This window comes from Streptomyces sp. NPDC050856 (assembly GCF_040653855.1).
In the GTDB taxonomy this organism is placed as follows: Bacteria; Actinomycetota; Actinomycetes; order Streptomycetales; family Streptomycetaceae; genus Streptomyces.
Genome location: NZ_JBFAGV010000027.1, coordinates 1 through 57,375, shown reverse-complemented (window position 1 = coordinate 57,375; position 57,375 = coordinate 1). Strand labels below are relative to the sequence as shown.

At 71.1% G+C, this 57,375-nt stretch carries 52 protein-coding genes and 4 tRNA genes; 20 read left to right on the top strand and 36 right to left on the bottom strand.

All coding sequences use genetic code 11. From position 1 onward, the window contains the following. Positions 1-136 precede the first annotated feature (136 nt). The 15 genes from tuf to AB0H53_RS22370 form a co-directional block, all read right to left on the bottom strand. Positions 137-1,330, bottom strand: coding sequence for an elongation factor Tu (gene tuf / locus AB0H53_RS22440; protein WP_362116069.1), 1,194 nt, complete (start codon positions 1,328-1,330; stop codon positions 137-139). 150 nt (positions 1,331-1,480) lie between these two features. Further along, positions 1,481-3,607: an elongation factor G gene (fusA, locus tag AB0H53_RS22435; protein ID WP_362116066.1), complete on the bottom strand. Its 2,127-nt coding sequence runs from the start codon at positions 3,605-3,607 to the stop codon at positions 1,481-1,483. A 38-nt stretch (positions 3,608-3,645) separates the two neighbouring features. Beyond that, positions 3,646-4,116: a 30S ribosomal protein S7 gene (rpsG, locus tag AB0H53_RS22430; RefSeq protein ID WP_031076642.1), complete on the bottom strand. Its 471-nt coding sequence runs from the start codon at positions 4,114-4,116 to the stop codon at positions 3,646-3,648. 2 nt (positions 4,117-4,118) lie between these two features. Further along, positions 4,119-4,490 carry a 30S ribosomal protein S12 gene (gene rpsL, locus AB0H53_RS22425; RefSeq protein WP_003948652.1) on the bottom strand — a complete coding sequence of 124 codons (372 nt, stop codon included), beginning with the start codon at positions 4,488-4,490 and terminating at the stop codon, positions 4,119-4,121. 258 nt (positions 4,491-4,748) lie between these two features. Continuing rightward, complete coding sequence (locus AB0H53_RS22420) at positions 4,749-5,201, bottom strand: hypothetical protein (protein ID WP_362116063.1); 453 nt, start codon at positions 5,199-5,201, stop codon at positions 4,749-4,751. 8 nt (positions 5,202-5,209) lie between these two features. Then, positions 5,210-5,971, bottom strand: coding sequence for a hypothetical protein (locus tag AB0H53_RS22415; protein ID WP_362116060.1), 762 nt, complete (start codon positions 5,969-5,971; stop codon positions 5,210-5,212). Positions 5,972-6,124: 153 nt separating this feature from the next. After that, the gene (locus AB0H53_RS22410; protein WP_362116057.1) at positions 6,125-10,024 is read right to left on the bottom strand and encodes a DNA-directed RNA polymerase subunit beta'; all 3,900 of its coding nucleotides are present in this window, start codon (positions 10,022-10,024) and stop codon (positions 6,125-6,127) included. Positions 10,025-10,119: 95 nt separating this feature from the next. Beyond that, positions 10,120-13,605, bottom strand: a complete 3,486-nt coding sequence (gene rpoB / locus AB0H53_RS22405) for a DNA-directed RNA polymerase subunit beta (RefSeq protein ID WP_362116054.1) — start codon at positions 13,603-13,605, stop codon at positions 10,120-10,122. Between the two features lie 508 nt (positions 13,606-14,113). Continuing rightward, entirely contained in the window at positions 14,114-14,503 is a 390-nt protein-coding gene (rplL, locus tag AB0H53_RS22400) for a 50S ribosomal protein L7/L12 (protein WP_362116051.1), read from the bottom strand. A gap of 112 nt (positions 14,504-14,615) precedes the next feature. Further along, positions 14,616-15,143 carry a 50S ribosomal protein L10 gene (gene rplJ / locus AB0H53_RS22395; RefSeq protein WP_362116048.1) on the bottom strand — a complete coding sequence of 176 codons (528 nt, stop codon included), beginning with the start codon at positions 15,141-15,143 and terminating at the stop codon, positions 14,616-14,618. Positions 15,144-15,927: 784 nt separating this feature from the next. Then, entirely contained in the window at positions 15,928-16,650 is a 723-nt protein-coding gene (gene rplA / locus AB0H53_RS22390) for a 50S ribosomal protein L1 (RefSeq protein ID WP_362116045.1), read from the bottom strand. A 76-nt stretch (positions 16,651-16,726) separates the two neighbouring features. After that, positions 16,727-17,161 (bottom strand): 50S ribosomal protein L11, encoded by a 435-nt coding sequence (rplK, locus tag AB0H53_RS22385; RefSeq protein WP_362116042.1) that lies wholly within the window; start codon positions 17,159-17,161, stop codon positions 16,727-16,729. A gap of 167 nt (positions 17,162-17,328) precedes the next feature. Continuing rightward, positions 17,329-18,228: a transcription termination/antitermination protein NusG gene (nusG, locus tag AB0H53_RS22380; protein ID WP_362116039.1), complete on the bottom strand. Its 900-nt coding sequence runs from the start codon at positions 18,226-18,228 to the stop codon at positions 17,329-17,331. Positions 18,229-18,305: 77 nt separating this feature from the next. Next, on the bottom strand, positions 18,306-18,590 hold the full coding sequence (gene secE, locus AB0H53_RS22375) for a preprotein translocase subunit SecE (protein WP_362116036.1): 285 nt from the start codon (positions 18,588-18,590) through the stop codon (positions 18,306-18,308). A 102-nt stretch (positions 18,591-18,692) separates the two neighbouring features. After that, positions 18,693-18,765, bottom strand: a tRNA-Trp gene (locus AB0H53_RS22370). Between the two features lie 219 nt (positions 18,766-18,984). Between AB0H53_RS22370 and AB0H53_RS22365 the strand changes: the two genes are divergently transcribed. Continuing rightward, positions 18,985-20,211 carry a pyridoxal phosphate-dependent aminotransferase gene (locus AB0H53_RS22365; protein WP_362116033.1) on the top strand — a complete coding sequence of 409 codons (1,227 nt, stop codon included), beginning with the start codon at positions 18,985-18,987 and terminating at the stop codon, positions 20,209-20,211. Between the two features lie 128 nt (positions 20,212-20,339). Continuing rightward, positions 20,340-21,359 (top strand): adenosine deaminase, encoded by a 1,020-nt coding sequence (locus tag AB0H53_RS22360; protein ID WP_362116030.1) that lies wholly within the window; start codon positions 20,340-20,342, stop codon positions 21,357-21,359. A 131-nt stretch (positions 21,360-21,490) separates the two neighbouring features. Here the strand turns inward: AB0H53_RS22360 and AB0H53_RS22355 are convergent, their stop codons facing one another. From AB0H53_RS22355 to AB0H53_RS22330, 6 genes are all read right to left on the bottom strand, one after another. Then, complete coding sequence (locus AB0H53_RS22355; RefSeq protein ID WP_362116027.1) at positions 21,491-22,546, bottom strand: UDP-N-acetylmuramate dehydrogenase; 1,056 nt, start codon at positions 22,544-22,546, stop codon at positions 21,491-21,493. 162 nt (positions 22,547-22,708) lie between these two features. Further along, positions 22,709-23,137, bottom strand: coding sequence for a MaoC family dehydratase (locus AB0H53_RS22350; RefSeq protein WP_362116024.1), 429 nt, complete (start codon positions 23,135-23,137; stop codon positions 22,709-22,711). Between the two features lie 4 nt (positions 23,138-23,141). Next, positions 23,142-23,594 (bottom strand): MaoC family dehydratase N-terminal domain-containing protein, encoded by a 453-nt coding sequence (locus AB0H53_RS22345; RefSeq protein ID WP_362116021.1) that lies wholly within the window; start codon positions 23,592-23,594, stop codon positions 23,142-23,144. A 90-nt stretch (positions 23,595-23,684) separates the two neighbouring features. After that, positions 23,685-23,849 carry a 50S ribosomal protein L33 gene (gene rpmG, locus AB0H53_RS22340; RefSeq protein WP_003948671.1) on the bottom strand — a complete coding sequence of 55 codons (165 nt, stop codon included), beginning with the start codon at positions 23,847-23,849 and terminating at the stop codon, positions 23,685-23,687. Positions 23,850-23,937: 88 nt separating this feature from the next. Next, positions 23,938-24,010: transfer RNA gene (locus tag AB0H53_RS22335), tRNA-Met, on the bottom strand. Positions 24,011-24,056: 46 nt separating this feature from the next. Next, positions 24,057-24,129, bottom strand: a tRNA-Thr gene (locus AB0H53_RS22330). Positions 24,130-24,394: 265 nt separating this feature from the next. Here AB0H53_RS22330 and AB0H53_RS22325 point away from each other — a divergent pair. From AB0H53_RS22325 to AB0H53_RS22315, 3 genes are read left to right on the top strand one after another with little or no spacing between them, the layout of a single operon-like run. Further along, a complete protein-coding gene (locus tag AB0H53_RS22325) occupies positions 24,395-25,627 on the top strand; it encodes an amidohydrolase family protein (protein ID WP_362116018.1) in 1,233 nt (410 codons plus the stop codon). Between the two features lie 34 nt (positions 25,628-25,661). After that, a complete protein-coding gene (locus tag AB0H53_RS22320) occupies positions 25,662-26,315 on the top strand; it encodes an SDR family oxidoreductase (RefSeq protein WP_362116015.1) in 654 nt (217 codons plus the stop codon). 16 nt (positions 26,316-26,331) lie between these two features. After that, entirely contained in the window at positions 26,332-26,850 is a 519-nt protein-coding gene (locus AB0H53_RS22315; protein WP_362116012.1) for a GyrI-like domain-containing protein, read from the top strand. 269 nt (positions 26,851-27,119) lie between these two features. Here AB0H53_RS22315 and AB0H53_RS22310 read toward each other — a convergent pair. After that, positions 27,120-27,201, bottom strand: a tRNA-Tyr gene (locus AB0H53_RS22310). A gap of 205 nt (positions 27,202-27,406) precedes the next feature. On the opposite strand from AB0H53_RS22310, the gene AB0H53_RS22305 reads away from it, so the two are divergent. From AB0H53_RS22305 to AB0H53_RS22285, 5 genes are all read left to right on the top strand, one after another. Beyond that, positions 27,407-27,895, top strand: a complete 489-nt coding sequence (locus AB0H53_RS22305) for a YajQ family cyclic di-GMP-binding protein (protein WP_362116009.1) — start codon at positions 27,407-27,409, stop codon at positions 27,893-27,895. A gap of 169 nt (positions 27,896-28,064) precedes the next feature. Further along, a complete protein-coding gene (locus AB0H53_RS22300) occupies positions 28,065-28,562 on the top strand; it encodes a methylated-DNA--[protein]-cysteine S-methyltransferase (RefSeq protein WP_362116006.1) in 498 nt (165 codons plus the stop codon). Continuing rightward, positions 28,559-29,218 (top strand): alpha-ketoglutarate-dependent dioxygenase AlkB, encoded by a 660-nt coding sequence (locus AB0H53_RS22295; protein ID WP_362116003.1) that lies wholly within the window; start codon positions 28,559-28,561, stop codon positions 29,216-29,218. The genes AB0H53_RS22300 and AB0H53_RS22295 overlap by 4 nt, the downstream gene beginning before the upstream one ends. A 68-nt stretch (positions 29,219-29,286) precedes the next feature. Then, positions 29,287-30,612, top strand: coding sequence for an ATP-binding protein (locus AB0H53_RS22290; protein WP_362116000.1), 1,326 nt, complete (start codon positions 29,287-29,289; stop codon positions 30,610-30,612). Then, positions 30,609-31,676: a tetratricopeptide repeat protein gene (locus AB0H53_RS22285; RefSeq protein ID WP_362115997.1), complete on the top strand. Its 1,068-nt coding sequence runs from the start codon at positions 30,609-30,611 to the stop codon at positions 31,674-31,676. The genes AB0H53_RS22290 and AB0H53_RS22285 overlap by 4 nt, the downstream gene beginning before the upstream one ends. Positions 31,677-31,772: 96 nt before the next feature. Here the strand turns inward: AB0H53_RS22285 and AB0H53_RS22280 are convergent, their stop codons facing one another. After that, positions 31,773-32,042, bottom strand: coding sequence for a GlsB/YeaQ/YmgE family stress response membrane protein (locus tag AB0H53_RS22280; protein WP_362115994.1), 270 nt, complete (start codon positions 32,040-32,042; stop codon positions 31,773-31,775). 86 nt (positions 32,043-32,128) lie between these two features. On the opposite strand from AB0H53_RS22280, the gene AB0H53_RS22275 reads away from it, so the two are divergent. Beyond that, entirely contained in the window at positions 32,129-33,463 is a 1,335-nt protein-coding gene (locus AB0H53_RS22275) for an APC family permease (protein WP_362115991.1), read from the top strand. A 119-nt stretch (positions 33,464-33,582) separates the two neighbouring features. Here the strand turns inward: AB0H53_RS22275 and AB0H53_RS22270 are convergent, their stop codons facing one another. The 12 genes from AB0H53_RS22270 to AB0H53_RS22215 form a co-directional block, all read right to left on the bottom strand. Further along, complete coding sequence (locus AB0H53_RS22270) at positions 33,583-33,975, bottom strand: YccF domain-containing protein (protein ID WP_362115988.1); 393 nt, start codon at positions 33,973-33,975, stop codon at positions 33,583-33,585. Then, positions 33,972-34,835 (bottom strand): zinc metalloprotease HtpX, encoded by an 864-nt coding sequence (gene htpX / locus AB0H53_RS22265; RefSeq protein WP_362115985.1) that lies wholly within the window; start codon positions 34,833-34,835, stop codon positions 33,972-33,974. Before htpX ends, AB0H53_RS22270 begins: the two co-directional genes overlap by 4 nt. Before the next feature lie 208 nt (positions 34,836-35,043). Next, the gene (locus AB0H53_RS22260) at positions 35,044-36,714 is read right to left on the bottom strand and encodes an NADH-quinone oxidoreductase subunit N (RefSeq protein WP_362115982.1); all 1,671 of its coding nucleotides are present in this window, start codon (positions 36,712-36,714) and stop codon (positions 35,044-35,046) included. After that, positions 36,711-38,270 carry an NADH-quinone oxidoreductase subunit M gene (locus tag AB0H53_RS22255; RefSeq protein ID WP_362116155.1) on the bottom strand — a complete coding sequence of 520 codons (1,560 nt, stop codon included), beginning with the start codon at positions 38,268-38,270 and terminating at the stop codon, positions 36,711-36,713. The genes AB0H53_RS22260 and AB0H53_RS22255 overlap by 4 nt, the downstream gene beginning before the upstream one ends. 27 nt (positions 38,271-38,297) lie before the next feature. Further along, on the bottom strand, positions 38,298-40,295 hold the full coding sequence (locus AB0H53_RS22250; RefSeq protein WP_362115979.1) for an NADH-quinone oxidoreductase subunit L: 1,998 nt from the start codon (positions 40,293-40,295) through the stop codon (positions 38,298-38,300). Continuing rightward, on the bottom strand, positions 40,292-40,702 hold the full coding sequence (gene nuoK, locus AB0H53_RS22245) for an NADH-quinone oxidoreductase subunit NuoK (RefSeq protein WP_362115976.1): 411 nt from the start codon (positions 40,700-40,702) through the stop codon (positions 40,292-40,294). The genes AB0H53_RS22250 and nuoK overlap by 4 nt, the downstream gene beginning before the upstream one ends. Beyond that, positions 40,702-41,244: an NADH-quinone oxidoreductase subunit J gene (locus AB0H53_RS22240; RefSeq protein WP_362115973.1), complete on the bottom strand. Its 543-nt coding sequence runs from the start codon at positions 41,242-41,244 to the stop codon at positions 40,702-40,704. Before AB0H53_RS22240 ends, nuoK begins: the two co-directional genes overlap by 1 nt. Beyond that, positions 41,241-41,903: an NADH-quinone oxidoreductase subunit I gene (locus tag AB0H53_RS22235; RefSeq protein WP_362115970.1), complete on the bottom strand. Its 663-nt coding sequence runs from the start codon at positions 41,901-41,903 to the stop codon at positions 41,241-41,243. The genes AB0H53_RS22240 and AB0H53_RS22235 overlap by 4 nt, the downstream gene beginning before the upstream one ends. Positions 41,904-41,905: 2 nt before the next feature. Beyond that, a complete protein-coding gene (locus AB0H53_RS22230; protein ID WP_362115967.1) occupies positions 41,906-42,871 on the bottom strand; it encodes a complex I subunit 1 family protein in 966 nt (321 codons plus the stop codon). Next, entirely contained in the window at positions 42,868-44,121 is a 1,254-nt protein-coding gene (locus AB0H53_RS22225; RefSeq protein ID WP_362115964.1) for an NADH-quinone oxidoreductase subunit C, read from the bottom strand. The genes AB0H53_RS22230 and AB0H53_RS22225 overlap by 4 nt, the downstream gene beginning before the upstream one ends. Then, a complete protein-coding gene (locus tag AB0H53_RS22220) occupies positions 44,118-44,717 on the bottom strand; it encodes an NADH-quinone oxidoreductase subunit B family protein (protein ID WP_362115961.1) in 600 nt (199 codons plus the stop codon). The genes AB0H53_RS22225 and AB0H53_RS22220 overlap by 4 nt, the downstream gene beginning before the upstream one ends. Next, positions 44,708-45,118: an NADH-quinone oxidoreductase subunit A gene (locus AB0H53_RS22215; RefSeq protein WP_362115958.1), complete on the bottom strand. Its 411-nt coding sequence runs from the start codon at positions 45,116-45,118 to the stop codon at positions 44,708-44,710. Before AB0H53_RS22215 ends, AB0H53_RS22220 begins: the two co-directional genes overlap by 10 nt. A gap of 181 nt (positions 45,119-45,299) precedes the next feature. On the opposite strand from AB0H53_RS22215, the gene AB0H53_RS22210 reads away from it, so the two are divergent. The 5 genes from AB0H53_RS22210 (at position 45,300) to AB0H53_RS22190 (ending at position 51,972) form a co-directional block, all read left to right on the top strand. Further along, positions 45,300-46,451 (top strand): sensor domain-containing protein, encoded by a 1,152-nt coding sequence (locus AB0H53_RS22210; RefSeq protein ID WP_362115955.1) that lies wholly within the window; start codon positions 45,300-45,302, stop codon positions 46,449-46,451. A 142-nt stretch (positions 46,452-46,593) separates the two neighbouring features. After that, entirely contained in the window at positions 46,594-47,937 is a 1,344-nt protein-coding gene (locus AB0H53_RS22205; protein ID WP_362115952.1) for a sensor domain-containing protein, read from the top strand. Positions 47,938-48,044: 107 nt separating this feature from the next. Then, positions 48,045-48,704, top strand: coding sequence for a response regulator transcription factor (locus AB0H53_RS22200; RefSeq protein WP_362116152.1), 660 nt, complete (start codon positions 48,045-48,047; stop codon positions 48,702-48,704). A gap of 258 nt (positions 48,705-48,962) precedes the next feature. Beyond that, positions 48,963-50,930 carry a 2-oxoacid:acceptor oxidoreductase subunit alpha gene (locus AB0H53_RS22195; RefSeq protein ID WP_362115949.1) on the top strand — a complete coding sequence of 656 codons (1,968 nt, stop codon included), beginning with the start codon at positions 48,963-48,965 and terminating at the stop codon, positions 50,928-50,930. Further along, complete coding sequence (locus AB0H53_RS22190; protein ID WP_362115946.1) at positions 50,923-51,972, top strand: 2-oxoacid:ferredoxin oxidoreductase subunit beta; 1,050 nt, start codon at positions 50,923-50,925, stop codon at positions 51,970-51,972. Before AB0H53_RS22195 ends, AB0H53_RS22190 begins: the two co-directional genes overlap by 8 nt. 111 nt (positions 51,973-52,083) lie before the next feature. Here AB0H53_RS22190 and AB0H53_RS22185 read toward each other — a convergent pair whose 3' ends face one another. Further along, positions 52,084-52,491 carry a helix-turn-helix domain-containing protein gene (locus tag AB0H53_RS22185; RefSeq protein WP_362115943.1) on the bottom strand — a complete coding sequence of 136 codons (408 nt, stop codon included), beginning with the start codon at positions 52,489-52,491 and terminating at the stop codon, positions 52,084-52,086. Positions 52,492-52,610: 119 nt separating this feature from the next. Here AB0H53_RS22185 and AB0H53_RS22180 point away from each other — a divergent pair, with 119 nt between their 5' ends. The 4 genes from AB0H53_RS22180 to AB0H53_RS22165 all read left to right on the top strand — a co-directional run bounded on the left by AB0H53_RS22180 (position 52,611) and on the right by AB0H53_RS22165 (position 57,173). Beyond that, positions 52,611-53,474 (top strand): SDR family oxidoreductase, encoded by an 864-nt coding sequence (locus tag AB0H53_RS22180; protein WP_362115940.1) that lies wholly within the window; start codon positions 52,611-52,613, stop codon positions 53,472-53,474. Between the two features lie 106 nt (positions 53,475-53,580). Beyond that, a complete protein-coding gene (gene rarD, locus AB0H53_RS22175) occupies positions 53,581-54,726 on the top strand; it encodes an EamA family transporter RarD (RefSeq protein WP_362115937.1) in 1,146 nt (381 codons plus the stop codon). A 36-nt stretch (positions 54,727-54,762) separates the two neighbouring features. Continuing rightward, on the top strand, positions 54,763-55,215 hold the full coding sequence (locus tag AB0H53_RS22170; RefSeq protein ID WP_362115934.1) for a VOC family protein: 453 nt from the start codon (positions 54,763-54,765) through the stop codon (positions 55,213-55,215). Positions 55,216-55,841: 626 nt separating this feature from the next. Continuing rightward, positions 55,842-57,173, top strand: coding sequence for a M28 family peptidase (locus AB0H53_RS22165; RefSeq protein ID WP_362115931.1), 1,332 nt, complete (start codon positions 55,842-55,844; stop codon positions 57,171-57,173). Positions 57,174-57,375: the final 202 nt, after the last annotated feature.

Here is a 57,375-nt window from a genome sequence, read left to right as displayed (position 1 = left end):
ATCACCGACCCGCCGCCCCCCGGCCCGGCGGGACCCGCCGCGCCCGGCCGGCGCCCGGAACAGCAGGAGGGCCCCGCACCTGACGGTGCGGGGCCCTCGCTGGTGCTCGTGTGGAGCTACCAGGTCAAACCAACAATTACTTGTTGATCTTGGTGACCTGGCCGGCGCCGACGGTCCGGCCACCCTCACGGATGGCGAACTTCAGGCCCTCCTCCATGGCGACCGGCTGAATCAGCGAGACCGACATGGTGGTGTTGTCGCCCGGCATGACCATCTCGGTGCCCTCGGGGAGGGTCACGACGCCGGTCACGTCCGTGGTACGGAAGTAGAACTGCGGGCGGTAGTTGTTGAAGAACGGGGTGTGACGGCCACCCTCGTCCTTCGACAGGATGTAGGCCTGGGCCTCGAACTCGGTGTGCGGGGTGACCGAGCCCGGCTTGATGATGACCTGGCCGCGCTCGACGTCCTCGCGCTTGATGCCACGGAGGAGCAGACCGACGTTCTCACCGGCCTGGCCCTCGTCGAGCAGCTTGCGGAACATCTCGATACCGGTGACCGTGGTGGTGGTCTTCTCGGTCTTGATGCCGATGATGTCGACGGTCTCGTTGACCTTCAGGACACCACGCTCGATACGGCCGGTGACGACCGTACCGCGACCGGTGATCGTGAAGACGTCCTCGATCGGCATGAGGAACGGCTTGTCGACGTCGCGCTCCGGCTGCGGGATGGCCTCGTCGACGGCGTTCATCAGGTTGAGGACCGACTCGGCCCACTCCGGGTCGCCCTCGAGCGCCTTCAGAGCGGAGACCTTGACGACCGGAACGTCGTCGCCGGGGAACTCGTACTCGGAGAGGAGCTCACGCACCTCGAGCTCGACGAGCTCCAGGATCTCCTCGTCGTCCACCATGTCGGCCTTGTTCAGCGCGACGACGATGTAGGGGACGCCGACCTGGCGGGCCAGGAGGACGTGCTCCTTGGTCTGCGGCATCGGGCCGTCGGTGGCCGCGACCACGAGGATGGCGCCGTCCATCTGGGCAGCACCGGTGATCATGTTCTTGATGTAGTCCGCGTGACCCGGGCAGTCGACGTGCGCGTAGTGACGCGACTCCGTCTGGTACTCGACGTGCGCGATGGAGATGGTGATACCGCGCTGACGCTCCTCAGGAGCCTTGTCGATCTGGTCGAAGGCCGAAGCCTCGTTCAGGTCCGGGTACTTGTCGTGCAGCACCTTGGTAATGGCGGCCGTGAGGGTCGTCTTACCGTGGTCGATGTGACCGATGGTGCCGATGTTGACGTGCGGCTTAGTCCGCTCGAACTTCGCCTTCGCCACGGGGTTCCTCCTGAGAGTGGTTCTGTACGCCTTGGTTCATCGGCGCCAGGTGATCTTTGCTGGGATACCGGCCCCCCGAGGCACCCGCGCGATCCGCACGGGTGGCCCCGGAGTATCCGGTGACAAGCCTAAAGCGTGGACTCCGAAGAGTTACTCGCCCTTGGCCTTCGCGATGATCTCCTCGGCGACGTTCCTGGGAACCTCGGCGTAGGAGTCGAACTGCATCGAGTAGCTTGCGCGACCCGAGGTCTTGCTGCGGAGGTCGCCGACGTAGCCGAACATCTCCGAAAGCGGCACCAGGCCCTTGACGACCCGGGCGCCCGCCCGCTCCTCCATGGCCTGGATCTGGCCACGGCGGGAGTTGATGTCGCCGACGACCTCGCCCATGTAGTCCTCGGGCGTGGTGACCTCGACAGCCATCATCGGCTCGAGCAGCACGGGGCTGGCCTTGCGCGCGGCCTCCTTGAAGGCCTGCGAACCGGCGATCTTGAACGCGAGCTCGGAGGAGTCCACCTCGTGGTAGGCACCGTCGAGAAGCGTGACGCGGACGCCCGTCATCTCGTAGCCCGCGAGGATGCCGAACTGCATGGCCTCCTGCGCACCGGCGTCCACCGAAGGGATGTACTCCTTCGGCACACGGCCACCGGTCACCTTGTTGACGAACTCGTACGAGGCGTCGCCGCCCTCGATCGGCTCGATCGCGATCTGCACCTTGGCGAACTGACCGGTACCACCGGTCTGCTTCTTGTGGGTGTAGTCCACGCGCTCGACGGTCTTGCGGATCGTCTCGCGGTAGGCGACCTGCGGCTTGCCGACGTTGGCCTCGACCTTGAACTCGCGCTTCATGCGGTCGACGAGCACCTCGAGGTGAAGCTCGCCCATACCGCCGATGACGGTCTGGCCGGTCTCCTCGTTGGTGTGCACCTGGAAGGAGGGGTCCTCCTCCGCGAGACGCTGGATGGCGACACCCAGCTTCTCCTGGTCACCCTTGGACTTGGGCTCGATGGCGACCTCGATGACCGGCGCCGGGAAGTCCATGGACTCCAGGATCACCGGGTTCTTGTCGTCGCACAGCGTCTCACCGGTCGTGGTCTGCTTGAGACCCATCACGGCGATGATGTCGCCGGCGCCCACCGACTCGATCTCCTCACGCTTGTTCGCGTGCATACGGTAGATCTTGCCGATGCGCTCCTTCTTGCCCTTGACCGAGTTCAGCACCGCGGTGCCGGACTCCAGGCGACCGGAGTAGATCCGGACGAAGGTGAGCTTGCCGAGGTGCGGGTCGCTCATGATCTTGAACGCCAGCGCCGACAGCGGCTCGTCGTCGGACGGCTTGCGCTTGACGACCGTCTCCGGGTCCTTGACGTCGTGGCCCTCGATGGCCTCGATGTCGACGGGGGAGGGGAGGTAGCGCACGACCGCGTCGAGCAGGGGCTGGACGCCCTTGTTCTTGAACGCGGTGCCACAGAACACCGGGGTGACCGTGGTGCCGTCGGACTTGCCGGAGGCGATGGTGACACGACGGATGGCCGCGTACAGCTGCTCCTCGGACGGCTCCTCGCCGTTGAGGTACAGCTCCATGATCTCGTCGTCGTTCTCGGCGACGGTCTCGAGGAGCTTGCCGCGCCACTCGTCGGCGGCCTCGGTGTGCGTGGCCGGGATGTCGACGACGTCGTACATCTCGCCCTTGGCGGCCTCGGCGGACCACACCAGGGCCTTCATGCGGACGAGGTCGATGACGCCCTTGAAGTCGGCCTCGGCACCGATCGGGAGCTGCATGACGATCGGCGTCGCGCCCAGGCGGTCGCTGATCATGTCCACGCAGCGGTGGAACTCGGCACCGGTGCGGTCGAGCTTGTTGACGAAGCAGATACGCGGAACGCCGTAGCGGTCCGCCTGACGCCACACGGTCTCGGACTGCGGCTCGACGCCGGCCACGCCGTCGAACACCGTCACGGCACCGTCGAGCACACGCAGGGAACGCTCCACCTCGACGGTGAAGTCGACGTGACCCGGGGTGTCGATGATGTTGATGGTGTGGTCGACGTCCTCGAGCGGCCAGTGGCAGGTCGTCGCGGCGGACGTGATCGTGATGCCGCGCTCCTGCTCCTGCTCCATCCAGTCCATCGTGGCAGCGCCGTCGTGGACTTCACCGATCTTGTAGGAAACACCGGTGTAGAAGAGGATGCGCTCGGTGGTGGTCGTCTTGCCCGCGTCGATGTGGGCCATGATCCCGATGTTGCGGACCTTGGCCAGGTCAAGCGAAGTGGTAGCCATAAGGCTTCAGTCTTCTCTCGGTCTCGATGTGGGTGCGACTACCAGCGGTAGTGCGCGAAGGCCTTGTTGGACTCGGCCATCTTGTGCGTGTCCTCGCGCTTCTTGACCGAGGCGCCGAGGCCGTTGGAGGCGTCGAGCAGCTCGTTCATCAGGCGCTCGGTCATGGTCTTCTCACGACGGGCGCGCGAGTAACCGACCAGCCAGCGCAGCGCGAGGGTGGAGGCACGACCGGGCTTGACCTCGATCGGCACCTGGTAGGTGGCGCCACCGACACGGCGGGACTTGACCTCAAGAGACGGCTTGACGTTCTCGAGGGCGCGCTTCAGCGTGATGACCGGGTCGTTGCCGGTCTTCTCGCGGAGGCCTTCCATGGCGCCGTAGACGATCCGCTCGGCGGTGGAACGCTTGCCGTTGAGCAGGATCTTGTTGATGAGCGAGGTCACCAGAGGAGAACCGTAGACCGGGTCGATGATGACCGGGCGCTTCGGGGCGGGGCCCTTACGAGGCATTCTTACTTCTCCTTCTTGGCGCCGTAGCGGCTGCGGGCCTGCTTGCGGTTCTTGACACCCTGGGTGTCGAGCGAGCCGCGGATGATCTTGTAACGAACACCCGGCAGGTCCTTCACACGGCCGCCACGCACGAGCACGATGGAGTGCTCCTGCAGGTTGTGTCCCTCACCCGGAATGTAGGCCGTAACCTCGATCCCGCTGGTCAGACGCACACGCGCGACCTTACGCAGGGCCGAGTTCGGCTTCTTCGGGGTGGTCGTGAACACGCGCGTGCAGACGCCGCGACGCTGAGGGGAACCCTCGAGTGCGGGCGTCTTGTTCTTCTCGACCTTGTCCTGCCGGCCCTTCCGGACCAGCTGCTGGATCGTAGGCACTACTTCTCCGGTTTCTGTGTGCCGTTAGTAAAGCTAACCTGGAACGTCGCCGACCCACGCGGTCGGGTGTGTCGAATGCTGCGAACTCCCGCCGCGAGGCGGGAAGGGGCGCAGATCGCGGTGGCCGATGCTCGACTCGCCATGCGGTTGAGGACACGCACAGGAGCCCAGGCACACCCCAGGCACAAGGTCTGAGCGTACCTACCGTATGGACTGGGGTCAAAACAAATGCGGAGGAGCACGGTCAGCCACCTGCCCTCACGGCATGTCCGGCGAGACCTCGGCGCGACCGGTCCGGGCGTTCCGGAGGTGTTCCCGGATCAGCCGGACGTCCTCCCGGTCCTTCTCCCGGTCGTACCGCTCCTTCCACATCAGGACCTCACGCAAGGGGCAGAAGGGGATGCCGCGCACCCACTCCGCGCCGTTGATCATCTCGTCGGGGTCACGAGTACCCGGCAGCCAGCGGTCGAAGACCTCGATCCCGCCTCCGCAGAGCATCACCACGCGGCCGTGACCGGAGGGCGCCGGCACGGGATCGGCCCGGCCCAGCACCATCCGCCACGCCGCTCCACGGGCGACGATGTCGAGGTCCCCGACCGTGTCCCTGAGACCGTGGGCGAGCAGTGGCCCGCTCCCCGCTATCACGTAGTCGGCGGCCGGGAGGCCGAGCGCCAGCAGTTTCCGGATCAGCGGGTGCTCGGTCAGCTCCACAAGCTCTCCTAGAGGACGGGCAGCCCCATCACCGCGCGAGCGGCCATGCTCATCGTCAGCGCCGCGATGACGCTCGCCAGGGTACCGATCAGGAAGTACTCGGAGGCATGGGTGCCGTGGTCCGCCGCCGGAACGCGCGCCAGGGACTTGGCCGCGAGCACCAGCGCGGCCGCCTCCGGCTGCCCGGCCGCCAGGAAGGCGAAGAGGAGACCCCGCTCCAGCAGGCCGATGGCCCGCCCGCCGCTGTTCATGAACTCCGTGGCGGCGTCCCGCTCGGGGCCGGCCGGAAGGGACTCGATCTCCCGGACCACCGGCCCGGTGGCGACCGCGGCCAGCACACCGCCACCGAACACGGCGATGAGGAGAGCGGAGAGAACCACGGCCGCGCGGTCGCTCAGCAGCAGGTCGGCACCGAGCGAGGCGGTCGTCGCGCCCGCCACCCACGACGACAGCAGGACAGCCGCCCCGAAGGCGGCCGCACCCAGGCGCCTGGACAGCGGCAGGTTCCCCGTGGACAGGGGAAGTGTGAGGGTGAGCCCCACGCCTCCGGCGTCCGCCGAGCGGTGCCACAGGGCCACCGAACCCGCCAGCAGGGCGGCCGCGGCCAGAGCGCCCCACGGCCGGCCCTCGTCGCGGTAGGGGGCTATGGCGTAGAGCCCGTAGCCGAGCGAGAACAGAACGGTCAGTCCGGCCCGGGAGCGATGCCAGCCCGCCCCGAGGGGGACGACCACCGCTGCCGCCAGGCCGAACGAGAGCCGAGCCGTCTCCACTCCCCCGCCTTCCCAACTCCCCGTCCTGGAACGGGCTTTCACGCCCAGCGCCGAACCGGATCATAACGTCCCGGCGGCCCGGGAAACGCCGAAGGGCGGCCACCCCGTGCGAAACGGGGTGGCCGCCCTTCTCAAGCGGCTCGAACTGCTCGCTTACTGGTTGTACGGACCGTAGTCGTAGTCCTCCAGCGGGACGGCCTGGCCGGAGCCGGTGCCGAACGGCGAGTAGTCGATGTCGTCGTAGCCGACGGCCGAGTACATCGCGGCCTTGGCCTCCTCGGTCGGCTCGACCCGGATGTTGCGGTAGCGGGACAGGCCCGTACCGGCCGGGATGAGCTTACCGATGATGACGTTCTCCTTGAGGCCGATCAGGGAGTCCGACTTGGCGTTGATCGCCGCGTCGGTGAGGACCCTGGTCGTCTCCTGGAAGGACGCCGCCGACAGCCACGACTCGGTGGCGAGCGAGGCCTTGGTGATACCCATCAGCTGCGGACGGCCGGAGGCGGGGTGACCGCCCTCGGTGACCACACGACGGTTCTCGGACTCGAACTTCGACCGCTCGACCAGCTCGCCCGGCAGCAGCTCCGCGTCGCCGGACTCGATGATCGTCACGCGGCGCAGCATCTGCCGGATGATGATCTCGATGTGCTTGTCGTGGATCGACACGCCCTGCGAGTTGTAGACCTTCTGGACCTCGCCGACCAGGTGGACCTGGACGGCGCGCTGGCCGAGGATGCGCAGCACGTCGTGCGGGTTGGTGGCACCCGCGGTGAGCTTCTGGCCCACCTCGACATGGTCGCCCTCGGTGACCAGGACCTTGGCGCGCTTGGAGATCGGGTACGCCGTCTCGTCGCTGCCGTCGTCCGGGGTGACGACGATCTTCTTGGTCTTCTCCGTCTCCTCGATCCGCACGCGGCCGGAGGCCTCGGAGATCGGGGCGACACCCTTGGGCGTACGGGCCTCGAAGAGCTCGACGACACGGGGCAGACCCTGGGTGATGTCGTCACCGGCCACACCACCGGTGTGGAAGGTACGCATCGTGAGCTGGGTACCGGGCTCACCGATGGACTGGGCGGCGATGATGCCGACCGCCTCACCGATGTCGACCAGCTTGCCGGTGGCGAGCGAACGGCCGTAGCAGAAGGCACAGGTGCCGACCGCGGACTCACAGGTCAGGACCGAGCGGGTCTTGACCTCCTCGACGCCCGCGTTGACCAGGGCGTCGATGAGCACGTCACCCAGGTCGACGTTGGCCGGCGCGATGACCTTGCCGTCCACGACGACGTCCTCGGCGAGCATCCGCGCGTACACGGAGGTCTCGACGTCGTCCGCCTTGCGCAGCACGCCGTCGGCGTCGCGCTCGGCGATCCGCAGCTTCAGACCGCGCTCGGTGCCGCAGTCCTCCTCGCGGATGATGACGTCCTGCGAGACGTCCACCAGACGACGGGTGAGGTAACCCGAGTCGGCGGTACGCAGGGCGGTGTCCGCCAGACCCTTACGGGCACCGTGCGTGGAGATGAAGTACTCCAGCACGGACAGGCCCTCGCGGAAGGACGCCTTGATCGGACGCGGGATGGTCTCGTTCTTGGCGTTCGACACCAGACCACGCATACCGGCGATCTGCCGCATCTGCATCATGTTTCCTCGGGCACCCGAGTCAACCATCATGAAGATGGGGTTCGTCTTGGGGAAGTTCGCGTTCATCGCCTCGGCGACCTCGTTGGTCGCCTTGGTCCAGATCGCGATGAGCTCCTGCGTGCGCTCTTCCTTGGTGATCAGACCGCGCTCGTACTGCTTCTGGACCTTCTCGTCCTGCGCCTCGTAGCCCTTGACGATCTCCTTCTTCGCCTCGGGAACGACGACGTCGGAGATGGCGACGGTGACACCGGAACGGGTCGCCCAGTAGAAGCCGGCCGCCTTCAGGTTGTCGAGCGTCGCCGCCACGATGACCTTGGGGTAGCGCTCGGCGAGGTCGTTGACGATCTCGGAGAGCTGCTTCTTGCCCACCGAGTAGTCGACGAACGGGTAGTCCTCGGGCAGCAGCTCGTTGAAGAGCGCGCGGCCCAGGGTCGTCCGCAGGCGGAACGAGTCACCCTGCTGCCACTGCGGCTCACCCTCCTCGGCGACCGGCGGGGTCCAGCCACGCGGCGGGACGGTGCCGATCGGGAAGCGGATGTCGACCTTCGCCTGGAGCGAGAGCTCCCGGGCGTCGAAGGCCATGATCGCCTCGGCGGTGGAGTTGAACGCGCGGCCCTCGCCGCGCACCTCGCGCTCCTCCTCGTCCGTGGTGAGGAAGAAGAGGCCCAGCACCATGTCCTGGGTAGGCATGGTGACCGGACGGCCGTCGGCCGGCTTGAGGATGTTGTTCGAGGACAGCATCAGGATGCGGGCCTCGGCCTGCGCCTCCGCGGACAGCGGCAGGTGCACGGCCATCTGGTCACCGTCGAAGTCCGCGTTGAACGCGGTGCAGACGAGCGGGTGGATCTGGATGGCCTTGCCCTCGACCAGCTGCGGCTCGAAGGCCTGGATGCCGAGGCGGTGCAGGGTGGGCGCGCGGTTCAGCAGCACCGGGTGCTCGGCGATGACCTCTTCGAGGACGTCGTACACCACGGTGCGGCCGCGCTCGACCATGCGCTTGGCCGACTTGATGTTCTGCGCGTGGTTCAGGTCGACCAGGCGCTTCATCACGAACGGCTTGAAGAGCTCCAGCGCCATGGCCTTGGGCAGACCGCACTGGTGCAGCTTGAGCTGCGGGCCGACGACGATGACGGAACGCGCCGAGTAGTCGACTCGCTTACCGAGCAGGTTCTGGCGGAACCGGCCCTGCTTGCCCTTCAGCATGTCGCTGAGGGACTTCAGCGGGCGGTTACCGGGGCCCGTGACCGGGCGGCCGCGGCGGCCGTTGTCGAACAGGGCGTCGACGGCCTCCTGCAGCATCCGCTTCTCGTTGTTCACGATGATCTCGGGGGCACCGAGGTCAAGGAGACGCTTGAGGCGGTTGTTGCGGTTGATGACGCGGCGGTACAGGTCGTTCAGGTCGGAGGTCGCGAAGCGGCCACCGTCCAGCTGCACCATCGGACGCAGGTCCGGCGGGATGACCGGCACGCAGTCCAGCACCATGCCCTTGGGGCTGTTGCTGGTCTGCAGGAACGCGGAGACGACCTTGAGGCGCTTGAGCGCACGGGTCTTCTTCTGGCCCTTGCCGGTACGGATGATCTCGCGGAGACGCTCGGCCTCCTCCTCCAGGTCGAAGGACTCCAGGCGCTTCTGCAGCGCCGCGGCACCCATCGAACCGTCGAAGTACGTGCCGAAGCGGTCGCGCAGCTCGCGGTAGAGCAGCTCGTCGCCCTCGAGGTCCTGGACCTTGAGGTTCTTGAAGCGGCTCCACACCTCGTCGAGACGGTCGATCTCGCGCTGGGCGCGGTCGCGGAGCTGCTTCATCTCACGCTCGGCGCCCTCGCGCACCTTGCGGCGCACGTCGGCCTTGGCACCCTCGGCCTCGAGCTCGGCCAGGTCGGTCTCGAGCTTCTTGGCGCGGGCCTCGAGGTCGGCGTCGCGGCGGTTCTCGATCTGCTGGCGCTCGACGGAGACGTGGGCCTCCAGCGAGGGCAGGTCGCGCGTGCGGCGCTCCTCGTCCACGTACGTGATCATGTACGCGGCGAAGTAGATGACCTTCTCGAGGTCCTTCGGGGCCAGGTCCAGCAGGTAGCCCAGGCGGGACGGGACGCCCTTGAAGTACCAGATGTGGGTGACGGGAGCGGCCAGCTCGATGTGGCCCATCCGCTCACGGCGCACCTTAGCGCGGGTGACCTCGACGCCACACCGCTCACAGATGATGCCCTTGAAGCGGACACGCTTGTACTTGCCGCAGTAGCACTCCCAGTCCCGGGTCGGACCGAAGATCTTCTCGCAGAAGAGTCCGTCCTTCTCGGGCTTGAGGGTGCGGTAGTTGATGGTCTCCGGCTTCTTGACCTCGCCGTGGGACCACTGACGGATGTCGTCCGCGGTGGCCAGGCCGATCCGCAGCTCGTCGAAGAAGTTGACGTCGAGCACTATGCGTCAATCCCTCTCAGGGTTGAGTCTCAATCATGGTCTGTACGGGTCCGGGGCAGGGCCGGGGCCTCACGAGGAGGCCCCGACCAGACCCGTCAGACCTCTTCGACGCTGCTCGGCTCGCGCCGGGACAGGTCGATGCCGAGCTCTTCCGCAGCGCGGAAGACGTCCTCGTCGGTGTCGCGCATCTCGATGGACATGCCGTCCGAGGACAGCACCTCCACGTTGAGGCACAGGGACTGCATCTCCTTGATGAGCACCTTGAAGGACTCCGGGATGCCGGGCTCAGGGATGTTCTCGCCCTTGACGATGGCCTCGTAGACCTTCACACGGCCGGTGACGTCGTCGGACTTGATGGTCAGCAGCTCCTGGAGGGCGTAGGCGGCGCCGTATGCCTCCAGCGCCCACACCTCCATCTCACCGAAGCGCTGGCCACCGAACTGGGCCTTACCACCCAGCGGCTGCTGGGTGATCATCGAGTACGGACCGGTCGAACGCGCGTGGAGCTTGTCGTCGACCAGGTGGTGGAGCTTGAGGATGTACATGTAGCCGACCGAGATCGGCTCCGGGAACGGCTCGCCGGAGCGGCCGTCGAACAGCCTCGCCTTGCCGGACGGCAGCACCATGCGGTCGCCGTCGCGGTTGGGGATGGTGTGCTGGAGCAGGCCGGCCAGCTCGTCCTCACGCGCACCGTCGAAGACGGGCGTGGCGACGTTGGTACCGGGCTCGACCTTGTCGGCGCCGATCACCTGGAGGCGCTGCGCCCACTCGTCGGCCAGGCCGGAGACGTCCCAGCCGCGGCTGGCGAGCCAGCCGAGGTGGATCTCCAGCACCTGTCCCGGGTTCATTCGGGACGGCACACCCAGCGGGTTGAGGATGATGTCGACCGGGGTGCCGTCCTCCAGGAACGGCATGTCCTCGATCGGCAGGATCTTGGAGATGACACCCTTGTTGCCGTGACGGCCGGCGAGCTTGTCACCGTCGGTGATCTTCCGCTTCTGCGCCACGTACACGCGCACCAGCTGGTTCACACCGGGGGGAAGCTCGTCGCCCTCCTCGCGGTCGAAGACGCGTACGCCGATGACCTTGCCGGTCTCGCCGTGCGGCACCTTCAGCGAGGTGTCACGGACCTCACGGGCCTTCTCACCGAAGATCGCGCGGAGCAGGCGCTCCTCCGGGGTCAGCTCGGTCTCACCCTTGGGCGTGACCTTGCCGACCAGGATGTCGCCGGCGACGACCTCGGCACCGATCCGGATGATGCCGCGCTCGTCGAGGTCGGCGAGGACCTCCTCGGAGACGTTCGGGATGTCCCGGGTGATCTCCTCCGGGCCGAGCTTGGTGTCACGGGCGTCGACCTCGTGCTCCTCGATGTGGATCGAGGAGAGGACGTCGTCCTGCACGAGGCGCTGCGACAGGATGATCGCGTCCTCGTAGTTGTGACCCTCCCACGGCATGAACGCGACCAGCAGGTTCTTGCCGAGCGCCATCTCACCGTTCTCGGTGGCCGGGCCGTCGGCGAGGACCTGGCCCTCGATCACCCGGTCGCCCTCGGAGACGACGACCTTCTGGTTGACCGAGGTGCCCTGGTTGGAGCGGGAGAACTTCGCGACGCGGTACGTGGTGTACGTGCCGTCGTCGTTGGCGACGGTGACGTAGTCGGCCGAGACCTCCTGGATGACACCGTCCTTCTCGGCCTTGATGACGTCGCCGGCGTCGGTGGCACAGCGGTACTCCATGCCGGTGCCGACCAGCGGCGCCTCCGCCTTGATGAGCGGAACGGCCTGGCGCATCATGTTCGCGCCCATGAGGGCACGGTTGGCGTCGTCGTGCTCGAGGAACGGGATCATGGCGGTCGCGACCGACACCATCTGGCGCGGCGAGACGTCCATGTAGTCCACGTCGTCGGGCGCGACGTAGTCGACCTCGCCGCCACGGCGGCGGACCAGCACGCGGCTCTCGGCGAACCGGAGCTCGTCGGTCAGCGGCGCGTTGGCCTGGGCGATGACGAAGCGGTCCTCCTCGTCGGCGGTCAGGTAGTCGACCTCGTCGGTCACCTGGCCCTCGACGACCTTGCGGTACGGCGTCTCGACGAAGCCGAACGCGTTGACCCGGCCGTAGGAGGCGAGCGAGCCGATCAGACCGATGTTCGGGCCTTCGGGGGTCTCGATCGGGCACATGCGGCCGTAGTGGGACGGGTGCACGTCACGGACCTCGAAGCCGGCCCGCTCACGGGAGAGACCACCCGGGCCAAGAGCCGACAGGCGGCGCTTGTGGGTGAGACCCGACAGCGGGTTGTTCTGGTCCATGAACTGCGACAGCTGGCTGGTGCCGAAGAACTCCTTGATGGAGGCGACGACCGGCCGGATGTTGATCAGCGTCTGCGGCGTGATCGCCTCGACGTCCTGGGTCGTCATGCGCTCGCGCACGACGCGCTCCATCCGGGCCAGACCCGTACGGACCTGGTTCTGGATGAGCTCGCCGACGTTGCGCAGACGACGGTTGCCGAAGTGGTCGATGTCGTCGGTCTCGACGACGATCTGGGTGCCGTTCTCGCCGACCGTCTCGGTCTCACCCGCGTGCAGCTTCACCAGGTACTTGATCGTGGCGATGATGTCGTCCACGGTCAGCACACCGGCGTCGAGCGGCACGGACGCGCCGAGCTTCTTGTTCACCTTGTAGCGGCCGACCTTCGCGAGGTCGTAGCGCTTGGGGTTGAAGTAGAGGTTCTCGAGCAGCGTCTGAGCGGCCTCGCGCGTCGGCGGCTCGCCCGGACGGAGCTTGCGGTAGATGTCGAGCAGCGCGTCGTCCTGGCCCTGGGTGTGGTCCTTCTCCAGGGTGGCGCGCATCGACTCGTACTCGCCGAACTCCTGCAGGATCTGCTCGGTGGTCCAGCCGAGGGCCTTCAGGAGGACGGTCACGGACTGCTTGCGCTTGCGGTCGATGCGGACACCGACCATGTCGCGCTTGTCGATCTCCATCTCCAGCCAGGCACCCCGGGACGGGATGATCTTGGCGGAGAAGATGTCCTTGTCGGACGTCTTGTCGATGGAGGAGTCGAAGTAGACACCCGGCGAGCGGACCAGCTGCGACACCACGACACGCTCGGTGCCGTTGATGACGAAGGTGCCCTTGTTGGTCATGAGCGGGAAGTCGCCCATGAAGACCGTCTGGGACTTGATCTCGCCGGTCTCGTTGTTGGTGAACTCGGCCGTGACGAAGAGCGGCGCGGCGTACGTGAAGTCGCGCTCCTTGCACTCGTCGATCGAGTTCTTGGGAGGCTCGAAGCGGTGGTCGCGGAAGGTCAGCGACATCGACCCGGAGAAGTCCTCGATCGGCGAGATCTCCTCGAAGATCTCCTCCAGACCGGACTTGGTGGGGACGTCCTGTCCGGACTCCAGAGCCGCCTCGACACGAGCCTTCCACGCGGCGTTGCCGAGCAGCCAGTCAAAGCTCTCGGTCTGCAGCGCGAGGAGGTTCGGAACCTCGAGGGGCTCCTTGATCTTTGCAAAGGAGATGCGCAGCGGGGCGGTGCTTGCGCCGTTGTTCGTATTCGCGGTCGAGGCGTTGCGCGAGGCGGCCAAGAGGGGGTCCTTCCGAGGGCTCGGACTCACTACGCGCGTACCGGTCCCAAGCAGGACACGAAGACAGAATCCCTGGTCAGGGCTTCGGTCCACTGTGCTCTTGCGAGGGTATGCCCCTGGTGACGGGCAGGAGGCAGCTAACAGGCAGCGCAAAGGGTCAGTGTAGCCACTTGGCCCACTGATGTCCAGGGCGAGTAAATCGCTTCCCTCGTTGCTCTCAACTCCGCGTCACCTCGCGCCGTTGGCGCACATCGATACTGCCCGTTCGTCCGTCGATCCATGCCTCGGATCCGGATCGTCGTGACGACGCGTCCTGAGAATTGCGCGCTGCGTGCGGTTCGTCAAGGCCCCGGGGCCTTCCGGGCGCACGGCGAAGATCACCATACCCGCCGTGGCCCGGACTGCAAGACGGACACCACGGCAACGCCGAAGGGCGACCACCCGAACGGGTGATCGCCCTTGGCAACGCCCGTGAAGGGCGTCTGTACGAGTCAGAGGACTCGCAAGGTCACTTGACCTCGACCGAGGCGCCGGCGGCCTTGAGGGACTCGGCAGCCTTGTCGGCCTGCTCCTTGTTGACCTTCTCCAGAACCGGCTTCGGGGTGCCGTCGACGAGGTCCTTGGCCTCCTTCAGACCCAGCGAGGTCAGCTCACGCACGACCTTGATGACCTGGATCTTCTTGTCGCCGGCGCCGGTGAGGACGACGTCGAACTCGTCCTGCTCCTCGACAGCGGCCTCGGCACCACCGGCAGCGGCGCCACCGGCGGCGGCGACGGCGACGGGGGCGGCGGCGGTGACGTCGAACTTCTCCTCGAACGCCTTCACGAACTCGGCGAGCTCGATGAGGGTCATCTCCTCGAACTGCGCGAGCAGGTCGTCCTGAGACAGCTTCGCCATGGTGGCGGTCCTTCCACTAATTCGGCTGGTGCCGGATGTACATGTGAGGCGGGCGTACGTGGGCCCGCTGAGACCGTCGCCCTAGTGGGCGCCGGTCAATGCGCGAGCCGAATTACTCGGCACCGCCCTGCTCGGCCTGCTTGGCACGAAGCGCCTCCGCGGTGCGGACGAACTTCGAGGGAAGCGCCTGGAAGAGCGCGGCAGTCTGGGACTGCTTGCCCTTCATGGCGCCCGCCAGCTTGGCGAGCAGAACCTCGCGGGACTCGAGGTCCGCAAGCTTCTTGATCTCGTCGGCGGACAGCGGCTTGCCGTCGACGACGCCGCCCTTGATGACGAGAGCGGGGTTCTCCTTGGCGAAGTCACGAAGACCCTTCGCCGCCTCGACCGGGTCCCCGGTCACGAAGGCGACAGCGGTCGAGCCCGCGAGGTGCTCGTCCAGCTCGATCCCGACCTCATTGGCCGCGATCTTGGTCAGCGTGTTCTTCACCACACGGTACTGAGCGTTCTCACCGAGTGAACGACGCAGCTGCTTGAGCTGCGCGACGGTAAGACCGGTGTACGCGGTAACGACAGCGGCGTCGGAGTTACGGAACTTGTCCGTCATCTCCGCGACAGCTGCGACCTTGTCGGGCCTCGCCATGAGCCTCGGCCTCCTTCCGGGTGATGAGGACCGCGCAGAAGGGGCTGGGCAAAACAAACGCCCCGGCGCAGGCGCACGGGGCTGGACTCGACCGGACATACGTCCGGGAGTACTTCCACGGTCACCTGCGCGGGCCGTCCGCAGCTAGCGGATCCTTCGGTAGCCGCACCCCTTGCGGAGCACAGCGACAACCAGCGGTCTTTGGCTTCTGTGGAACAGTACGCGAATGGTTCCCCGTCAAGCAAATCGGGCCGATCGGGTGAGCGGCCGGACCGGCGGAGCGGCCGTCGGCGGGCCGGCGAGAGGCGCCGCGCGGCCTCGCCGGCGGGCCGGTCAGTCGGCGATGCGCCGCCTCGCCGACGGGGCCTGCGGATCGGTGCGCGGGGAGGCCCGGCGTTGCCGCGGGACGGTGCGCGACCTCGCCTCGGGGCCTGCGGGGCGGTGCGCGGAGAGGCCCGGCGGGGGCCTGGCGGCTGCGCGCGGGGAGACCCGGCGCGGTCGCCGTTCCCACCTCCGGCCCGGCGCCGCTCCGGCCCGGCACCGGCCCGGCCGCGCCAGTGGGTTCGCGCGGCGTCGCTCGCACCCGCGGCCGCCCGCCGCCCGGCGCCGTGCCGGGCGGCGGGCGGCGCGCCGACCAGCGCGCCTCCGGGCCAGCTGGTGGTGGTGCCCGTCCGCCACCGGCGGCCGGCGCGCCCGGCGCCGCGTACCGAAAAGCCGGCCCCCGCGGCTCCGGAGAGCTGCGGGGGCCGGCTTCAGTGCGCGAGACCCGCGACTGCCGTCAGACTCAGACGGCGGCCGGGTCCTCCTCGACGAGGAGGTTGCGGGTGCGGTTGGAGTCCAGCGGGATGCCGGGGCCCATCGTGGTGGTCAGGGTCGCCTTCTTGATGTAGCGGCCCTTCGCGGCGGACGGCTTGAGACGGAGGATCTCCTCCAGCGCCGCGGCGTAGTTCTCGACCAGCTTCGTCTCGTCGAAGGAGACCTTGCCGATGATGAAGTGCAGGTTCGAGTGCTTGTCGACACGGAACTCGATCTTGCCGCCCTTGATGTCCGTCACAGCCTTCGCGACGTCCATCGTGACCGTGCCGGTCTTCGGGTTCGGCATCAGACCACGCGGGCCGAGGACGCGGCCGAGGCGGCCGACCTTGCCCATGAGGTCCGGGGTGGCGACGACGGCGTCGAAGTCCAGACGGCCCTTCGCGACCTCGTCGATCAGTTCGTCGGAGCCGACGATGTCGGCGCCAGCGGCTTCCGCGGCCGCAGCACGGTCACCGGTCGCGAAGACCAGGACCCGGGCGGTCTTACCGGTGCCGTGCGGAAGGTTCACGGTGCCACGGACCATCTGGTCGGCCTTGCGCGGGTCAACGCCCAGGCGGAAGGCGACCTCGACGGTGCCGTCGAACTTGGTGGCGGCGGTGTCCTTGGCGAGACGGACGGCCTCGAGGGGGGCGTAGTTGCGCTCCCGGTCGATCTTGGCGTCCGCGCCGCGGAGAGCCTTGCTGCGCTTCACTTCTTCTCCTGGTGGTTCAGGTACGGAGGTGTGGTACGGGCCAGCGCGGGCCCTCCCACAGGTCGAACGGGGCTGGTCAGCCCTCGACCGTGATGCCCATGGAGCGGGCGGTGCCGGTGATGATCTTCTCGGCGGCGTCCAGGTCGTTGGCGTTCAGGTCGGGCATCTTCGTGGTGGCGATGTCGCGGACCTGGTCGCGGGTGATCTTCGCGACCTTGGTCTTGTGCGGCTCGCCGGAGCCCTTGTTCACGCCCGCGGCCTTGAGGATCAGCTTGGCGGCCGGCGGAGTCTTGGTGATGAAGGTGAAGGAGCGGTCGTCGTAGACCGTGATCTCCACCGGCACGACCATGCCACGCTGCGACTCGGTCGCGGCGTTGTAGGCCTTGCAGAACTCCATGATGTTCACGCCGTGCTGACCGAGCGCGGGGCCGACCGGCGGAGCCGGGTTGGCGGCGCCCGCGTTGATCTGGAGCTTGATCAGCCCCGTGACCTTCTTCTTCTTGGGAGGCATTGCTCTCTCCGGGTCCTAGTGAGAGTTTTCAGCCACCATCCGAGTCATCCGGATGGAGGCATACCGCACAACGATAACGGGTATAACCGTGCGGCCAAAAACCGAGCAGGTCAGAGCGGGCGCGAGACCCGTTCTGACCTGTTCGGAGGCGTGTGGTCCAGAAGGGACTAGTTCTTCTGGATCTGGTCGAAGCTGAGCTCGACCGGGGTTTCGCGGCCGAAGATCTCGACGAGGCCCTTGACCTTCTTCGAGTCGGCGTTGATCTCGTTGATCGTGGCCTGCAGCGTCGCGAACGGACCGTCGGTGACGGTGACCGAGTCGCCGACCTCGAAGTCCAGCACCTGGACCTCGACCTTGCGGGCCGGAGCCGGCTTGCCCTCGGCCTCGGCGGCCTCACGGGCGGCCTTCTCCTCGGCCTCCGGGGCGAGCATCTTGACGATCTCGTCCAGGGTCAGCGGGTACGGGTCGTAGGCGTTGCCCACGAAACCGGTGACGCCGGGGGTGTTGCGCACGACGCCCCAGGACTCGTTCGTCAGGTCCATGCGGACGAGGACATAGCCGGGGAGCTTGTTCTGCTTGACGTTCTTGCGCTCGCCGTTCTTGATCTGGACGATCTCTTCCTCGGGCACTTCCGCCTGGTAGATGAACTCCTCGACGTTCAGCGAGACGGCGCGCTGCTCCAGGTTGGCCTTCACGCGCTTCTCGTAGCCCGCGTAGGTGTGGATCACGTACCACTCGCCGGGCAGACCGCGCAGTTCCTCGCGGAGCGCGGTGACCGCGTCGACCGGAGCGGCCGGCTCGGCGGCCTCGTCCTCACCGGACTCCTCGGCCTCGTCCTCCGCGGCCTCGGTCCCAGCGGCGCCGTCGGCGTCCTCGCCCTCGTCGTCCGCGACCTCGTCGGCCACGGTCTCGTCGTCGGCGACCTCGGCCACGTCCTCGGCGTGGACCGCGGTCTCCTCGGCCGGCTCGCCGGTAGCGGCGTCCGCAGCTTCCGCCTGGTCCTCGTCGGCCGCCTCGACGACGTCGAGCTCGTCCTGGGCGGACTCGTTCAGGTTCGGGTCAGACACGGTGGCTGCTTCTTCCTGGATACAGATGGGGTGGAACATGCGAAAAGGGGCGCCGGGGTGGGCGCCCTCCGCGGGAATCAGCCGAAGACGTACTTGACTGCTTCCTGGAAGCCAAGGTCAATCACGGTCACCAGACCGATCATGACGACGACGAAGACGATCACAACCGTCGTGTACGTCGTCAACTGGCTGCGAGTCGGCCAGACGACCTTGCGCAGCTCGGCGACAATCTGCCGGTAGAAGAGCGCGAGACGGCCCAGCGGGCCCTTCTTTCCGCGCTTGCCGCCCTTGCGGCTCTTCTTCGACTCGGCTGCTTCGTCCTCGGCATCAGGCATGTCGATGGAGCCTACGGCGTCCGTCACGTCTCTCACCTGATTCCGGGTCGGCCGTGCCGCGCCCGGGTGGAGCCGCACGGCGGTGCAATGAAGTACATACCTGCGCACACAACCTGGCGGTGTGTGTAGCAGGGCCGGAGGGACTTGAACCCCCAACCGCTGGTTTTGGAGACCAGTGCTCTACCAATTGAGCTACGACCCTTTGTGGTTCTCCCCCAACCTACCGCATCCGTGGAAGTGGTCGCTGAGGGCCAACGAGCAGAGAGTGTACGTGGTCAGAGGCCCCGCGTCGAACAGATGGGGCCGGACACGGCCTTGAAGCCCCCGGGTCTCCACCTCCTCGGGATCCGGGACGGCCCGGGGAGGACACCCGGCGAAACCTGTGCGCCCGGCCCTTCCGGGGTCTGGGACGATGGGCCGCATGAGCGCTGCAACTCCTCCCACCGAGCGCCGGGTCTCCGCCCGAGTCGGCGCGATCTCCGAGTCCGCGACCCTCGCCGTCGACGCCAAGGCGAAGGCCCTCAAGGCCGCCGGGCGCCCCGTGATCGGCTTCGGCGCGGGCGAGCCCGACTTCCCGACGCCCGGCTACATCGTCGAGGCCGCCATCGAGGCCTGCCGCAACCCGAAGTACCACCGCTACACCCCGGCCGGGGGCCTGCCGGAGCTGAAGGCCGCCATCGCCGCCAAGACGCTGCGCGACTCCGGCTACGAGGTCGACGCCTCCCAGGTCCTGGTCACCAACGGCGGCAAGCAGGCGATCTACGAGGCCTTCGCCGCGATCCTCGACCCGGGCGACGAGGTCATCGTCCCGGCCCCCTACTGGACGACGTACCCCGAGTCCATCCGGCTGGCGGGCGGTGTGCCGGTGGAGGTCGTCGCCGACGAGACCACCGGTTACCGGGTGTCGGTGGAGCAGCTCGAGGCAGCGCGCACCGAGCGGACCAAGGTGGTCCTGTTCGTCTCCCCGTCCAACCCGACCGGCGCGGTGTACACCGAGGCCGACGCCGAGGCGATCGGCCGCTGGGCCGTCGAGCACGGCCTGTGGGTGCTGACGGACGAGATCTACGAGCACCTGGTCTACGGCGACGCCGCCTTCACGTCGCTGCCGGCGATCCTGCCCGAGCTGCGTGACAAGTGCATCGTCGTCAACGGCGTCGCCAAGACGTACGCGATGACCGGCTGGCGGGTGGGGTGGATCATCGGCCCCAAGGACGTGGTGAAGGCCGCGACGAACCTCCAGTCGCACGCCACGTCGAACGTGTCCAACGTCGCTCAGGCCGCGGCCCTGGCCGCCGTCTCCGGCGGCCTGGACGCGGTCGCCGAGATGCGCACCGCCTTCGACCGGCGCCGCCAGACGATCGTGCGGATGCTCAACGAGATCGAGGGCGTCGTCTGCCCGACGCCGGAGGGCGCGTTCTACGCGTACCCCTCGGTGAAGGGCCTGCTGGGCAAGGAGATCCGCGGCAAGCGCCCGCGCACCTCCGTGGAGCTGGCGGCGCTGATCCTGGACGAGGCCGAGGTGGCGGTCGTACCGGGCGAGGCGTTCGGTACGCCCGGTTACCTGCGGCTGTCGTACGCGCTGGGCGACGAGGACCTGGTCGAGGGCGTCTCCCGGATGCAGAAGCTCCTCGCCGAGGCCCGCGACTAGCGGGCGGGCGCGCGGGTGGTGCACAGGGGTCCCGGCCGGTCGGCCGGGGCCCCGCTTTTTCGTTCCCGCGAGCACCCGATCGGTGAAAGGGTCTCCCGCGCGGGCGCCGGTTGCGGCAAGATCCCTGAATGGAGCACGTTCGAGATCTGCGGCTGCTGCCCAAGGCCCATCTGCATCTGCACTTCACCGGGTCGATGCGGCCCGCCACCCTGCTGGAGCTCGCCGACAAGCACGGGGTCCACCTGCCCGAGGCGCTGACCGGCGGTGAGCCTCCGAGCCTGCGGGCGACCGACGAACGGGGCTGGTTCCGCTTCCAGCGGCTGTACGACATCGCCCGGTCGTGCCTGCGCTCCCCCGAGGACATCCAGCGGCTGGTGCGCGAGACGGCCGAGGAGGACGTCAGGGACGGATCGGGGTGGCTGGAGATCCAGGTGGACCCCACCTCGTACGCGCCCAGGCTCGGTGGGCTGATCCCGGCGCTGGAGATCATCCTGGACGCGGTGGACGCCGCCTCCCGGGAGACCGGGCTCGGGATGCGGGTACTGGTCGCGGCGAACCGGATGAGGCATCCGCTGGACGCGCGGACGCTGGCGCGCCTGGCGGTGCGGTACGCCGACCGCGGGGTGGTCGGGTTCGGGCTCTCCAACGACGAGCGGCGCGGCATGGCCCGGGACTTCGACCGCGCCTTCGCCATCGCCCGGGAGGGCGGGCTGCTGGCGGCGCCGCACGGCGGTGAGCTGACCGGCCCGGCCTCGGTGCGGGACTGCCTGGACGACCTGGGGGCGGCGCGCATCGGGCACGGGGTGCGGGCCGCCGAGGACCCCCGACTGCTGCGGAAACTGGCCGAGCGGGGCGTGACCTGCGAGGTCTGTCCGGCGTCCAATGTGGCGCTGGGCGTGTACGAGCGGCCCCAGGACGTCCCGCTGCGGACGCTGTTCGAGGCCGGGGTGCCCATGGCGCTGGGGGCGGACGACCCGCTGCTGTTCGGCTCCCGGCTGGCGGCCCAGTACGAGATCGCCCGCGTCCACCACGGGTTCACCGACGCCGAGCTGGCGGAGCTGGCCCGCCAGTCGGTGCGCGGCTCGGCGGCACCGGAGGACACCAAGGCCAAGCTGCTGGCGGGCATCGACTACTGGCTGCACGGCTGAGCGTCGCGCCGGGCCCCTCCGCGGCCGGGCGGGCCGCCGGGGGCCCGGGCATGAGGGGCGGGGCGCCGGCCCGGCGGCCGGGTCCGCCCGGTACGCGGGTCCGCCGGTACGCGGGTACGCCGGTACGCGGGTTACAGGCTGACGCCGACCGTCACCGGCTCGTTGACCAGCGTCACGCCGAAGGCGTGCCGTACGCCCTCGACCACCTCGCGGGCCAGGGCCAGCAGGTCCTCGGTGGTCGCCTCGCCCCGGTTGGTGAGGGCGAGGGTGTGCTTCGTGGAGATGCGGGCGGGGCCGGAGCCGTACCCCTTGGTGAAGCCCGCCTTGTCGATCAGCCAGGCCGCGGAGGTCTTGACCCGGCCCTCGCCGGCCGGGAAGGCGGGCGGGGCGACGTCCGGGCCGAGGCGGTCGTGGACCCGGGCGAGGAACGTGTCGTACTCCGCCTCGCCGAGGATCGGGTTGGTGAAGAACGATCCGGCCGACCAGGTGTCGTGGTCGTCCGGGTCCAGCACCATGCCCTTGCCCGCGCGCAGTGCGAGCACCGTCTCGCGCGCGGTGGCGACCGGGACGCGGTCCCCGGGCTCGACGCCGAGCACGCGCGCGGTCTCGGCGTACTTGACCGGGGCGCTCATGCCCTGGGCGTCCTCCAGCCGGAAGCGGACGCGCAGCACGACGTAGCGGTCGGGGTCGGCCTTGAACCGGCTGTGCCGGTACGAGAAGTCACAGGCGGCGTTGGGGATGGTCACCGTCTCGTCGGCGCGGCGGTCGTAGGCCACGACCTCGGTGAGGGTGGTGGAGACCTCCTGGCCGTACGCCCCGACGTTCTGGATCGGCGTCGCTCCCGCCGAGCCGGGGATGCCCGCGAGGCACTCGACTCCGGCGAGCCCGGCCTGCACGGTGCGGGCGACGGCGTCGGACCACACCTCGCCCGCCGCGAGCTCCAGCCGCGTGCCGTCGAGCGTGAAGCCCCGGGTGGCGACGCGCAGGGCGGTGCCGTCGAAGCCCTTGTCGCCGATGACCAGGTTGGAGCCACCACCGATGATCAGCAGCGGTGTCCCGGTGGCGTCCGCCTCCCGTACGGCGGCGACGACCTCGTCGTCGGTGGTGGCGGTGACGAGCCGGTCGGCCGGCCCGCCGAGCCGGAAGGTGGTCAGGGGGGCGAGGGGGGCGTCGTGGAGTTCCTGCACGGGCTCAAGACTACGGGCCCCCTCCGGCAGCCCCGCCCGCCCGCGCCGGTGACCGGGGCGGCCGGACGCGGCGGACGGCCGGGGCGGCCACCGGAGGGGCGGTCGGGACCGGCAGCCGGGGCGGGCGGGGCCGGCGGGCCCGCCGAGGCGGCCGCGTGCCCGTCAGGCGAGCTGGACCACCGCGCGGGACATGCCGAGCACCTTCTGGCCCGCGCTCGTCGCGGTGAGGTCGACACGGACGCGCCTGTCGTCCAGCTTCGCGGCCACCTTGGCGTTGACCTCGATGAGCGCGCCCTCGTCGTCGTCGGGGACGACCACCGGCTTGGTGAAACGCACGCCGTACTCCACGACCGCGCCCGGGTCGCCCGTCCAGTCCGTCACCACGCGGATCGCCTCGGCCATGGTGAACATGCCGTGGGCGATGACGTCCGGCAGGCCGACCTCCTTGGCGAACTTCTCGTTCCAGTGGATCGGGTTGAAGTCCCCGGAGGCACCCGCGTACCGCACCAGCGTGGCGCGCGTCACGGGGAAGCTCCTGGCCGGCAGCTCGGTGCCGACCTCGACCTCGTCGAAAGTGATGTTCGCGGTCATCGCCTCACGCCTCCTGCGCCGCACGCGCCACGAGCTTCGTCCACGCGGTCACGACATGCTCACCGTTCTCGTCGCGCACCTCGCCCCGCACGTCCAGGATGTCGTTCCCGGCGAGCGACTTGATCGCCTCGATGGTCGAGGTGACCGTCAGCCGGTCCCCCACCCGCACCGGCCGGGTGTACGCGAACTTCTGGTCACCGTGCACCACCCGGCTGTAGTCCAGCCCCAGCCCGGGATCCGCGACGACCTCGTTCGCGGCCTTGAACGTGATGGCGAACACAAAGGTCGGCGGGGCGATCACGTCGGGGTGGCCGAGCGCCTTCGCGGCCTCCGCATCGGTGTACGCCGGATTCGGGTCACCGATCGCCTCGGCGAACTCGCGGATCTTTTCCCGGCCGACCTCGTAGGGCGCGGTGGGCGGATAGGTCCGACCCACGAAGGACTGGTCGAGCGCCATGGAACTCACTACCTCCTGAGTGAACTCTGTGGTGGACAAACGACACGAGGCCGCCCCCTGATGGGGACGGCCTCGTGTACGAGCCTGTTTTCAGCGCGTTTCGCGGTGCGCAGTGTGCGCGTTGCAGCGCGGGCAGTGCTTCTTCATCTCAAGACGGTCCGGGTTGTTACGCCGGTTCTTCTTGGTGATGTAGTTCCGCTCCTTGCACTCCACGCAGGCCAGCGTGATCTTCGGGCGGACGTCGGTGGCAGCCACGTGAGTGCTCCTTGGACGGACGGTGGACGGATGAACGCAGAAAAGAGTAGCCGATCGAAGGACCGACCCCACAATCGGCTACTAAGAGTAGCGGTGACCGGACTTGAACCGGTGACACAGCGATTATGAGCCGCTTGCTCTACCGACTGAGCTACACCGCTATGATGCTGGATCCCCTCGCCCGAAGGCGAGGATCACCGACACCAGAGCCCCAATACGGAATCGAACCGTAGACCTTCTCCTTACCATGGAGACGCTCTGCCGACTGAGCTATTGGGGCGAGCGATGAAGACATTACACGGTCGGCCGCCGTTCGCCCAAATCCGCTTCCCGAGCCGCCGGCACGTACGCCTCGCGGCTCACTCGCGCCCCGCACCAGTACGACTATTCGGCTCCTCCGCGAAGCCCGGTCCGCCCGCCCCTAGGCTCGGTTCACCCTGCGTGATCGCTCTCGTGCAGCACCGTGGACGACGCCGTGACCCCCCACCGACCGTCGCCGACCGACCGCCACCGACCGTTTGACCGCCCGCCCGCCAGGAGCCCGGATGTCCTCCGACAGCCAGCAGCCGCAGCCGCCCGAGGGCGCCACCGCCGACACCACCGCGCTGCTCCTGTGCGGCGCCCGCCTCACCGACGGCCGGACCGTGGACGTACGGCTCAGCGGCGGGCGCATCGAGGCCGTCGGTACCGCGGGCAGCCTGCCGTCCAGGGGCGCCCGCGTGGACCTCGCCGGCTACCTGCTGCTGCCCGCCCCCGCCGAGCCGCACGCGCACGCCGACACCGCGCTCAGCGCCGACTCCCCCGGCCCGGTCGGGTACACCGCCGAGGACGTCCAGCGCCGCGCCACCGAGGCCGCGCTGCTCCAGCTGGGCCACGGCGCGACCGCGCTGCGCGCCCATGTCCGGATCGGGGACGTGCAGGGGCTGACGTCGCTGGAGGCGGTGCTCCAGGCCCGCCGTTCGCTGCGCGGGCTGGCCGATCTGACCACGGTCGCGGTGCCCCGGCTGCTCACCGGCGCGGCCGGCGCGGACGGCCTCGCGATGCTCCGGGACGCGCTGAAGATGGGCGCGTCGGTGGTCGGCGGGCGGCCGGACCTGGATCCCGATCCGGCCGGCTACGTGGAGGCGGTGCTGGAACTGGCGGGCGAGCACGGCTGCCCGGTCGACCTGCACACCGACGGGGGCGACCCGGCGCGCCTGGCCCGGCTGGCCGCCATGGCCGGCGGGTTGCGCCCGGGAGTGGCCATCGGGCCGTGCGGGGCGCTGGGACGGCTTCCGGCGGACACCGCGGCCCGGGCGGCCGACCAGCTGGCCGCGGCCGGTGTGACGGTCGTCTGCCTGCCGCAGGGCGGCTGTGGGGGCACGGACGTCCGGGCCACCGCGCCGGTGCGGCTGCTGCGGGCGGCCGGGGTGCGGCTCGCCGCCGGGAGCGGGGCGCTGCGGGACGTGGCGAACCCGGTGGGGCGCGGGGATCCGCTGGAGGCCGCGTACCTGCTGGCGTCGCAGGGCGGGCTGCCGCCCGAGGAGGCGTACGGGGCGGTGAGCGGGGCCGCCCGGGAGGCGATGGGGCTGCCGGCCGTCCGCGTGGAGGCGGGCTTCCCCGCGGAGCTGCTGGCGGTGCGCGGGCAGCGGCTTCCGGGGGTGCTGTCCCTGGCGTACAGCAGGATCGTGGTGCACCGGGGGCGGGTGGTCGCCCGGACGAGCGCGGTGCGCGAGTACTGCGACTCGGCGGCGGCGCTCGAACTGCCCCGGCAGGGCCGGCCCGACCCCGGTCCCTGAGCACTTTCCGCCGCGGGGCCGTACGGTCGGGAGCATGCGTATTGTGATCGCGGGAGGACACGGTCAGATCGCCCTGCGGCTGGAGCGGCTGCTCTCGGCGGGCGGGCACGAGGTCGCGGGCGTGATCCGCAGGCCGGAGCAGGCGGACGATCTGCGGGAGGCGGGTGCCGAACCCGTGGTGCTGGACCTGGAGTCGGCGCCGTTGGAGGCGGTCGCGGAGGTGCTGGACGGCGCCGACGTGGCGGTCTTCGCGGCGGGCGCCGGCCCGGGCAGCGACGCCGGCCGCAAGGACACGGTGGACCGGGGCGCGGCGGTGCTGTTCGCCGACGCCGCCGAGCGCGCGGGTGTACGGCGCTACATCGTCGTGTCGTCCATGGGCGCCGATCCCGACCACCCCGGCGACGAGATCTTCGACACCTACCTGCGCGCCAAGGGCGCGGCCGACGCGTACGTGCGGGACAGCCGCCTGGCGTGGACGATTCTGCGTCCGGGCATGCTGACCAACGACGCCGGCACCGGTCTGGTACGGCTGGAGGCGTCGACCGGCCGTGGCCCCGTGCCGCGCGACGACGTGGCCGCCGTGCTGGCCGAGCTGGTGGAGACCCCGGCGACGGCGGGCCTGACCCTGGAGCTGGTCAGCGGGTCCGTGCCGGTGGCGGTCGCGGTGAAGGACATCGCGGGCAACTGACGGGAGGAGTCGACCCATGTCCGAGCCCGTTGTGGTGGAGCGCCCCGAGCAGCCGTACGTCTTCATGCGGCGTTCGGTGCGGATGGACGGTTTCGGCGAGGTCGCCGACCGGTTGCCGGAGCTGCTCGGCTGGCTGGCGGCCCGTGACATCGCGGTGGCCGGCGCGCCGTTCTTCCGGTTCAACACCGTGGACCTCGGCGGGGTCTCGGAGGTCGAGGCGGGCCTGCCGGTCCTCGCGCCGCCCCGGCCGGAGGGTGATGTCGGCGTGGCGGTACTGCCGGCGGGCCGGTACGCGACCCTGACCCACATCGGCCACCCCGACCAGTTGTTCGGCGCGATCACCACACTGCGGAAGTGGGCGGACGAGCAGGGTCTGGAGTGGGACATGCGGGAGGTGGACGGCGTCGAACGCTGGGGCTGCCGCATCGAGACGTACCGCACGGACCCCCGGGTGCAGCCGGACCCGGCGCGGTGGGAGACGGAACTGGCGTTCCGCCTGGCGGACTGGTCGGCGGACGGCCTGGCCACTCGCTGAGCGGCGGGGGGCCGGTGGACCGGCGGGAGGGCCGGGCGGCCGGCTCCCGGTGGGAGGGCCGCCAGGGGTCGCCTGCCGGGCCGTCGCGCGGCGTCGTCCGGCGGTGGGCGCGCCCGTCCGGCGCCGAGGCGCCCCTCGCGCACCGGGCCGGGGGCGCCTCGGCGCGTCCGGCCGGGGCCGCACCGGCCAGGGCACCGGGCCGGGACCGAGTCCGTGAACGCGAATGGCCCCCGGTCCGCGTTTCCGCAGATCAGGGGCCATTCATCACGTGGCGGCGCCAGGATTCGAACCTGGGTAGGCTAAGCCGACGGATTTACAGTCCGCTCCCATTGGCCACTCGGGCACACCGCCATGGGATGTCGCCGTGGGAGTGGCCGCTTCTGGGCGGCGCTCCGTGGCAACGACGTAAACGATACCCGATGTCAGGGGGTGCTCCGCCACCGGATTGATCAGCGCGGCCCCCGGTTGCGGGTGGCTAGGCTTTGGGACGGCGGTCCGGGCAGCCCGGCCGTACCTCCACGTACCGATAAGCACCCGACCCAAGGAGCCACAGGACATGGCCGACTCCAGTTTCGACATCGTCTCGAAGGTCGAGCGGCAGGAGGTCGACAACGCCCTCAACCAGGCGGCGAAGGAGATCTCGCAGCGCTACGACTTCAAGAACGTCGGCGCTTCCATCTCCTGGTCCGGCGAGAAGATCCTGATGCAGGCGAACTCCGAGGAGCGGGTCAACGCCATCCTCGACGTCTTCCAGTCCAAGCTGATCAAGCGCGGCATCTCCCTGAAGTCCCTGGACGCCGGGGAGCCGCAGCTGTCGGGCAAGGAGTACAAGATCTTCGCCACCATCGAGGAGGGCATCTCCCAGGAGAACGCCAAGAAGGTGGCGAAGATCATTCGGGACGAGGGGCCCAAGGGCGTCAAGGCGCAGGTGCAGGGCGACGAGCTGCGGGTCAGCTCCAAGAGCCGGGACGACCTGCAGGCCGTGATCGCGCTGCTCAAGGGGCAGGACTTCGATTTCGCGCTCCAGTTCGTGAACTACCGGTAGGGGAGCACCCCGGCGGTGGTCCGGGCGGCCCGGGGGCGGACACGGCTCGTGCCGGTCCGCCCCCGCCCTTGTCCGCCGTGGCGGCCCGTGGGACGTGATGTCCGAAAGCCGCCGGCCTCCAGCGGTCGCCGAGCCAACACTGGTGGTCAGGAGCGGAAGGGAAGGAACCATGACTCTGTACGCGTACGTCGAAGGGCCGCTCGGCGAGATGCTGCTGGCCGGTGAGGAGTCCCCGCGCGGCGGGACGGCTCTCGCCTCGCTCTCCCTGCCCGGGCAGAAGGGCGCCGCGTCCGTCCGGGACGGGTGGCGGCACGCCCCGGCGGCGTTCGCGGGGATCGCCGAGCAACTGGCGGCGTACTTCGCGGGCGAGCTCACCCGGTTCGACGTCGAGTACGCGGGCGGGGGCACCGACTTCCAGCGGCGGGTGTGGCGGGCGCTGGAGGACATCCCGTACGGGCGGACCGTGACGTACGGGGAGATCGCCGCCCGGGTCGGCGCGCCGGGGGCCGGGGTGCGGGCGGTGGGCACCGCGATCGGGCGCAACCCGCTGCTGGTCGTGCGGCCCTGCCACCGGGTGATCGGGGCGGACGGGGCGCTTCGCGGGTACGCGGGCGGGCTGGAGCGCAAGGAACGGCTGCTCGGCCTGGAAGGGGCCCTGGCGCCGTGACGTGGCTGTTCCCGGTCGACCGGGAACGGGCGGAGATCGCCCCGGGCGCGGTGCACGTGCCCGGCTGGCTGCCGGTGGAGCGGCAGCGGGAGCTGGTCGGGGCGTGCCGGGGGTGGGCGCGCGGACCGGTGCCCATGCGGCGCACCGAACTGCCCGGCGGGGGTGTGATGTCGGTACGGACGGTGTGCCTGGGCTGGCACTGGCAGCCGTACCGGTACAGCCGTACCGCCGACGACGTGAACGGGGCCCCGGTGGGCGCGTTCCCCGGTTGGCTGGCCGACCTGGGGCGGGCGGCGCTGGTGGAGGCGTACGGGGAGGACGGCGGCTACGCCCCGGACGCCGCGCTGGTCAACTTCTACGAACCGGACGCGCGGATGGGCATGCACCAGGACCGGGAGGAGCGCTCCGGCGCCCCGGTGGTGTCGCTGAGCATCGGCGACAGCTGTGTCTTCCGGTTCGGCAACACGCGGTCGCGGGGGCGGCCGTACACGGACGTGGAGCTGGCGTCCGGGGACCTGTTCGTGTTCGGCGGCCCGTCGCGTTTCGCGTACCACGGGGTGCCGAAGGTGTACCCCGGGACGGCCGACCCCGCGACCGGACTGGGCTCCGGCCGCCTCAACATCACCCTGCGGGAGACCGGGCTCACCGCGTCCTGAACGGTCGGCGACCGCAGGGCGGGGGGAGGGTGGCCGGCCCCGGCCACCGCCTGCATAGGGTGTGGATCATGCCGGAGGAGTCGCCCCTGATCCAGAGCCTGCGTACGGCCGTCGCGGCGGCGCCCGGTGACGTACCGCTGCGCCTGCACCTCGCGGAACTCCTCCTCGCTGCGGGACTCCACGACCCGGCTGTCGCGGAGGTGGCCGTCGCGCTCCAGCGGGCACCCGGTGACGTACAGGCCCGGGCACTGATGGCCCGCGCCATGGGGGCTTCCGGGCCGGACCGGCGGGGCGCGGCCCCCGCTCCCGGGACGCCGCCCGGGACGCCGGACACGCCGGGGGTGCCGTCGTCGGACACGCCCGGGGGGCCGCCGTCCGGGACCCCGGACGCGCCCGACGGGGGCTTCGACTGGCGGGCCGCCGAGGACGAGGTGGGCGGCGTCGTGCCGCCCCGGTTCGTCGAGGGCCCGCTCGCCGCCGACGGCAGCGGCCGGCCGGGAGAGGCTTCCGGGTGGGACGTGGACGCCCCCGGCACCGTACGGCTGGCGGACGTCGGCGGCATGCGGGAGGTCAAGGAGCGGCTGGAGGCCGCCTTCCTCGCCCCGCTGCGCAACCCGGAACTGCGCAGGCTGTACGGCAAGAGCCTGCGCGGCGGGCTGCTCCTGTACGGCCCGCCCGGCTGCGGCAAGACGTTCATCGCCCGGGCGGTGGCCGGCGAACTCGGCGCCGCGTTCCTGTCCGTGTCGGTCGACGACGTGCTCGACATGTGGGTCGGCAACTCCGAGCGCAACATGCACCAGGTCTTCACCACCGCCCGCCGCCAGGCACCGTGCGTGGTGTTCCTGGACGAGCTGGACGCACTCGGCGGGAAGCGCAGCCGCACCGGGAACAGCGGTATGCGCAACACCGTCAACCAGTTGCTGACCGAGCTGGACGGCGTCGACGCCGCGGCCAACGAGGGCGTCTTCGTACTGGCGGCCACCAACGCGCCCTGGGACGTGGACGTCGCGCTGCGCCGGCCCGGCCGGCTGGACCGCACCCTGCTCGTGCTGCCGCCCGACGCGCCCGCGCGCGAGGCGATACTCCGCTACCACCTGCGCGACCGCCCCATCGAGAACGTCGACCTCGGCAGGCTCGCCAAGGTCACCGACGGCCTGTCGGGCGCGGACCTGGCCCATGTGTGCGAGGCCGCCGCCGAGACGGCGCTGCTCGACTCCGCACGCAGTGGCACCGTTCGCCTGATCGGTATGAAGGACCTGCTGGCCGCCGCCGGTTCCGTGGTGCCGTCCACCGAGCCGTGGTTCGCCACGGCTCGCAACGTGGCCCAGTTCGCCAACGAGGGCGGGGCGTACGACGACCTGGTGGCGTATCTGAAGAAGAGGCGGAAACTGTGACGACCGAGCATCCCGCGGCCGCCCGGGCCGAGGCGCTGGTCGACCTCGGCCGGTACGACGAGGCCAAGTCCGTGCTGGGCGCCCGGCTCCGGGAGGAGCCCGAGGACCTGCGTGCCTGGCTGGAACTGGCGCGCTGTCACCTCGCCGCCGACGAGGACGACAAGGCGGTCGAGGTGACCGGGCAGGCCATGCGACTGGCTCCGGAGGACTACGCCACGCTCCACATGCGCGCCCGTGCGCTGCGCGCTGTGGGCCGCATGGCGGAGACGGGCGCGCTGCTGCGCGAGGCGATCCGGGTCGACCCGCACCGCTGGCGGGCGTACGGGACGCTCGCCGAGATCCAGCCCTGGCTGCCGGACGGTGACGTGCGGGAGGGGCTGCGCCTCGCCCACGAGGGGGTGCGCCTGGGGCCGGACGAGCCCCGGGCCTACGAGTCCCTCTACAAGGCGGCGCTGCTGGCCGGCGACCACGCCTGCGCGGAACGGACGCTGAACGCCCTGCGCGCCCTGGACCCGGCGAACTCGCTGGCCGTGGTCATGCAGGCGGACCGGGCCGCGAACCGGCCGGGGGTGAAAGCCTCCGCCGCGGCGGACCTCTACGCCGACGCGCTCGGTACGGTGCCGGACTCACCGTGGCTGCGCGGCGCCCTGGACCGGGCCACCTACCGGATGCTGCGCGGCACCCGCTGGCCGGCGCTCGTCTGTCTGGCGGCGGCGGGTGTCATGACCGACCTCTTCCCCACGGACGGCGGGGTGCCGCGGGACCTGCCGGTTCCGCCCGGCAACCGGCTCTGGGTACTCGGGTGCATGGGCGCGGTCTGGGGTTTCGGTGCCTGGCGCCGCTACCGCGGGATGCGCGGTGGCGTGCGGCTGAACGTGCGGTCCCTGGTACGCCGTGACCGCTGGGCCCGGGTCGTGCTCGGCCAGGCGGCCTGGGCGACCCTCTGCGCACTGCTGATCTCGCAGCTGCCGTGGACGGACCGGACGGTGCCCCAGTTGCTGTTCTGGGCCGGGCTGGCGCCCACGCTGGCCACCATCTGGTTCGACCGGGACAGGACGGGCTGAGGAGCCGGGCGGCCGTCGGGGCTCGGGGCCGGTGGGCCGGCCCGGGCCGCCGGGGCTCGGGCCCGGCCCGGTGGCCCGCCGTACGCGGCCGGGGGCTCAGCGGGAGCGCGAGTGCCCGAACAGGATCCGGTAGGCGATCAGCAGCACCAGCGATCCGCCGACCGCCGCCACCCAGGTGGCACCGTCGTAGAACTCGTTGCTGATCGGGCGGTCCAGGAACCGGGACGACAGCCAGCCGCCGACGAAGGCGCCGGCGACACCGATGAGGGTGGTGCCGATCAGCCCTCCCGGGTCGCGCCCCGGGAGCAGGATCTTGGCGATGACCCCGGCCAGCAGCCCCAGAACGATCCAGCTGATGATGCCCATGCCGTGAACCTGCCTTTCGTGGGGTGCTGTCCTTTCAGGACGCCGGGGCGGGGACGCCGGTTGCCGGTGTCAGTAGGGTGCGGCGCATGACACAGGAGTTGCGGCGGTCGCTGGGGGTCTTCGACGCGGTCGTCGTCGGGTTGGGGTCGATGGTCGGTGCCGGGATCTTCGTGGTGCTCGGCCCGGCGGCGGGGGCGGCCGGCAGCGGGCTGTTGCTGGGGCTGGCGCTGGCCGCCGCCGTCGCCTACTGCAACGCGATGGCCTCGGCTCGCCTCGCCGCGCGCTACCCGGCGTCGGGCGGGACCTATGTGTACGGGCGGGAGCGGCTCGGGCCCTTCTGGGGTTACCTCGCCGGCTGGGGCTTCGTGGTGGGCAAGACCGCGTCGTGCGCGGCGATGGCCCTGACGGTCGGGGCGTACGTGTGGCCCGGGCAGGCGCACGCGGTGGCCGTCGCCGCGGTGGTGGCGCTGACCGCCGTGAACTACGCGGGTGTGCAGAAGTCGGCGCTGCTGACCCGGGTGATCGTGGCGGGGGTGCTGGCGGTGCTGGCCGCGGTGGTGGTCGCCTCGCTGGGGTCGGGCGAGGCGCGGTTCGGGCGGCTGGAGCCGGACGGCGCCGACGCGTCGGTGGGCGGGGTGCTGCAGGCGGCGGGACTGCTCTTCTTCGCGTTCGCGGGGTACGCCCGCATCACCACGCTCGGCGAGGAGGTACGGGACCCGGAGCGGACCATTCCGCGGGCGGTTCCCCTGGCGCTGGGTGTCGCGCTGGTCGTGTACACCTGCGTGGCCGTCTCCGTTCTGTCGGTGCTGGGCGCCGGGGAGCTCGGCCGGTCGGCGGCCCCGCTGGCGGACGCGGCGCGGGCGGCGGGGGCCGGCTGGCTGGTCCCGGCGGTGCGGGCGGGCGCGGCCGTGGCGGCGCTGGGCTCGCTGCTGGCACTGATCCTCGGGGTGTCCCGTACCACGCTGGCGATGGCCCGGGACGGCCACCTTCCCCGCACCCTGGCCGCCGTCCACCCGCGCTTCCGGGTGCCGCACCACGCCGAGACGGCCGTGGGCGCGGTCGTCGCGGTGGTGGCGGCGACGGCGGACGTGCGGGAGGCGATCGGCTTCTCGTCGTTCGGGGTGCTGGTGTACTACGCGATCGCCAACGCCTCGGCGTGGACGCTCACCCGGGACGCGGGCGGTGGCACCGGAGGGGCCGCCGACGCTTCGGGGGTGTCCGGTACCGGTGGCGCGTCCGGGGTGCCCGACGCGCGTGAGGCTCCGGGGGCGGGCGGTGGGGGCCGGTTCCGCCGCGTTCTGGCGGCCGGGGGGCTGGCCGGCTGCCTGGTGCTCGCGCTGGCACTGCCCCTGTCGTCGGTCCTGGCGGGCGCGGGGGTCCTGGCGGCGGGCGCGGTGCTGTACGCGGTACGGCGGAGCTAGCCTGCCGAACGGCGGAGCCGGCCGGTCACCCGCGGGTGCGGGCGGCCCGCTCGGGCCGTGACGCCGGGTCGTCGACGCTCATGCGCCCATGGTGGAGCACGGCACTGACAACGCCGGCGTCAGCGCCCGGCGAAGGGCCGGTCGCTCGGGACGATCTGCTTGCCCAGGGGCAGCAGGGAAACCGGGATCAACGTGAAGTTGGCGATGCCCAGCGGGATGCCGATGACCGTGACGCACAGCGCGACGCCGGTGACGATGTGGCCGATCGCCAGCCACCACCCCGCCAGGACCAGCCAGAGCACATTGCCCACGCAGGACGGCGCGCCCGCGTCGCGGCGGTCGACCACTGTCTTGCCGAAGGGCCACAGGGCGTAGCGGCCGATGCGGAAGGCGGCCAGACCGAAGGGGACGCCGATCACCGTGACGCAGAGCAGTACGCCGGCGAGGAGGTAGCCCAGGAACATCCAGAAGCCGCACAGCACCAGCCAGATGACATTCAGGATCGTCTTCACGGGCGGTGACCTGCCATTTGTTCGAGTCGGGCGATGCGCTCCGCCATCGGCGGGTGCGTGGAGAACATCCTGGCCATGCCCTGGCCCGGCCGGAACGGGTTGGCGATCATCATGTGGCTCGCCGTCTCCAGCTTGGGCTCGGGAGGCAGCGGGAGCCGCTTCGTACCCGCTTCCAGTTTGCGCAGGGCGCTGGCCAGGGCCAGCGGGTCACCGGTGAGCTGGGCGCCGGAGGCGTCCGCCTCGTACTCCCGGGAGCGGCTGATCGCGAGCTGGATGACCGACGCGGCGAGCGGGCCGAGCAGCATGATCAGGAGCATGCCGAGCAGGCCGGGGCCCTCCTCGTCGTCGGAGCGGCCCACCGGGATCAGCCAGGCGAAGTTGACCAGGAACATGATCACCGACGCGAGGGCGCCGGCCACGGACGAGATCAGGATGTCCCGGTTGTAGACGTGGCTCAGCTCGTGGCCTATGACGCCGCGCAGCTCCCGCTCGTCCAGGATCTGCAGGATGCCCTCGGTGCAGCAGACCGCCGCGTTGCGCGGGTTGCGGCCGGTCGCGAACGCGTTGGGGGCCTGGGTGGGCGAGATGTACAGCCGGGGCATCGGCTGACGGGCCTGCGTGGACAGCTCCCGGACCATCCGGTACAGCCCGGGGGCCTGGAACTCGCTGACCGGGATGGCCCGCATCGCGCGCAGTGCCAGCCTGTCGCTGTTCCAGTACGCGTACGCGTTGGTGCCGAGCGCCACGACGAGCGCCACGACCAGACCCGTACGGCCGAAGAGGCCGCCGATCAGGATGATGAGTGCGGACAGTCCCCCGAGGAGTACGGCGGTCTTCAGCCCGTTGTGCCGGCGGTGCACGGTACGCCCTCCAAGTGGTGCGGCAGGGGACCCTTCGCTGGTGCTGGTCCACTCCCCCGGTGGACCTTCCCGTACTGGTCAACGCCAGGCGCAAGCGGCAGGTTCCCTGGTGGGCACGGGGGTGGCCGCCGGGGCGGCCGGCGCCGCGCGGGCGGCGGGCCCGCGGCGGCGCCTCCGGGAGCGGCCCGGCGGGCGGATGGCCCGGCCGTCAGAAGAGGGTGTCGGCGGCGAAGCGCAGCACCAGCTGGGGGTGGCCCGACAGCACCACACCGGCGACGGCCGTCAGGACGACGGCGGCGGTCACCGGGGCGGGGACCGGGTGCCTCCCGGGCGTGCCCTCCGGGGTGCGGAAGAGCATCGCCGTCCACTTCAGGTAGTAGTACAGGGCGATCACCACGTTGACGCCCATGACGACGGCGAGCCAGCCCAGGCCCGCGTCGACGGCCGCGGAGAACACCGTGACCTTGGCGAACAGGCCGATGACGCCGGGCGGCAGGCCCGCCAGGCACAGCAGGAAGAAGGCCATGACCAGGGCGGCGGCCGGCCGCGTGGCGTACAGGCCCCGGTAGTCGGAGATCCGGTTCAGCGGGTGCCTGCGGGCCACCAGGGCGGCGACCGCGAAGGCACCGAGGTTCACCACGGCGTACATCAGGGCGTACGCGACGGTGGCGCCGATCTGGTCGTCGCCGGAGTACGCGGCGGCGGCGATCGGGACCAGGAGGTAACCGGCCTGGGCCACCGAGGACCAGGCGAGCAGCCGGACCGCGCTCCACGCGCGCGTGGGCACCTGCCGCAGCGCGGCGACGTTGCCGACCGTCATGGTGAGCGCGGCGAGGACCGACAGGGCCGGGCCCCACACATCGGCGTAGGTGGGGAAGGCCACGACGGTCACCAGGATGAGGCCGGTGAAGCCGACCGCCTTGCCGACGACGGAGAGGTAGGCGGCGACGGGCAGCGGCGCGCCCACATAGGTGTCGGGCACCCAGAAGTGGAAGGGGACGGCGGCCGTCTTGAAGGCGAAGCCGACGAGGGTGAGGGCCACGCCCGCCTTGGCCAGGGTCTCCAGCGGGGCCGGCACGTCGTCCAGGGCCTGGGCGACCTCGGTCAGGTGGAGGGTGCCGGTCGACGCGTACACGAAGCTGACGCCGAGCAGGGTGACGGCGGTCGCGGTGACCGAGGACAGGAAGAACTTCAGCGCGGCCTCGCCGGACAGCCGGTCGCCGCGCTTGAGACCGACGAGCGCGAAGGCCGGCAGCGAGGCTACCTCCAGGGCCACCACCAGGGTGGCGAAGTCGCGGGAGGCGGGCAGCAGGGCCGCTCCGGCCGCCGAGGACAGCAGCAGGAACCAGAACTCGCCGGCCGGAAGGGCGCCCTCCGCCGGGAGCCCGGCCTTCGCCACGAGCCCCGCCCTCGCCCCGGGACCGGTTGTCGCCGGGGGGCCGGTCCGCGTGCCGTCACCGGCGTCGGTGCGGCCCCGGGTGTCGGCCAGCGACAGCAGCGCGGTCAGCAGGGCGCCGCCGAGCACGAGGAACTGGATGGCCAGCGCGAAGTGGTCGGCCGTGTAGCTGCAGGCGTCGGCGTCGGTGGTGAGGCAGAAGGTGGAGCGGTCGCCCTCGCGCAGCGGCACCAGCGCCAGGATCGCGGCGCCGAGGCCGGCGATCGCGGTCCAGCCCAGCAGTTGCTTGCGCGCCGCCGGTACGAAAAGGTCGGCGACCAGTACGAGGAGGGCGACGGCGGCGGCGATGGTGGGCGGCGCGATGGCGGCCCAGTCGACGGACTGGACGAGGTCGGCCGCGCCGGCGGGCGCGGCCGGGACCGCGCCCGGTGCCGTGACCGGCTGGGCGGCGCCCGTGGTCGCGCTCGTGGCTGCGAGGGTCACGACTTGCCTCCTGCGAGGAGCTTCTGCACGGCCGGGTCGGTGAGGCCGAGGAGGAGCGCGGGCCAGAGGCCGGCGAGGACGGTGAGGGCCGCCAGCGGTGTCCAGGCGACGAACTCGTGCGTCCGGATGTCGGCGACGCCGGGCTGGTCGGCGGCGGGCCGGGCGCCCATGCAGACGCGGCGCACCACGAGGAGCAGGTACGCGGCGGTGAGCAGGGTGCCGACGGCGGCGACGGCCATGAAGGTGAGGAAGGCGGGGCGGCTGAGGGCCGGGGCCGGGTCGAAGGCGCCGAACAGCGCCAGCACCTCGCCCCAGAACCCGGCCAGGCCGGGCAGGCCGAGCGAGGCGACGGCGCCGAAGGCGAGCAGCCCGCCGAGGCGCGGGGCGCGCCCGTACAGCGCGGCGCCGGTGGCTCCGGCGAGGGTGTCGAGGTCGGCCGTGCCGTACCGCTCCTTGACCGCGCCGACCAGGAAGAACAGCAGGCCGGTGATGAGACCGTGGGCGATGTTGGCGAAGAGCGCCCCGTTGACGCCGGTGGGGGTCATGGTGGCGATGCCCAGCAGCACGAAGCCCATGTGGCCGACCGAGGAGTAGGCGATCAGGCGTTTGAGGTCGCCCCTGGCGCCGGGCCGGGCCAGGGCCAGGCAGGCGAGCGATCCGTAGATGACGCCGGCGACGGCGAAGGCCGCGAGGTACGGCGCGAGGATGCGCATGCCGTCCGGGACGATCGGCAGGGCGATCCGGACGAACCCGTACGTACCCATCTTGAGCAGGACACCGGCCAGCAGGACCGAACCGACGGTCGGGGCGGCGGTGTGGGCGTCCGGCAGCCAGCTGTGCAGCGGCCACATCGGGGTCTTCACGGCGAGACCGATCCCGATCGCGAGAACCGCGATGACCTGCACGGATGTGGTGATGTCGCGGCCGTTGTCAGTGGCGAGTGCCACCATGTCGAACGTGCCGGCCTTCAGCCCGACGAGGAGCAGGCCGAGCAGCATGACGACCGAACCGAGCAGCGTGTAGAGGATGAACCGCCAGGCGGCCGGCTGCCGTCCCTCGCCGCCCCAGCGGGCGATGAGGAAGTACATCGGGATGAGCACCATCTCGAAGGCCAGGAAGAACAGCAGCAGGTCGAGGACGGCGAAGGTAGCCAGCGTGCCGGACTCCAGGACCAGCAGCAGCGCGACGAAGGCCTTCGGGCTCGTGCCCTGCGCGCGCGGGGGCGAGCCGTAGCTGTACAGCGCGCACAGGAAGTTCAGCAGCGCGGTCAGGAGCAGGAGGGGGAGGGAGATGCCGTCGACGCCGAGGTGGATCCGCACGTCGAGCGCCGGGATCCAGCTGATGTCCGTGGTGGCCTGCATCCTCGACGGCTGGTCGTGGTCGAAGCCGACCGCGAGGACGACCGCGGCCGCGAGGATCACCCCGGTGACGGTCACCCCGTGGCGGAGCACGGCCTGCTCGGGGGACTTCCCCTTCAGCCCGGGCGGGGCGGGCAGGAGGGCCGCCGCGGCGCCGATGAGCGGGGCGACGACGATGAACGCCAGGAGGAACTGCATCACGGACTCGCTGATATCGATCACGGCTCACGACCCGGCGTTGACGTTGGCGATGAGGACGGCGGCGATCGCCAGGACGACGGAACCGGCGAGCAGGGCGCTGAGGTAGGTCTGCACGTTGCCGGTCTGGGCCCGGCGGACCGCCCGGCCGAGCAGGTGGGTACCGCTGCCCGCGCCGCGTACGTAGGTCTCGACGACCTCGCGGTCGAGGAAGCGGACCAGTGAGGCCGCCGCCTGGACGGGGCGGACGAACAGGGCGGTGTAGACGGCGTCCAGGTGGAAGCCCGCCGCGGCGGGTCCGTGCAGCGGGCCGAGCAGCCGGCGGCCGGGGTCGGCGGGGTCGGGCGCCGAGGCGATGTCCCCGTAGGCAGGGGTGTGGGTGGCGATCGCCTCGGCCTCGGAGACGGCCGGCTCGGCCTCGGGGTGGGCGGCGACGGCACCGAGCGGGGTGCGGGCGGTGGCCGTGGTGTGCCGCCAGGTGGCGTAGGTGACCAGGCCGCCGACGAGCGCGACGCCCGTGCCCAGGACCGCGGTGGTGACGGTCGGGGTGAGGGGGTTGCCGTCGAACCAGCCGCTCAGGTGGCCGACGGTCACGCCGAAGGCGAGGGACGGCACCGCGAGCACCCACAGGACGGCGGTCATGGCGATGGGCTGCCGGCCGTGGTCGGGGACCGCGGTGCCCCTGCCCCGGAAGGCGAGCAGCCACAGGCGGGCCGCGTACGCGGCGGTGAGCAGGGCGGTGAGCAGGCCGGCGACCAGGACGATCCAGCCGGCCCCGGCCGGGGCGACGGGCCGGTCGCCCACCGCGGTGTGCTCGGCGGCGACCAGGACGGCTTCCTTGGAGAAGAAGCCGGCGAACGGCGGGATCGCGGCCAGCGCCAGCAGGGCGACGGTCATCGTCCAGTACGCGTCCGGGATGCGCCGGGCCAGGCCCCCCATGCGGGACATGGCGGCCAGCGAGTTGGTACCGGCGGCGTGGATGACCACGCCCGCGGCGAGGAACAGCAGTGCCTTGAACGCGCCGTGTGACAGGAGGTGGAAGACGGCGGCGCCACGGTCACCGACGGCCAGGGCGCCCGACATGTAGCCGAGCTGGCCGATGGTCGAGTAGGCGAGGACCCGCTTGATGTCGTCCTGGGCCAGGGCGGCCAGCGCCGAGCCGACCATCGTCACCGCGGCCATCACGGCGAGCACGGTCATCGCGGCGGCGGAAGCGGCGAACACGGGGAGGAGACGGGCGACGAAGTAGATACCGGCGGCGACCATCGTCGCGGCGTGGATCAGCGCGGACACCGGCGTGGGGCCGGCCATCGCGTCGGGCAGCCAGGTGTGCAGCGGGAACTGCGCCGACTTGCCCGCGACGCCGGCGAGGAGCAGCAGCGCGATCAGGGTGGGGTGGTCGACGCCACCGGAGGCGACGGCTCCCAGCACACCGGTGATCCGGAAGGTGCCGGTGTCGGCGGCCAGGGCGAGCAGACCGATCAGGAAGGGGACGTCGCCGAGCTTGGTGACGACGAAGGCCTTGAAGGAGGCGGCCCGGGCCTCGGGGGTCTCCCAGTAGTGGCCGACGAGGAAGTACGAGCAGATGCCCATGACCTCCCAGCCCACCAGCAGCACCATCAGGTCGCCGGAGTAGACGACGAGCAGCATGGCGGAGGTGAACAGGGAGACCAGCGCCGCGTAGGAGGGGTAGCGCGGGTCGTCGCGGAGGTAGCCCGTCGAGTAGATCTGCACGCACGAGGCGACCAGACCGACCAGGACGGCGGTCAGCACGGCGAAGCCGTCCAGGTGCAGGGCGAGCTCGATGGGGACCGAGCCGGTCGGGGTGAGCTCGGTGGCCGCGTCGATCGCCCTGCCGCCGCCCTGCCGGACGGCGACGAGTACGGCGAGGACGGCCGCGGCGACCGTCGGCAGGACGGCCAGCGGGCGGACGAACCCGGGAGCCGCGCGGCCCAGGAACAGCCCGGCGGCGGCGCCCAGGAACGGCAGGAGGGGTACCAGGACGGCGAGGGTGGTGGTCGTCACGCGGCGGCCTCGGCCTTCTCGTCGGCCATGTCGTCGGGGTCCGTCGCCGTCCCGGCACCACCGGTGCCGTGGGTGGCGGTGGCGTCGCGGTCGGCCGCGTCGCTCTCGGCGGTGTCGCGGAGCCGGTCGATGTCCGAGGTGCCGCGATTGCGGTGGACCATCAGGACGATCGCCAGGCCGATGCCGATCTCGGCGGCGGCGATGGCGATGGTGAAGAGGGTGAGCGCCTGGCCGGCGTGCAGGGTGTCGCGCAGCCAGACGTCGAAGGCGACCAGGTTGAGGTTGACGGCGTTGAGCATCAGCTCGACCGACATCAGGACCAGGATCGCGTTGCGGCGGGCGAGCACGCCGTACAGCCCGGTGCAGAAGAGCAGGGCGGCGAGCACCGCGGGATAGGCGAGGTGCATCAGCTCTCCCCCTCTCGGTCCTTGCGGGACAGGACGATCGCGCCGACCAGCGCCGCCAGCAGCAGCACGGACAGTGCCTCGAAGGGCAGTACCCAGTGCCGGAAGAGGATGGACCCGGACACCTCGGTGGAGCCCTGGGCCGGTCCGTCGAGGTCGATCCAGGTGGTGCGGAAGGCGTCGACGACCACCCACACCAGGGCGGCCGCCGCGGCGACGGCCACCACGAGGGCGGCCGGGCGGTTGCCCGAGTCGGCGTCCGGGGAGCGGCCGATCGGCGCCCTGGTGAGCATCAGGCCGAAGAGGAGGAGGACGACGACGGAACCGACGTAGATCAGGACCTGCACCCAGGCGACGAACTCCGCCGTGAGCAGGAGGTACTCCACGGCGAGCCCGCCGAGGGCCACGACCAGCCAGAGGGCGGCGTGCACGAGCTGCTTGGTGGTGACCGTGACGACGGCCGCGCCGAGGGTGACGAGGCCGACGAGGAGGAAGGCCACCTCGACGCCGGTGGGCGACAGGAAGCCGTGGGGGGCCGGACTCACGCGGTGTCTCCCTCGGTGTCGGCGGGGGGCTGCGACCGCGCGGCGGTGCCGCCCGGACCGGTGGTGCCGGGCTCAGCGGCGGCGCCGGGCTCAGCGGCGCCGGTACCGGCCGGAGCCGCGGCCCGGGCCTCGGCCTGGGTGGCGGCGAGCTTCTCGGCGGCCTTGCGGGCGGCGGCGAGCTCCTTCGGCTCCTCGGCGCCCGGGTCGAGCGCGGGCGGCTCCGGGACCGTCCACATCCACTCGCGCAGCTTGTCCCGCTCGTGCGTGAGCTCGTGGATGTCCGTCTCCGAGTACTCGAACTCCGGCGACCAGAACAGCGCGTCGAAAGGACACACCTCGATGCAGATGCCGCAGTACATGCACAGCGCGAAGTCGATCGCGAACCGGTCCAGGACGTTGCGGCTGCGCTCCCGGCCGCCGGGCGTGGCGGCGGGGATCGTCTCCTTGTGGGAGTCGATGTAGATGCACCAGTCCGGGCACTCACGGGCGCACAGCATGCAGACCGTGCAGTTCTCCTCGAACAGGCCGATCACACCGCGGGTGCGCGGCGCGAGCTCGGGCTGGGTGTCCGGGTACTGCGCGGTGACGGTCTTCTTCGTCATCGTGCGCAGGGTGACGGCCAGGCCCTTGGCGAGGCCGGATCCTGGGAAGGGAGCCACGACTACATCACCACCTTGACGATGCCGGTGAGGGCGATCTGAGCGAGGGCGAGCGGTACGAGCGTGGTCCAGGCGAGCTTCTGGAGCTGGTCCTCGCGCAGCCGCGGATAGGTCACGCGCAGCCAGATCACGATGAAGGCGAGCACGGCCGTCTTGAGCAGGGTCCACACCCAGCCGAGCCCTTCGGCCCCGAACGGCCCGTGCCAGCCGCCGAGGAAGAGGACGGTGGTCAGCCCGCACAGGACGACGATCCCCGCGTACTCGGCGAGCAGGAAGAGCGCGAAACGCAACCCGGTGTACTCGGTGTACGCGCCGAAGATGATCTCGGAGTCGGCGACCGGCATGTCGAAGGGCGGACGCTGGAGCTCGGCGAGGCCGGCGACGAAGAACACCACGGCGCCGACGATCTGCCAGGGCAGCCACCACCACTCGAAGGCACCGAGGATGCCGGGGAGGGAGACGGTGCCGGCCGCCATGGCCACGGAGGCGGCGGCGAGCAGCATGGGCAGTTCGTACGCCAGGAGCTGGGCGGCGGTGCGCAGGCCGCCGAGGAGGGAGAACTTGTTGGCCGACGCCCAGCCGGCCATCAGCGAGCCGAGCACGCCGATGCCCATGACGGCGAGTACGAAGAAGACGCCCGCGTCGACCAGGACACCGACCGCGCCCTCGCCCGGCCCGATCGGAATGGCGACGAGCACGAGGAGGTAGGGGAGGAGGGCGACGGCGGGGGCGAGCTGGAAGATGCGGCGGTCGGCGTTGGCCGGGACGACGTCCTCCTTCTGCGCGAACTTCACCCCGTCGGCGACGAGCTGCGCCCAGCCGTGGAACCCGCCCGCGTACATGGGGCCGAGGCGGCCCTGCATATGAGCCATCACCTTGTGCTCGGTCTGACCGATCACCAGGGGCAGGACCAGGAACACGGCGAAGACGACGACCAGCCGGAGGGCGATGTCGAGTGCGTCGTTCACGCGTCTCCTCGGGGTCGTGGGGCGTCGTGGGGGTGATCCGGGCCGGGGCGCTTCACGGCGTCCGGCGCCGGGTCGGTGTCCGGGGCCTCCGCCTCTTCACGGGCGTCGGGTGCGGCGTCCGGGGCCTCCGCCTCTTCAGGGGCGTCGGGTGCGGCGTCCGGGGCCGGGGCGGCGTCCGGGCTAGGGACGGGGTCGGGCCCCGGAGCCGCCGCCTCTTCGTCGGTGACCGGCGCGGGATCGGGAGCCGGGGCCGCGGGGCCGGTCCGGGGGGTGGGCTGGGCGGGCGGCTCGGGAGCGGGGTCCGGGGTCGTGTCCGGGGTCGTGTCCGGGGTCGTCGACTCCTCGAAGGCCGGGCGCGGGTTGTTCCAGGGCGCGTCCGCGCTGCGGGGCCGACGGGGCGCGGCCGGTGGAGCCTCCCCCGGCGCGGCCGGCGCGGCGGCGCGCTGGCTGGCGGAGCCCGCGGTCGCGCTGCGCGAGCGGCGCGGCCTCGCCGTCGCCGCCGTACCGGCGGGCCCGGCGGTACCAGCGGCCTCAGGCGCGGGCGCGGGCGCGGCCTCGGGGCCGGAGGTCGCGGGGGCCTGGCTCGCCGAGCCCTCGCCCGCCGTGCGGGTACGGCGGACCGGCCGGTCGCCGGCCGCGCGCGGCGTACGGGCCGGGCGGGCCGGGGCGGGCGGGAGCTGGCCCTTGAGAGGGCCCCACTCGTTGGGGTCGGGGACGCCCGGCGGCAGCATCTGGCGCCGCTTGGGGCCACCGTGCTCGGACTCGCCCGGCTCCTTCGCCCCGGGCCACGCCTTGGCGACCCGCGCGGCCAGGACGAAGTCCTTGCGCAGCGGGTGGCCCTCGAAGCCCTCCGGCAGCAGCAGCGGCACCAGGTGCGGGTGGCCCGTGAACGTCACGCCGAACATCTCGTGCGTCTCACGCTCGTGCCAGCCCGCGCCCGCGTAGACGCCGATGGCGCTCGGCAGCGCGGGGTCGGCGTGCGGCACGGTGGTGCGCAGCAGCAGCGCGCGGACCCGGCGGTCCTCCAGCGCGACGACATGGGCGCAGACCTGGAAGCCCGTACCCGGCTCGTCGACCGCGCTGAGCCAGTCGAAGTAGGTGCACCGCAGCTCGTCCCGGGCGGTTTCGAGGGCGGCGATCCAGGAACCGGGCGGAACGTCGACGGTCAGCAGGTCGTACGCACGCTCGGCGGTCGCCTCCTCGCCGAAGACCTCCGTGACGGCGTCCGGGAGACGGTCGTAGGGGTTCACGCCCCGCCTCCCTGGGCCGGGGGCGGCGTGACCAGACCGCTGCGGAGCTGGCCGACCGACGAGGCGTGGCCGTACCGCTCGCCCAGCGACTCCCGGGCGATCTTCTCCTGGAGCTTGAGGATGCCCTGGAGCAGCGCCTCCGGCCGGGGCGGGCACCCGGGCACGTACACGTCGACCGGGATGATCTGGTCGACGCCCTTGGTCACGCAGTACGAGTCCCAGTAGGGGCCGCCGCAGTTGGAGCAGGCGCCGAAGGAGATGACGTACTTGGGCTCGGGCATCTGCTCGTACAGCCGCTTGACCGCGGGCGCCATCTTGTCGGTGACGGTCCCCGACACGACCATCAGGTCGGCCTGGCGCGGTCCGGGCGCGAACGGGATGACGCCGAGCCGGATGAAGTCGTGCCGGGCCATCGACGCGGCGATGAACTCGATGGCACAGCAGGCGAGGCCGAAGTTGAAGACCCAGAGGCTGTAGCGGCGCCCCCAGTTCAGGACCACCTTCATCGGCTCGGGCGCGAGGCGGGACAGCACGCCGAGCCTCTTCGGTTCGGGCAGGTGGACCGGCTCTGCCGGGTTCACCGGGGTCACGTCCATGTCAGGACGCCCTTCTTGTACGCGTAGAGCAGTCCTACGGCGAGGAAGCCCAGGAAGATGAACATCTCGACCAGCGTGGTGGCGCCGTATCCGGGGGCGGCGAAAACCGTCGCCCACGGGAAGAGGAAGATCGAGTCGACCGCGAAGATGACGTACAGAAAAGCGTAGACGTAATAGCGGACCTGCGTGTGGGCCCAGCCCTCGCCGACCGGGTCGACACCGCACTCGTAGGTGAGCAGCTTCTCCGGTGTCGGTACGACGGGCCGCAGCAGCCGGCCGGCGGCGAAGGCCACCGCCACGAAGAGCACCCCGACGACGGCCAGCAGGCCGACGACCGAGTAGCTCTGGAAGTAGTCGGCTGCGAGTACGGTCGGTGCGGTCGGTACGGTCGGTTCCGGCACGTCCGTGTTCCTCGCTCCCTGCTCGCGCGGCGCCGATTCGGCGTTCTGTACGCACGGGAGTCTAGGCCCTGGCCTGGCGCCGGTAATCAGCCCTGCCGCTCCCGGGGTGGGGTTATCCCTACCGTCGACCGGCGACGTACCCCATGGCGGGCGCCGGGCCGGGCCCGGCAGGCTGGCCCGTATGACCGCGAGCCTCGACACCAGCGACACGGAACGTGCGCGCATCGCCTTCGGCCGGTACGCGTGGAAGGAGGTCGCCCACCTCCTGTGCAACCTCCCCGCCGCACTGTTCCACTTCGTCTACGTGGTCACCATGGTCGCCGTCGGCGCGGGCCTGTCGGTGACGGTCGTCGGTCTGCCACTGCTGGCGGCGGGCCTGGCGGGGGCGCGGCTGCTCGGCCGCGCGGAGCGGGCCAGGGCCAGGGCGCTGCTGGGTGTTCGGATCGTGGAGCCGAGCCCGCTGCCGCGCGGGGGGCGAGGGGGTGTCCTCGGCCGGCTGTGGGCGCGGGTGAAGGATCCGGTGGGCTGGCGGACGGTGCTGTACGGGTTCGTCCGGCTGCCCTGGGGCGTGCTGACGTTCACCGTGACGCTGGTGGGCCTGGTGGTGCTCTGGCCGGTCCTGCCGTACATCGCCCGCGGCCTGGCCAATGCGGACCGGGCGATGGTGCGCGGGCTGCTGAGTCCTTCCGACGAGCTGGAGCGGCGGATAGCCGAGCTGGAGTCGGATCGGGGGGTGGTGGTCGACACCGCCGCCGCCGACCTGCGCCGCATCGAACGCGACCTCCACGACGGAGCCCAGGCCCGCCTCGTCGCCCTCGCCATGGACCTCGGCCTCGCCAGGGAAAAAATGACCGAAGACCCCCAAGCCGCCGCCCGCATGGTCGACGAAGCCCACGGCGAAGTGAAAACCGCCCTCCAAGAACTCCGCGACCTCGCCCGCGGCATCCACCCCGCCATCCTCACCGACCGCGGACTCGACGCCGCCCTCTCCTCCATCGCCTCCCGCTGCACCGTCCCCGTCACCGTCACCGTCGACCTGCCCACCCGACCCGCCCCCGCCATCGAAGGCATCGCCTACTTCACCGCCTCCGAACTCCTCCAGAACATCTCCAAACACTCCAACGCCACCCACGCCACCCTCAACCTCCACCACACCCCCCACCACCTCATCCTCCAAGCCACCGACAACGGCCACGGCGGAGCCAAAGGCACCCACAACAGCGGACTCACCGGACTCACCGAACGCCTCAACGCCGTCGACGGCACCCTCACCATCCACTCCCCCACCGGCGGCCCCACCACCATCACCGCCCACATCCCCTGGCGCAGGTAACCCCGGTCGGCCGGCCCCGCCGCTCGGCGGACGCCGGCCCGGGCCCCGGTCCCGGGCCGGCCCCACGGACACGCCCGCCCGACGCACGCGCACCCGCACCCGCACCCGCACCCGCACCCGCACCCGAGAAACGGAACCCCCCATGGCCACGGCCCACGCATCCGCCCCGGACTCCGAGCCCGACCGGGACACGCCCGCCCGGCGCCCCCGCCTCCCCGCGGTGCTGCGCGCGCCCCTGGAGGGACGCACCTGGCGCGAGTTCGGCCACCTGGTGCTCAGCCTGCCGCTCAGCGTGTTCTATTTCGTGGTCGCCGTCACCATGATGGCGCTGGGCACCGGTCTGGTCGTCACCTTCCTCGGCATCCCGGTCCTCGCGGCCGGCCTCACCGTGTGCCGGGGCTTCGGCGCGGTCGAGCGGGCCCGGGCACGGGCCGCGCTGGGTGTGCGGGTCGCCGGCCCCGGGCCTGTCGGCGGGGGCGACCGGGGCGGCCTGATGGCGTGGGTCGGCGGTGTCCTCAAGAGCGGCGCGTCCTGGCGGCACTTCCTCTACGCGGTGCTCCACATGCCGTGGGCGGTCTTCGCCTTCAGCGTGGCGGTGGTCCTCTGGACCTGCGGCTGGAGCCTGCTCACCTATCCGCTGTGGCGGTGGGTCTTCCCGGCCTACGCGGGGGTCGGCGGGGTCCAGCTGTACGGCGACGGGACGCACAGCATCTACCTGGACTCGCCGTTCGAGGTGACGGTCACCAGCCTGGTGGGGCTGCTGTTCTGGCTGGTCACGCCCTGGGTGATCCGCGCCCTGGCCGGTGTGGACCGGCTCCTGGTCACCGGGCTGCTCGGCCCGTCACGGCTGGCGACCCGGGTCTCGGAGCTGGAGTCGGATCGGGGGGTGGTGGTCGACACCGCCGCCGCCGACCTGCGCCGCATCGAACGCGACCTCCACGACGGAGCCCAGGCCCGCCTCGTCGCCCTCGCCATGGACCTCGGCCTCGCCAGGGAAAAAATGACCGAAGACCCCCAAGCCGCCGCCCGCATGGTCGACGAAGCCCACGGCGAAGTGAAAACCGCCCTCCAAGAACTCCGCGACCTCGCCCGCGGCATCCACCCCGCCATCCTCACCGACCGCGGACTCGACGCCGCCCTCTCCTCCATCGCCTCCCGCTGCACCGTCCCCGTCACCGTCACCGTCGACCTGCCCACCCGACCCGCCCCCGCCATCGAAGGCATCGCCTACTTCACCGCCTCCGAACTCCTCCAGAACATCTCCAAACACTCCAACGCCACCCACGCCACCCTCAACCTCCACCACACCCCCCACCACCTCATCCTCCAAGCCACCGACAACGGCCACGGCGGAGCCAAAGGCACCCACAACAGCGGACTCACCGGACTCACCGAACGCCTCAACGCCGTCGACGGCACCCTCACCATCCGCTCCCCCACCGGCGGCCCCACCACCATCACCGCCCACATCCCCTGGCGCAGGTAACCCCGGTTGTCCACAGCCCGCCCGCGTCGGTCCGGATGCTGGGATGCTGGGTGCAACACACACATCGGTTCGATGGATGCGGGGGCTACGGGGACGTGGACGACAAGGTGCGGGTGGTCATCGCGGAGGATTCGGTACTTCTCCGGGACGGCCTGACCCGGCTGCTGACCGACCGGGGGCACGAGGTGGTCGCGGGTGTCGGGGACGCCGAAGCGCTGATCAGGACGGTGGAGGAGCTCGCGGACGAGCGCGCGCTGCCGGACGTGGTGGTGGCGGACGTGCGGATGCCGCCGACCCACACCGACGAGGGGGTGCGGGCGGCGGTGCGGCTGCGCAAGGAGCACCCCGGCATAGGGGTGCTGGTGCTCTCGCAGTACGTCGAGGAGAGATACGCGACCGAGCTGCTGGCCGGCAGCAGCCGCGGGGTCGGTTACCTGCTCAAGGACCGGGTCGCCGACGTACGCGAGTTCGTGGACGCGGTGGTGCGGGTGGCGCGGGGCGGCACCGCGCTGGACCCCGAGGTGGTGGCGCAGTTGCTGGGCCGCAGCCGCAAGCAGGACGTGCTGGCGGTCCTGACCCCCCGGGAGCGGGAGGTCCTCGGTCTGATGGCCGAGGGCCGGACCAACTCGGCGATCGCCCGGCAGCTCGTGGTGAGCGACGGGGCGGTCGAGAAGCACGTGAGCAACATCTTCCTGAAAATGGGCCTGTCGCCCAGTGACGGGGACCATCGGCGGGTGCTCGCGGTGCTGACCTACCTGAACTCCTGAGCCGCTTCCCGAGCCGTGGTCCTAGAACCAAAGGAGCAGTGGGGAGCGTCGTTCCGGAGGGATCCGGGGAGCGACAAAGCATGATGTTTCAGGGCGCGCGGGCGTCTCAAGGGGACGTCCAGTATATGAGCGACCCACGGAAGGCGACCCTTACCGACGTAGGGTGGGGCTTGGGACGGCCGGCCGGCCGGCTGTCCCCAGAGCGTCCCACCGCCGAGGGCGGGGGGAGACCCCTTGCCCCGAGGGAGGTCCAGTTCAGTGACCAGCCAGGTCAGTAGCCCAGCCGAGCAGGCCGATGGAGCCGATGAGGCCGCAGCGGCCAATGAGACTGTCGTGGGGGAGCAGCGTGGCGCTCCGGAGCGGCAGGGTACCGAGAAGGAAGTCCGCCGTCTGGACCGCGTGATCATCCGTTTCGCGGGTGACTCGGGCGACGGTATGCAGCTGACGGGTGACCGTTTCACTTCGGAGACGGCGTCGTTCGGAAACGATCTGTCCACCCTGCCCAACTTCCCCGCCGAGATCCGGGCGCCCGCGGGCACGCTCCCCGGTGTCTCGTCGTTCCAGCTCCACTTCGCCGACCACGACATCCTCACCCCCGGCGACGCGCCGAACGTGCTGGTGGCGATGAACCCGGCCGCGCTGAAGGCCAACATCGGTGATGTGCCGCGCGGCGGCGAGATCATCGTGAACACCGACGAGTTCGCCAAGCGCGCCATGGCGAAGGTCGGCTATGAGACGTCACCGCTGGAGGACGGGACGCTGGACGGCTACCGCGTCCATCCCGTACCACTGACCACCCTGACCATTGAAGCGCTCAAGGATTTCGGCCTGTCCCGCAAGGAGGCCGAGCGGTCGAAGAACATGTTCGCGCTCGGACTGCTGAGCTGGATGTACCACCGGCCGACGGAGAGCACGGAGAGGTTCCTGCGGACCAAGTTCGCGAAGAAGCCGGAGATCGCCGAGGCGAACGTGGCCGCCTTCCGGGCCGGCTGGAACTTCGGCGAGACGACCGAGGACTTCGCCGTCTCCTACGAGGTCGCCCCGGCCACCACGGCGTTCCCGGCCGGCACCTACCGCAACATCTCCGGGAACCTGGCCCTGTCCTACGGCCTCATCGCCGCGGGCCGGCTGGCGGACCTGCCGCTGTACCTGGGCTCGTACCCGATCACCCCGGCCTCCGACATCCTGCACGAGCTGTCCAAGCACAAGAACTTCGGTGTGCGCACCTTCCAGGCCGAGGACGAGATCGCCGGCATCGGCGCCGCCCTGGGGGCGGCTTTCGGCGGCTCCCTCGCCGTGACCACCACCTCCGGCCCCGGTGTGGCGCTGAAGTCGGAGACGATCGGCCTGGCGGTCTCGCTGGAGCTGCCGCTGCTGATCATCGACATCCAGCGCGGCGGCCCCTCGACCGGTCTGCCGACCAAGACCGAGCAGGCCGACCTGCTCCAGGCGATGTACGGGCGCAACGGCGAGGCCCCCGTGCCGATCGTCGCGCCGCGCACGTCCGCCGACTGCTTCGACGCGGCACTGGACGCCGCCCGTATCGCCCTGACCTACCGCACCCCGGTGTTCCTGCTGTCCGACGGCTACCTGGCCAACGGTTCCGAGCCGTGGCGGATCCCGGACCCGGACGAGCTGCCCGACCTGCGGGTCCGGTTCGCCAGCGGCCCCAACCACACAATGGCCGACGGCACCGAGGTGTTCTGGCCGTACAAGCGCGACACGCAGACCCTGGCCCGCCCCTGGGCGGTGCCCGGCACTCCCGGTCTCGAGCACCGGATCGGCGGCATCGAGAAGCAGGACGGCACGGGCAACATCTCCTACGACCCGGGCAACCACGACTTCATGGTCCGCACCCGCCAGGCCAAGGTGGACGGTATCGAGGTCCCCGATGTGGAGGTCGACGACCCGGCCGGCGCGCGCACCCTGGTGCTCGGCTGGGGATCGACCTACGGGCCGATCACCGCCGCCGTACGCCGCCTGCGGGCGGCGGGCGAGCCGATCGCGCAGGCGCACCTGCGCCACCTCAATCCCTTCCCGAGGAATCTCGGCGAGGTACTGGGGCGTTATGACAAGGTCGTCATTCCCGAGATGAACCTCGGCCAGCTCGCCACCCTGATCCGGGCGAGGTATCTGGTCGACGCGCACAGCTACAACCAGGTCAACGGCATGCCGTTCAAGGCCGAGCAGCTGGCCACGGCTCTCAAGGAGGCCATCCATGACTGAGGCGCTGAAGCTGGTGCCCAAGGCCGAGGCGAAGCAGTCGATGAAGGACTTCAAGTCCGACCAGGAAGTCCGCTGGTGTCCCGGCTGCGGCGACTACGCGATCCTCGCCGCCGTCCAGGGCTTCATGCCGGAGCTGGGCCTGGCCAAGGAGAACATCGTCTTCGTCTCCGGCATCGGCTGCTCCTCCCGTTTCCCGTACTACATGAACACCTACGGGATGCACTCGATCCACGGCCGCGCCCCGGCCATCGCCACCGGGCTCGCCTCCTCGCGCCCCGACCTGTCCGTCTGGGTCGTCACCGGTGACGGCGACGCCCTGTCCATCGGCGGCAACCACCTCATCCACGCCCTGCGCCGCAACGTCAACCTCAAGATCCTGCTGTTCAACAACCGGATCTACGGTCTGACCAAGGGCCAGTACAGCCCCACCTCCGAGGTCGGCAAGATCACCAAGTCGACGCCGATGGGCTCGCTGGACGCGCCCTTCAACCCGGTCTCGCTGGCCATCGGCGCGGAGGCGTCCTTCGTGGCGCGCACGGTCGACTCCGACCGCAAGCACCTCACCGAGGTCCTGCGGCAGGCGGCCGAGCACCCCGGCACCGCGCTGGTGGAGATCTACCAGAACTGCAACATCTTCAACGACGGTGCCTTCGAGGTGCTGAAGGACAAGCAGCAGGCGGAGGAGGCGGTGATCCGCCTGGAGCACGGCCGGCCCGTTCGCTTCGGCGCCGACGGCGCCAAGGGCGTGGTGCGGGACCCGGCCACCGGTGACCTCAAGGTGGTCGCGGTGACGCCGGAGAACGAGGCGGACGTCCTGGTCCACGACGCACGCGCGGCCAGCCCCACGACCGCGTTCGCGCTGTCCCGGCTGGCTGACCCCGACACGCTGCACCACACCCCGATCGGCGTGTTCCGCAGCGTCGACCGGGCGGTGTACGACACCCAGATGGCCGATCAGCTGGACCTGGCCGTCGAGCAGAACGGCAAGGGCGACCTCGCCGCGCTGCTGGCGGGCAACGACACGTGGACGGTCGTCGGCTGACCCGCCCGGCAGCAGGCCGCCCGAGCGGTCCGCGCAGAGGCCCGTGACCGGGGCGTCCTCCCAGGAGGGCGCCCCTTTCGCGTGGCTCCTACGACCGGCGCGCCCGGCTCCTCATGACGGGCCCGACCGGCCCGCCCCTCCCGGCGGGGTCTCCCTCATGCCGTCGTACTCCTCGCGCGCCTTGATGACGTCGTCCACGCGCCGTTCCGTCCAGCGGGCCAGGGCCCAGACCTGTTCGGCGGCTTCCCTGCCCAGGGGGGTGAGGGAGTAGTCCACGCGCGGCGGTATCACCGGTGTGGCGTCCCGGTGGACGAAGCCGTCGCGCTCCAGCGTCTGAAGGGTCTGGGCCAGCATCTTCTCGCTGACACCGCCGATGGTGCGGCGCAGCTCGCTGAACCGGTACGAACGCTCCAGCAGGGCGGCGAGGATCAGGACGCCCCAGCGGCTGGTGACGTGCTCCAGGACCAGCCGCGAGGGGCACATGGCCTCGTTGACATCGGCACTCCGGCTTACTCGCATGACAGTAACTTACTTCAAAGTGGGCACTTTCCAAAAGTTAGCGCCCGCCGTACGGTGAGTGGCATAGGGCGAGAGGCCCACCCGGCCCACGCGCCAGCCCACCGAATCGGAGCACCCCCATGAGCATCGTTGTCACCGGAGCCACCGGCCACCTCGGCCGCCTCGTCATCGACGCCCTGCTGGCGGCCGGCGTCCCGGCGGACACCGTCGCGGCCGTCGTACGTGACAAGGAGAAGGCCGCGGACGTCGCGGCGCGCGGTGTCGAGCTGCGCATCGCCGACTACGACCGCCCCGAGACGCTCGACGACACCTTCCGCTCCGGCGACCGCGTCCTGCTGATCTCCGGCAACGAGATAGGACGGCGCGTGGCCCAGCACGCCGCGGTGATCGACGCGGCCCGGGCGGCCGGCGTCGCACAGCTCGCCTACACGAGCGTCCTCGGCGGCCCCGACGCGGACTTCGAGCTGGCCGCCGAGCACAAGGAGACCGAACGGCTGATCCTCGGCTCCGGCCTGCCGTACACCCTCCTGCGCAACGGCTGGTACACCGAGAACTACACCGAGCAGCTCGCCCCCGTCCTCCAGCACGGGGCCGTCGTCGCCAGCGCCGGCGAGGGCCGGGTCGCCTCCGCCGCCCGCGCCGACTACGCCGCCGCGGCCGCCGCCGTTCTGACCCAGGACGGCCACCTCGGCAAGGCCTACGAGCTGAGCGGGGACACCGCGTGGTCCTTCGCCGAGTACGCGGCCGTGGTCGCCGAGCAGTCCGGCAAGGACATCACGTACCGCGACGTGCCCGCCGAGACGCACCTGTCCGTCCTCACCGGAGCGGGCGTGCCGGAGCCCTTCGCGGCGATCCTCGTGGACGTGGACGCGGCCGTCGGGCGGGGCCTGCTCGCGCGGACCAGCGGCGAGCTGGCACGCCTGATCGGCCGGCCTACGACGCCGCTCGCCGTGACCGTGGCCCAGGCCCTCCAGCGGCGCTGACACCCCCGGTCATGACCGTATCGCGGTACGGACATGACAGTCCGCCCGGTGCCCCGCTACCTTCTTCGACAGGACAGCGCGGCACGGGGCGGAAAGGCGGTGGCCGGTGGCGGCGAAGAGTGGCGGCGACCAGCGGGCGGGACTCCTCTACGGCATCGGGGCCTACGGAATGTGGGGGCTGGTGCCCCTCTTCTGGCCCCTGCTGAAACCGTCCGGCGCCATGGAGATCCTGGCCCACCGGATGGTCTGGTCCCTGGTCGTGGTCGGGCTCGCGCTGCTGGCGCTGCGCCGCTGGGGCTGGCTGGGCGAGCTGCTGCGGCAGCCGCGCAAGCTGGGCCTGATCACCGTCGCCGCGGCCGTGATCACGGTCAACTGGGGCCTCTACATCTGGTCGGTGAACTCGGGCCAGGTGGTCGAGGCGTCCCTGGGCTACTTCATCAACCCGCTCGTCACCATCGCCATGGGCGTCCTGCTGCTGAAGGAGCGGCTGCGTCCCGGGCAGTGGGTGGCCGTGGGCACCGGACTGGCGGCGGTGGTGGTGCTGGCGGTCGGTTACGGCCGTCCGCCCTGGATCTCGTTGACGCTGGCCTTCTCGTTCGCGGCGTACGGCCTGGTGAAGAAGAAGGTCAACATCGGGGGCCTGGAGTCGCTGGCGGCGGAGACCGCCGTGCAGTTCCTGCCCGCGCTGGCGTACCTGCTGTGGCTGGGTTCACGGGGCTCGGCCACCTTCGCCGACCCGGGCGCCGGCCACGCGGCGCTCCTCGCGGCGACGGGTGTCGTCACGGCCGTGCCGCTGGTCTGCTTCGGCGCGGCGGCCATACGCGTACCGCTGTCGACACTGGGCCTGCTGCAGTACCTGGCGCCGGTGTTCCAGTTCCTGCTGGGCGTCGCCTACTTCCACGAGGCGATGCCACCGGAGCGGTGGGCGGGCTTCTCACTGGTCTGGCTGGCTCTGACCATCCTCACCTGGGACGCGCTGCGCACGGCGCGCCGGACGCGGCAGCGGGCCCTCCGGCTGGCGGCGCAGACCCCTGCCGAGGCGCGGACGCGTGGGACGCGGGGGACCCGCGGGACGCAGGGGACGCCCGCTCAGGGGGCCGGAGCCCCGGCGGCCGGGAGCCGGGCGGCCGGAGCGCGGGAGGCCGGGCTTCCTGGAGCCGGGGGCCCGGCGGCACGGATCCCGGCCGGCACCGTGACGGAGCCCTCGGCGGACACCCCGGACCCGGCCCGCCCCGAGGCCCCGCGGGTCTGACCCCCCAGCTCCGGGGTGGCGGCCCATAGTGGGCGTATGGCGACGCTGCACTGGAAACTGGTGATCGACTCTGCCGACCCGCACGCCCAGGCCGGCTTCTGGGCGGAGGCGCTGGGCTACCTGGTCGAGGACCACAGCGCGTTCATCGAGCGCCTCGTCGAGCTGGGCCACGCGCCGGCCTCCGCGACCACCCACGCGCACGGCCGCCGCGCGTGGCGGGATCTGGCCGCTGTCCGGCATCCGGACGACCCGTACCAGGAGGAGACGGGCGCCGGGCTGGGCAGGCGGCTGCTCTTCCAGCGGGTGCCCGAGACCAAGAGCGGCAAGAACCGCGTCCACCTCGACGTGCACTCCGCCCCGGGCCGACGGGAGGCGGAGGTCACCCGCCTGGAGGCGCTCGGCGCGACCGTACTGCGCCAGGTGCGGGAGCCCGGGGGCGAGTGGACCGTCATGGCGGACCCGGAGGGCAACGAGTTCTGCGTGCAATAGGGCAGCGGCGCGCGGCCGGCTGTGAGCGCTCGCCGTCCTCCCGGCGGAAGCCGCCCGGCCCGCGCCCGGACCCCCTCCCGCGCCCGGACCCGCGCCCGGACCCGCTCCCGTGCGCGGCGGCCCCGTGCCCGGCGCTCTCGTACGGGCTGTCGGCCGTCAGCCGCTGCCACCGGTTCAGCGCGCGGATCGCCGTGGTGACCGGGCAGAGCACACGGAACGGGAAGGTCACGAGCACCTGCATGGAGAAGCCGTGGGACGCCTCCAGCAAGAGGACCACCAGCGGTTGCCGGCCCCTCATGACGGGCCCGTCCCCCGTCGCGCCGGCCGGACCGTGAGCGGGCGCCACCATGGGCGCGGCATGCCAGCGAACCGGCCATTCCGAACCGGCCGTTCCGGACCGCCGTGCCGGACGGTGGCGCGAGATCGGCCGTCCGCGACCGCCGCGCCCTGCGACGTGACCGATATCCGAACGCCCCTGACCGGATTACGCCCTTGACGCTCAGTCAAGCTCTCACTGAACATTCAGCACGCACAGAGCACCACCAGCTCCACGCCCCGTGCCGGTCCCCGGCCGGGGCGTCTCGCACGTTCCGTCCTGTCCCCGTACGGAAGCCCGGAGCCCCCACATGAACCTCTCCGACATACCCAGACGCACCGCCGCGGCCACCGCCCTCGCGCTGGCCGGTCTGCTCACCGCCGCGGCCCCCGGCGCCACCGCCGCACCGGCAGTCCCCGCTGCCCCGTCCGCCACTGCCGCCGCCCCGGACATCGCCCTGGCCAACGTCAAGGCGCACCTCACCCAGTTCCAGTCCATCGCCACCGCCAACGGCGGCAACCGCGCCCACGGCCGGCCCGGCTACAAGGCGTCCATCGACTACCTGAAGGCCAAGCTGGACGCGGCCGGATTCACCACCAGCGTCCAGCAGTTCACCACCAGCGGCGCCACCGGCTACAACCTGATCGCCGACTGGCCCGGCGGCGACGCCAACCAGGTCCTGATGGCCGGCGCCCACCTGGACTCGGTCTCCTCGGGGCCGGGCATCAACGACAACGGCACCGGTTCCGCCGCCGTCCTGGAGACCGCGCTCGCCGTCTCCCGCGCGCAGCTCAAGCCCGCGAAGCACCTGCGGTTCGGCTGGTGGGGTGCGGAGGAGGTGGGCCTGGTCGGTTCCCGCACCTACGTCAGCGGCCTGCCGACGACCGAGCGCGCCAAGATCACCGGGTACCTCAACTTCGACATGATCGGCTCGCCGAACCCGGGCTACTTCGTGTACGACGACGACCCGGCCATCGAGAAGACCTTCAAGGACTACTTCGCGGGTCTCGGCGTCCCCACCGAGATCGAGACCGAGGGCGACGGCCGGTCGGACCACGCCTCGTTCAAGAACGCGGGCATTCCGGTGGGCGGTCTGTTCACCGGCGCGGGCCGGACCAAGACCAGCGCCCAGGCGCAGAAGTGGGGCGGTACGGCGGGCCAGGCCTTCGACCGCTGCTACCACTCCTCCTGCGACACCATGTCCAACCTCAACGACACCGCGCTCGACCGGAACAGCGACGCCATCGCGCACGCGGTCTGGACGCTGTCCGCCGGTACGACGGTGCCGCCGGACGGCGACGTGTACGAGAACACCGCCGATGTCGCCATCCCCGACAACGGGGTGGCCGCCACCTCCACGGTCACCGTCTCCGGCCGCACCGGCAACGCGCCGGCCGCGCTGCGGGTCGGCGTGGACATCGTCCACACCTGGCGCGGTGACCTGGTCGTCGACCTGGTCGCGCCGGACGGCACGGCCTACCGCCTGAAGAACTCCAGCTCGTCCGACTCGGCCGACAACGTGGTGACCACCTACACGGTCGACGCGTCGAGCGAGGTGGCGAACGGGGCGTGGAAGCTGCGCGTCCAGGACGTGGCGGCGCAGGACACCGGCCACATCAGCGCCTTCCGCCTGACGTTCTGACCCACCTCCCGGCCCGCGCCCCGGCCGGGCGTCCGGGGCTGGACGTCCCGGGCTGGAGTCCCGGTCCGGGCGTCCGGGGCTGGACGTCCCCGGGCGTTCCGGCCCGGAGCCGCCCCAGCCGCGACGTCCCGGCCGAACGTCACCGGTCCGGTCGTCGCGGGCCGCAGGGAAGCGAGGGGCGCGGGACCGGCCTGCCGGTCCC

Bases quoted from the DNA above. Each gene is read 5' to 3' on its own strand.
- fusA (WP_362116066.1), bottom strand. From the start codon at position 3,607: ATGGCTACCACTTCGCTTGACCTGGCCAAGGTCCGCAACATCGGGATC.
- rpsG (WP_031076642.1), bottom strand. From the start codon at position 4,116: ATGCCTCGTAAGGGCCCCGCCCCGAAGCGCCCGGTCATCATCGACCCG.
- rplL (WP_362116051.1), bottom strand. From the start codon at position 14,503: ATGGCGAAGCTGTCTCAGGACGACCTGCTCGCGCAGTTCGAGGAGATG.
- rplJ (WP_362116048.1), bottom strand. From the start codon at position 15,143: ATGGCGAGGCCCGACAAGGTCGCAGCTGTCGCGGAGATGACGGACAAG.
- rplK (WP_362116042.1), bottom strand. From the start codon at position 17,161: ATGCCTCCCAAGAAGAAGAAGGTCACGGGGCTGATCAAGCTCCAGATC.
- AB0H53_RS22365 (WP_362116033.1), top strand. From the start codon at position 18,985: ATGAGCGCTGCAACTCCTCCCACCGAGCGCCGGGTCTCCGCCCGAGTC.
- AB0H53_RS22360 (WP_362116030.1), top strand. From the start codon at position 20,340: ATGGAGCACGTTCGAGATCTGCGGCTGCTGCCCAAGGCCCATCTGCAT.
- AB0H53_RS22350 (WP_362116024.1), bottom strand. From the start codon at position 23,137: ATGACCGCGAACATCACTTTCGACGAGGTCGAGGTCGGCACCGAGCTG.
- AB0H53_RS22345 (WP_362116021.1), bottom strand. From the start codon at position 23,594: ATGGCGCTCGACCAGTCCTTCGTGGGTCGGACCTATCCGCCCACCGCG.
- AB0H53_RS22325 (WP_362116018.1), top strand. From the start codon at position 24,395: ATGTCCTCCGACAGCCAGCAGCCGCAGCCGCCCGAGGGCGCCACCGCC.
- AB0H53_RS22320 (WP_362116015.1), top strand. From the start codon at position 25,662: ATGCGTATTGTGATCGCGGGAGGACACGGTCAGATCGCCCTGCGGCTG.
- AB0H53_RS22315 (WP_362116012.1), top strand. From the start codon at position 26,332: ATGTCCGAGCCCGTTGTGGTGGAGCGCCCCGAGCAGCCGTACGTCTTC.
- AB0H53_RS22305 (WP_362116009.1), top strand. From the start codon at position 27,407: ATGGCCGACTCCAGTTTCGACATCGTCTCGAAGGTCGAGCGGCAGGAG.
- AB0H53_RS22300 (WP_362116006.1), top strand. From the start codon at position 28,065: ATGACTCTGTACGCGTACGTCGAAGGGCCGCTCGGCGAGATGCTGCTG.
- AB0H53_RS22290 (WP_362116000.1), top strand. From the start codon at position 29,287: ATGCCGGAGGAGTCGCCCCTGATCCAGAGCCTGCGTACGGCCGTCGCG.
- AB0H53_RS22280 (WP_362115994.1), bottom strand. From the start codon at position 32,042: ATGGGCATCATCAGCTGGATCGTTCTGGGGCTGCTGGCCGGGGTCATC.
- AB0H53_RS22275 (WP_362115991.1), top strand. From the start codon at position 32,129: ATGACACAGGAGTTGCGGCGGTCGCTGGGGGTCTTCGACGCGGTCGTC.
- AB0H53_RS22255 (WP_362116155.1), bottom strand. From the start codon at position 38,270: ATGCAGTTCCTCCTGGCGTTCATCGTCGTCGCCCCGCTCATCGGCGCC.
- nuoK (WP_362115976.1), bottom strand. From the start codon at position 40,702: ATGCACCTCGCCTATCCCGCGGTGCTCGCCGCCCTGCTCTTCTGCACC.
- AB0H53_RS22220 (WP_362115961.1), bottom strand. From the start codon at position 44,717: ATGGACGTGACCCCGGTGAACCCGGCAGAGCCGGTCCACCTGCCCGAA.
- AB0H53_RS22210 (WP_362115955.1), top strand. From the start codon at position 45,300: ATGACCGCGAGCCTCGACACCAGCGACACGGAACGTGCGCGCATCGCC.
- AB0H53_RS22205 (WP_362115952.1), top strand. From the start codon at position 46,594: ATGGCCACGGCCCACGCATCCGCCCCGGACTCCGAGCCCGACCGGGAC.
- AB0H53_RS22190 (WP_362115946.1), top strand. From the start codon at position 50,923: ATGACTGAGGCGCTGAAGCTGGTGCCCAAGGCCGAGGCGAAGCAGTCG.
- AB0H53_RS22185 (WP_362115943.1), bottom strand. From the start codon at position 52,491: ATGCGAGTAAGCCGGAGTGCCGATGTCAACGAGGCCATGTGCCCCTCG.
- AB0H53_RS22180 (WP_362115940.1), top strand. From the start codon at position 52,611: ATGAGCATCGTTGTCACCGGAGCCACCGGCCACCTCGGCCGCCTCGTC.
- AB0H53_RS22170 (WP_362115934.1), top strand. From the start codon at position 54,763: ATGGCGACGCTGCACTGGAAACTGGTGATCGACTCTGCCGACCCGCAC.
- AB0H53_RS22165 (WP_362115931.1), top strand. From the start codon at position 55,842: ATGAACCTCTCCGACATACCCAGACGCACCGCCGCGGCCACCGCCCTC.